A 57,671-nucleotide genomic window follows, 5' to 3' on the forward strand; every position below is an offset into this window, starting at 1 on the left:
GCCTTAATTCTACGTGATGTACGCCCCGGGGCCGGACCCACGATGACGGGTGATCTCCGCAACGGTTTTTTTCTTTCCCGTCACGATTCACATGGGTCCGGCACAGCATACGTGGGAGGCAATTGCCCGTGAATTGAGGAAGGAACGGGTCACCCATCACACCACGCTGATTTTCAACCCGTCTAAGGAAAAGATGTCCGAGCTGCCATCATTGCTGACCATCGTTCTTGAGGAACCCGGAACACTGGACCGGGAGTCTGCGATGTATCGAAGACTTGTGGCGGCACGTCTGCGTTTCGACGCGGAGTTCTCCATCCTGCAAGCCACCGAACCGTTGACCACGCGGTCCATCGGCCGGCTGTGCGCCGACATCACCAGCAAATACGTGGTGTTCATGCGGACATCGCACCAGGTGTCGGCAAACTATGCGGCCACCATCATCGGTTACCTGAGGACCCGTACGGTGTACTTGGCGGAACCTGTCATGTATACGGGCAGGATCGCCGGGAACATTGCGGGAACGGCGATCGACGACGCCTACCACTACGCGCGGGATACCGACATCTTTGGCTCGGTGTTCAACACCAGACGACTCGCAGACGCGCTGGAGGCGATCGGGGACGTGGACCGGGCAGGACTTTACACGAGCTACCGGCTGTATTGGTCGATCGAAAAGGTGAAACCGCTGCCCGCCGGCTATTCGGTGGCCACGGAAACCAAAGCCGCAATCGGACTTCAGTTGTCCACGGAAGCCAAACGCCTGGTGCCTGTTATTCCCACATCATCCAAACAGCTCCGGTTGTACCTCCTGCGCTTCATGGCGCTTTTCCTGCGTGGAATGCGGGCCCAAAAGGCCACCGCCGTGAGCCTCGAACACCTGCGGGAACTCGTGACGGCGCACAACATGACGGAGATGCTCGCCATGGTGGAACCTTTGCAGCCCTTCGAAGCTGCATGGATCCGCTGGCTGGCCGATCCCTGTGCCACCACGCACCTCTTCAAACAGCTCAGTGACAAGGACAGTTATCTCGTGTTCCTGCAGGACCAGCCCGTGGAGGATCCTGCCCGGCTCCTGTATGAGCTGCTGTTCGGCGACGACGTCCTGGCCATCGCCAAGACCTACCTGCCGCGTACCTTGCGGCCGGGTCACGCCCGTCCGGGCAGTTACAACTTCTACCAACGTCCCATCAGCCCCCATTCCAGCATTCTCTTCTTCGACAGGCCGTTACAGGCGGACGACAACGCTGAACATCTCTACGACTACTTCCGGATCAATCACCCCGAATTCACGGAGTCCTATTTCGCCATCAACCCAAAATCCCCCGATTGGGAGCGGCTTGAGAAGAAGGGCTTCAAGCTCATCCCCATTTTCAGCACGGAGTTCTATGAGAAGTTCCTGATCTCCGATCTTGTGGTGTCTTCCCAGATCTACAACATCCGGTACCGCGGAAAGTCGTTTGCCAACTCCCGGTTTGTGTACTTGCAACATGGCATCCAACTCAACGACATGTCCGATTGGGTGCTGTCCAAGTACTTTGACGTCTTCATTGCCACCGGACAGCTGGAGGCAGACTACATGGCTGGACTGGCGCCTGTTGAGACCCTCAATTCCGGCCTGCCCAGACTTGAGTCGCTGGCCCGTGAACCCCGGAATTCAGCTCACCTCCTGTTCATGCCTACGTGGCGGTTCAACCTGAACCAGGTGTCCACGGAGCAGTTCCTCCAATCACGCTACTTCCAGGCCATAGACCAAGTGCTGACCGATCCTGCGCTGCTGACCTTCCTCGATGCCACTGACCGCAGACTTGAAGTGAAGCTCCACCCGAATGTTGAGAAACGGACGGCACACTTCCGGTTCTCCGAGCGGGTGGTGTTGTCGGAACTCAGCTACCGGGAAGCCATCAGCTCCGCTGAGATGGTGTTCACGGACTACAGTTCGGCAGTCCTGGATGCTTCGTTCGTACATATCCCCATCGCGTACTACCACTGGGACCACGCCGAGTTCTTCCGCGAGCAGCCATACGAGGGGCGCCTGGACTATGAAGAAGAGGGCCTGGGGCCGGTCTTCCATCATCACGTGGATCTCATTGACTACCTCGTCAATGAACGGTTCGCCTCTGAGGACCCCTTGTACCGCGCGCGTCGTGAACGCTTCTTCAAGGGAGTTGACGCGGACCGGATCAACCGGAAGATCGTCGAAAGGATGCTGGCACTGTGACGTCGAAGTTCGGGGAGATAAAGCGCAAAGCTACGGATCTGGGAAGAGCCGTTGCCTATTCGTCGACAGGCCGGGAAGTGGCGAGGTCCCTGATGGAATCGGCACCAGAGTCGGCTGTCCGCAGACTCATCAAAGCGAGGGGACTGGAAGCCCGGGTTCGCAAAGTGGCGGCCGAGCACTTGCCGCAGGGCGTCTTTTTCGCCAAGCTCACCCTCCCGGACTGGGAGGATCGCCAGGGCGAACCGTTTCAGCTTCTGCAGGACGGTGAGGTGGTCTACGGCAACCTTATTGAGCCGCCGGCCCGCGGTTTCCCCCTTGAATACCGGAACATCATGGTCGGAACAGACGACCCCTCCCGGTTCAGGCTCGACTCGGGGGGTCCTTTCGAATTGGGAATCGGTAGGGGACCCTTCACTACGCCGCAGCAAATCAAATACGACGAGCAATACGGAGTAGAGCAGCACGGGGATGCTTACTATTCCGTCCGGGGAAACACCACTGATCCGAAGAGGATGCTCCTCACCTTCCCGGGCTTCGGCCCTTCCACGACGCGGGTCTCCTATGCGGTGAGCTACCTCAAGGGGATTACGGACGCTGACTTGGAAGACACAATGATGGTCTGCTTCCAGGACCGCTATTTGGCGGCCGGGTCCTACATGATGGTGGACAACGCTGGCCGGCCGCTTGATGGCCGGATCAACGCCGCCATAGAAAAACTGCGAGGCCAATTCAACATCGATCCCGCCCGCATGCTGTTCTTCGGCGCCTCAAAAGGCGCATCCATCGCAATCCGGTACGCCAGGAACTTTCCTGCCGCGCGGCTGGTGCTGGCCGTTCCACAGATGAACCTGCCGTATTACTTCAGCAAGCCGTTCTTCAAGGACAACCTGTACCGGAACCGGGCCTTCCGCGAGGCTGAGCAGCCGGAGGACCTCCTTCGCCAGTACTTTGCGGAGGGCCGGACCATTGACTACTTCTATACGAACTCGGACGAACTCAGCAACCATTCACTGATTGAGCTCGTTCAGGACGTCCCCAATCTCACGAAGTACCGGATCGACGGCAAACACTCCGCGGTGGCCGGCACAGCCTTGCCGGCCATGCTTGGCATCATCAGGGAATTCCTGGGGGCCCCCGCCCAGGAGACGTTCGTCTGCGAAGAGCTGCGGTGGTTCGACACGACCGAGACCAGGCAACTACAAGTACGCGTGGACGCCCGGGCTTCAGAGATATCACAGGCGAACTGGTTCGTGGGCGGGTGGGCCGGCAGGACGCGATTCTTGCAGTTGATGACCGACCATTCCTACAAGTTCGTCAAGTACACCTCCGGCGAGCAAGCGATGTTCCATCGTTACGATCCCGTGGAGCACATGGACTCGCTCCATGCGATTGCATCGAGCGGCGTGTCGTGGACGGCAAGCCTGCCGGAACAGTCCGGCGAACCGGAAAACACCACCCGGCGGTTCCGCTCCAGACGCCGGGGCGATGCGTTTCAGACGATCCCGCTTGATGTGGAGGCCCATGCACCGGCCGACTATGTGATTCTTGACGGGGACTGCCATGCACGGTTCCGGTACCGGTGCTCTCGCGCAAGCGCCGCTGGCCAGTCCATGGAGGTGCACTTCGTGCAGGACGCGGCTGCAGATGTCATGAACGAATTCCCTCGTGATCCAGCCCAGCGCCCCGCCTTCGTGGCAGTGGTCCAGCCGATGGATGGCTGGGAGTTGGCGCACCTCATGGCCCTGCGGTTGGTCGTGGCTGCCGACGTGCCCCGCCTGGTAGTGGTGGTGCACGGTACAGGGGCCGACGAGGGACTGTCCGCCCTGGGTGCCGTGGAATGGGACCAGGTAGAGGTGGAGGCGTGGTCCTCTGAGGAGGCTCCGGTACCGGTCCGTTGACGAGAAACAGCCTATACACGAAAAGCAGGCTGCACTGGCACTCAGTGGTGCCGGCCCAGCCTGCTTCGTAGCCTCAAGGAACAGCCCGTGGTCCTTAGCCGTGTGCGGCGAGGATGGTGGAGGCTTCCTGGCGGGTGGTGCCGGAGGATTCGATGTGGGCGAGGGCTTCGGGGATGTCCCAGCCTTTCTTGCGCATCGCGGTGGCCCAGAGCCGGCCGGCCCGGTAGGAGGAGCGGACCAGGGGCCCGGACATGACCCCGAGGAAGCCGATCTCTTCGGCCTCGTGCTGGAGGTCCACGAATTCCTGGGGCTTGACCCACCGGTCCACGGGAAGGTGCCGCTCGGACGGTCGCAGGTACTGGGTGATCGTGATCAGGTCACACCCGGCAGCGTGCAGGTCCCGGAGCGCTTCGGAGATCTCTTCCCGGGTCTCGCCCATGCCCAGGATCAGGTTGGACTTGGTCACCATGCCCAGGTCCCGGCCCTGGGTGATGACATCCAGGGACCGCTCGTACCGGAACGCGGGACGGATCCGCTTGAAGATGCGCGGCACGGTCTCGACGTTGTGCGCGAACACCTCGGGCTTGGAATCGCAGATCGCGGCGATGTGTTCGGGTTTGCCGGAGAAGTCCGGGATCAGCAACTCCACCCCGGTGCCGGGGTTCAGTTCATGGATCTTGCGGACCGTTTCGGCGTACAGCCACACGCCCTCGTCTTCGAGGTCGTCACGGGCCACCCCGGTCACGGTGGCGTACCGCAGCTGCATGGCCTGCACGGACCGGGCCACCTTGGTGGGTTCGAACCGGTCCAGCGGGGAGGGCTTGCCGGTATCGATCTGGCAGAAATCACAGCGCCGCGTGCACTCGGACCCGCCGATCAGGAACGTCGCTTCCTTGTCTTCCCAGCACTCGAAAATGTTCGGGCACCCGGCCTCCTCACACACCGTGTGCAGGCCTTCCTTCTTCACCAGGTTCTTCAACCCCACGAACTCCGGCCCCATCTGGACCTTCGCCTTGATCCACTCAGGCTTACGCTCAACAGGGACTGCAGAATTACGCTGCTCGATACGCAGCATCTTGCGGCCTTCAGGTGCCAGGGTCACTGGAGTGCTCCTTCTGGGGTGGAAACGAGTGCTTCTTCGTGCTTGCGGAACTCTTCCACAAAGCGGTCAACGATGTCTGCCGGGTTGATGGTCCGGCCAGTCTCCAGCGACATGGTGGTAACGCTGGCGTCGGTGATGCCGCAGGCGATGATCTGCGCGTAGGGCGCCAGGTCGTTGCTGCAGTTGATGGCCACACCGTGCATGGTGACGCCATCGAGGACGCGGATACCGATTGCGGCAATCTTGCGGTCCGGGCCCTTGTCATCTGCCAGCACCCAGACGCCGGCACGGCCTTTCACGGTGACGGCTTTGATGCCGTAGTCCAGCATCACGGAGATCATGGTGGCCTCGAGCCGCTCCACGTAATCCCGGATTCCCGAACGGTTCTTGAGCTTGAGGATTGGGTAGGCAATCAGTTGTCCGGGGCCGTGCCACGTCAGTTTGCCTCCGCGGTCAACGGGTACCACGGGGGTTCCGTCGAAGGGGCGTTCGTGGTCTTCCGTGAGCTTGCCTGCCGTATAGACGGCTGCATGCTCAAGAAGCAGGACGGTACTGTTCTTCTCGCCGGCAACAACCTTGTTGTGGATCTCGCGTTGAAGGTCCCAGCCCTGCATGTAATCAACGAAATCCGGGGCAAGACCCAGTTGTGAAAACTCAAGAGTCATGCGTTCAAGCTTAGACCCCGCAGGACGTTGCCCATGCTTTTGTGGTGAACCTCTCAGTCGCATCCGGGAGGCTGCTCCAATATCGCTGCAGAGGGCGGGCCTGTGGATAACTTCTGCAGCGAAAGCCGACTTCGGGTAGACCTTTGACATGGACACTCTGGACTCCGGCGCCCTATTGCCTCCCGTCATGTCAGGCTACACACCCGAACGGATCCTTGGGCAGGGCGGATCGGCGTCCGTCTGGCTGGCCACCAGGGATGCAGACGGCGCCCGGTTTGCCATCAAGATTGTCAAGAATTCAGAGGTTCCTGATGATTTGATGCATCCGCATGGCGCCGCCCACGCCATCCTTCGTGAGGCAAACATACTCACACTCGCCAGGCACGAGCACCTGCTTCCCTTTCACGACGTGGTGCCTGCCGAGATGGAGGGCCGGAACTGCTGGGGTCTGGTGATGGAATATGCCGCCGGGGGTTCACTCGCGAACCTTGTCCGGGGGCGTCGTTGTTTGACTGTTGGCGAAGCTGTCACTGTGCTGACACCCTTGGCCCAGGCGTTGGCGTTCCTGCATGGCCAGGGGATCGTGCACGGCGACATCTCCCCGGGAAATGTGCTGTTCACGGCCCATGGGAAGCCCTTGGTTGCCGACCTTGGGATGGCCGGGCTGCTGGGCGAGCTGCAGCAAGCCAAAGACGCGGGCACACCGGGTTTCATCGACGGCGATTCGGTGCCCTCCGCAAGCGGTGGCGGGCGGAATGCGGAAGAGGCTGCGGACCTTGACTTTGCTGGTGATGTCTTCGCGCTGGCGGCGTTGGGGTGGTATTGCCTCACGGGCGCTGCCCCGGAGCCCGCAAAGAGCCGTCCGCCGCTTTCCCTTCTGGTTCCCGACGTACCCAAAGGACTGGTGGGTGCCCTGGAAGCCGGCCTGGCCCCGGACCCACATACCCGGCCGAACGCAAAGGAGTTCGGTTCGGCCATTTACCGCAGTGCTGCGCCGGAACCCGTGGACCTGGTCGGTTCGGTGCACGAATCCGTCATACCGGAGCTCCTGACGAGGCGTCCAGACGATGCCCTCTCGACCAAACGACGCACCCTTCGGCGGTTCTTCAAGGCTCCGTGCACGTCGTGGGCTGAACGCACTCCCACAAGCAGCACCACCCGTCGCACGAAGGCCGGGTTGACGTTCAGCAGAATGATGCCGCTCCCGTCCGACCGTCCCGCAACGCCGTACCGGACGGCGAGGGGACCGGGCGCGAGCCGGGCCGACCGGTCGCCGTCGAACGCGGAATCGTCCCGACCCAACCACCGTCGGTCCGGAAAACGGCGCGGAACAAAGATCCCCGTCCGGGCCACCGCGCTGGTTTTGGGTGGTTGCCTGGTGGGCCTGCTGGCGTGGATCGCCTGGACCGGCACTGGATACCCGTCACAGCCGGGGGAGCCCTCCGGGTCCGCGGTGCCACAGCCGGATGATCGCCGCGGGAGCGGGACAGACATCCTCCCAGCCATGGCCCAGGCACTTGGCTCCAGCGATCCGGCAGTGGCCGTTCCAGCCCTTTCCGCGGTCCGTGACCAGGCCTTGGCTGAGGGGCGCCGGGAGTTGCTTGGGCTGGTGAATGCACCGGGGTCACCCGCCGAACAAGCTGATCTGGTCCTTGCACAGCAGTTGGAACCACAGGGGATCCGTTTCGTCGGCCTGAGGACAGTCCTGACCGGCGCGGCCGTGGATACTTTGCAGGCAGACCATGCCGTCGTCTCGTTGGCAGCGGTTTTGTCCGGTTACGAGGAACAGGATGCGCAGGGAAAAGTCATCCGCTGGCAGCCGCCAGGGCAGCCGCAGCAACTGCGCCTGGTCCTTTCCAAGGTGGACGGCCAATGGCGGATTTCGGAGATTTTGGCGCCGGAGCCGGGATGAGCCCCAGGAACCTGCACTCATCGTTTGGCTTCGGCCACCAGCCAGGGCATGGCCTCACTCAGGCTGGGATGCTTCCACTGAAATCCCGCTCCGGCCAGCCTGCCGGGATCCATGGCCTGATTTGCCAGGATCAGTTCATCAGCCAGGCCGCCCAGAACCAGTCGGAGTGCCGGTCCGGGCACCCGAAGAAGCGCCGGGCGGTGAAAAGCACCGGCGAGGCGGGAAACGATGGTGTTGACGTCCGCCAACCCCGGTGCGCACACATTGACCGGTCCCTCGAGTTCGGCAGTGATGAGGAAAGCAAGGGCAGCAGCTTCATCTGCCAGGGTGATCCAAGGCCAGTACTGGCGTCCGTTTCCGAAGGGCCCACCCAGTCCTGCCCTAAGCAGGGGCAGCAAAGGCCCCAAAGCTCCGCCGGAAGGACTGAGGATGACTCCCGTGCGGGGTGTGACCACCCTGACGGAATCGGGAGCCTTCCGGGCTTCTGCCTCCCATTGCACGCACAATGGTGCCAGGACGCCGGTGCCGGGAGCCGAGTCTTCCGTGAGTACTTGGTCCCTGGAAGCGCCGTAGTAGCCGGACGCCGATTGGCTGATGAAGGCCCGGGGAGGGCGGCCCACCCGACCCATGGCCGCTGCAAGGGTCCGTGTCGGCAGGATCCGGGAGTCATGGAGCGCCTTGATCCGGGCGCGGGTCCACGGCCGGTCCCCGATGCCTGCCCCCGAAAGGTTGACGACCGCATCCGCTCCGTCCAACACCGATTCATCGAGGATTCCAGCCGACGGATCCCACGAATGCTCCTCGGGGGCGCGCGGTGGACGGCGCACCAGCTTGACCACGTCGTGGCCGCTCGCCAGGAGCAGCGTAGTGAGGGCGGTTCCAATCATTCCGGAGGCTCCGGACATCACGATTCGCATGACCCATCTCACCATGCGGCGCCGCGGCCCGGAAACACCGTCCAAAGGGCAAAGGCCAGCTCAACCATCTGGCTATGATCGAACAATGACCTCCTCCAGCTACCTCCGTTTCCCGCATGTCCACGGTGACCTTGTTACTTTCGTGGCTGAAGACGATATCTGGATCGCCCCCGTGGCGGGCGGCCGCGCCTGGCGGGTTTCGTCCCAGCAGTTGCCAGCCAGGAATCCCCGCTTCACGCCGGACGGCAAGCGGCTCGTGTGGACTGCCGTCGTGGGTACCTCACCCGAAGTGGTGACAGCGGAGACCGACGGCGGTGGTTACAAGCAACTGAGCTACTTTGGCCACAGCACAACGAAGGTCCGGGGTTTCACCCCGGCAGGAAACATCGTGGTCACCAGCGCTTTCCAGCAGTCCGAAAGCCGGCACACGCATGCCTACAGCCTGCCGCTGGACGGTGGAGCCGCCGTCGCCTTGCCATTCGGGCCGGTGGAAGCAGTGGCGTTCGGCCCTGAAATCGGCGACGAGAAGCCGGTGGTGCTGGCCAGTGTGCTGTCCCGGGAACCGGCATGGTGGAAGAGGTACAGGGGCGGCACGGCCGGAAAGTTGTGGATCGACGCAGACGGCAACGGCGAGTATGAACGGCTGCTTCCGTCGGTTGAGGGCAACCTGACGGATCCGTTGTGGATCCAGGGACGCATTGCCTTCCTCTCGGACCACGAGGGTTACGGAAACCTCTATTCGGTCCTGCCGGATGGTTCGGGTCTTCGGAGGCATACTGACCACGAGGACTTCTATGTGCGGCACGCGAGCACGGATGGTGAGCGGGTCATCTTTGAGTCCGCCGGCGAACTGTGGCTCCTGCCGTCACTGGATCCGGACGCCGTTGCCCGCAAGCTCGACATCACCCTGGGTTCAGCCTCGCCCGCACGTCGTCCGGCACCTTTGAAGGTTGCCGCGCACCTCGGCGACGTCTTCCCGAACGAAGCGGGAACTGCCAGCGCCGTGGAGTCGCACGGTACTGTCCACTGGATCCGCCACAAGGATGGCCCGTCCCGCGTGGTGGAAGCTGCTCCAGGGGTACGGGCCCGGTTGCCGAGGCCGTTGACCGACGGGAGGATTGCCTACGTGGCTGACCACGGTGGCGTGGAGGCCGTGTACATCAAGCGAATTGCCGCCCGGATGGTGCCCGCCGTCCCGGCGCAAACTCCCCAGTCCACGGAAGCGCCTGCTGAGCCAACCGGAGAAGCGGATCCCCTGCCCAAACCGGTTTCCGCCTCGAACATCGTGGGCCACGGGCACCAGCCGCCAGCCGCCGTTGCGCAGGCTCCCGTTGAGGCCCATGCGGGCGAGCCTTCGCCTGACACGGCCGCCGGGGTTGAAGAGCCAGTGCCGGCACACAGGACTCCGGAGTCCGAAACCGTCCGCGTGGATTTCCCCGCGCCTACGCGTGCCAGTGCCCTGGAAGCCAGCCCCGATGGCCGCTGGCTGGCCATTGGAACCTCTTTTGGCGACGTCTTTGTGGCAGACACCGTTTCCGGCGCGCTGAAGTCCCTCGTGAGCCTTGGGGAAGGCAGCGTGGAGCAGTTCACCTGGTCCGTGGATTCGCAGTGGCTCGCCTGGTCCGAGCCCGTCACGTCCTTCGGTTCCCGGAGCAAGCTGCGGTTGGCCAGGCCCGCCAAAGATGAGGCCCACGTCATCGACGCCACCGACGGCCGTTTCTGCGACGAATCACCGCGGTTCACCCCGGACGGAAAATTCCTCGCGTTCCTCTCCAACAGAAGCTTCGACCCCGTCTACGACGGCCACTCCTTCGACCTGTCGTTCCCGAGCCCCATCAAGCCCTACCTGGTTGCCCTCGCTGCCGACACTCCATCGCCCTTCGGGCCCTCCGTTGACACCTTGGGTGAGGACACGGCTACTGCCGAGAAGTCCGACGACGGCGGCACTCCCGTCACGCGCGTGGATGCGGAGAACCTGGCCCAGCGCGTCATCGCGGTCCCCGTGCCGCAGGGAAACTACTCCGAGCTCACGGCGGCACACGGGGCGCTCCTCTGGCTCGATACTGAGCTGTCCGGTGTGACCGGCGAAGGCAAAGGAACGCTGCAGGACAAAAAGGTTGCTCCGTCCCTGGTCCGTTACGACTTGGCCAAGCGCTCGCAGAGCACCCTGGTCAAGGCCGTTGACCGCTACCGCTTGTCCGCGGACCTCAAACGCGTTGTGTACGTCTTGGAGCAGCAGGTCACCTCGGTACCTTCAGATGCCAAGGTCGATGAGGAATCCGGGGAACTGGTCAAGGTGGAACTGAACCGGATCAGGGTGGTCCTTGACCCCGTTGCGGCGTGGGGACAGGCCTTCGAGGAAGCGTGGCGGTTGCAGCGTGACTTCTTCTGGGCCTCCGATATGGCAGGGCAGGACTGGCAGTCGGTCTACAACCGTTACCGGCCCATCGTGGACCGCCTGGGATCACATGACGATCTGGTGGATCTGTTGTGGGAAATCCATGGCGAACTGGGTACGTCGCACGCCTACGTGCGGCCGGCTCCGGTCAACGAGCCCGGAAGGAACGGCCAAGGCCGCTTGGGAGCCGAGTTCCAGCTGGGCGACGAGGGCTGGGAAATCTCTGCCATCCTCGCCGGCGAATCTTCCGATCCGCTCGCCACATCCCCGTTGACGCGTCCCGGAGCGGACGCGAAGGTGGGCGACGTCCTGTTGGCGATTGACGGCGTCGAACTTTCCGCTGCGCTGACTCCAGCCATGCAGTTGGTGGGCGCGGCGGGCCGAACCGTGGAATTGACCCTGCTCAACGGCGACGGGCACGGAGAAGCCGCTGGAGTTCAGCGCAGGGTGGCCGTGGTGCCCATCCGTGACGAGGAACGGCTGCGCTACCAGGACTGGGTCCGCGGAAACCGCCGCACTGTCCGCGAAGCGTCCGGAGGGACGTTCGGATACCTCCATATTCCGGACATGATGGCCAACGGCTGGGCTCAACTCCACCGGGACCTGGACACGGAAACGGCCTTGGACGGGTTGATCGTGGATGTCCGGCGCAACCGCGGTGGCCACACGTCCCAACTGGTGGCGGAGCTCATTGGCAGAAAAGTCACCGGGTGGAGCATGCCCCGCGGCGAGAAGCCCAGGACGTACCCGCACCACGCCCCGCGTGGCCCCGTGGTGATCCTGGCCGATGAGTTCGCAGGATCGGATGGAGACATCATCACGCAGGTCTCCAAGCTCAGGGGAATCGGCCCGGTCATCGGGACCAGGACCTGGGGCGGCGTGGTGGGCATCGACAACCGCTTTGCCCTGGCAGACGGCACCGGGGTGACGCAACCCCGCTATGCCACGTGGTTCGGCGGCGGCATCGGTTGGGACGTCGAGAACCGTGGCGTGGATCCGGACATCGAAGTGCTGTTCCCGCCACACGCCTACGCCGCCGGCACGGATCCCCAGCTGGAGTACGGCATCGGGGCGCTCAAGGAAATGATCCAGGAGCTCCCAACGGACCGCCCCCCGCTCCGGGAAGGTTACCGCAGCGTCCGTCCTGGCCCCTTGCCTTCACGGCCGCAGGCTACCTGAAGGCCCGTCTGCAGGCAGTCGTCGCAGTGGCGGCGTAGAAAGGCCCCGCACCAGTAATGGAAACCAGTGGTGGTGCGGGGCCTTTCAGGTAATGCGCAGTGACTACGCCTGAAGCGTTGCATCCAGGGTGATGTCGATGCTGGCGAGGGCGCCCGACACAGGGCAACCGGTCTTGGCTTCTTCGGAGATCCGGCGGAAGTCCTCCTCCGAGATGCCCGGGATCTTTGCGGTGAGAGTCAGGTGGCTGCCCGTGATGCCGGTGCCGGGAACAAAGGTGACATCAGCCTTGGTGTTGACTTCCTCCGGGGTGAAGCCGGCCCCTGCCAGGGCGTGGCTGAAGGCCATGGAGAAGCATGCGGAGTGGGCGGCCGCGATCAGTTCCTCGGGGCTGGTCTTGCCGCCGGACTGCTCGGTACGGGCCTTCCACGTGACATCGAACGTGCCGAGGCCCGAGCTGTCCAGGGTCGTGTTGCCGGAACCCTCGATCAGGTTGCCGTTCCAAACCGTGTGTGCGGTGCGTACTGCTGCCATTTCCACTCCTTGGGGTAGTTGTGTATCGGCGGCCGGCGCCGGCCGGCTGCCACCGTGTCAATCCTAGGGACTCGCTGACGGCCACGCACGGCCATTCCGCTGTTAGTGGATTGTGACACCTAGACTGGGCGGCATGGACAACCAGGAACACCCCGCAGACGCTCGCCGGGGACCGCGAATTGCCTCGCTCACCATCAACAGCAATGACCCCGACGGCCTCGCCGGATTCTGGTCGGAACTGCTGGGCTTACCGGTTTCCGCCCAGCATGAGGGTTTCATCTGGTTGGAACCCGCCGGTCCCGGCGTGCCACAGTTGGCCTTCCAGCAGGTGGACCACCCCACGGAAGGGAGGCGGCGCCTTCACCTGGACCTGCATGACGACGACGCTGCGGCCTTGCGTGCGAAGGCGGAGAGGCTCGGGGCGGTCTTTGTCGAGGGGCATGACATCGGTGACTTCCATTGGGACGTCATGCTGGACCCCGAAGGCAACGAGTTCTGCATCGCACAGGACTGAACCTTCGCCCCACGAAAAACCGCCCTGCGTCAGACGCAGGGCGGTTTTCCCATGGAGTGCGGGAGTGGATTCAGTTCCAGAGCGTGGCGATGGCAATGTTGACCAACGCCAAACCGCCCACACCGTGTGCAAGGCCAGTGGAAACGGCTTCGCCCTTCTTGACTTTGCGGGATCCGATCACGGCAAGGACGGCCACGGCCACACCGATGGCGAACTTGATGCCGAGCTTGAAGTAGTTGGGGTCTGCGTCGGGCATCAGGGGAAGAACACCCATCATGGCGATGCCCGTGAGCAGCTGCAGGAAGGCGCCGTCACGCTGGCGCGGGTGCACCGTGGGTTCCTTGATGGTGGCGATCCAGTAGCCCACAATCATGGCTGCGCCGACGATGTGCAAGAACACCAGGATGCTGAAGAGAATACTCATGGACACAGCTTATCCAGTTGTTTCTACGTGTCGTAGCAAAGGCGCGCACACAAGACGAAAGGCGGGGAAGGATTCCGGCATTTTCCGGAATCCTTCCCCGCCTTTATCAGCAGAGGGTGCTTGAAGAACCTAGAGACCCAGGTCCGCTTCGAAGGCGCCCTCTTCAAGGCGGGCCTTGAGCGTCTGCAGGAAGCGTCCGGCGTCCGCGCCGTCCACCAAACGGTGGTCGTACGTCAGCGACAGGTACATCATGGAGCGGATCGCGATGGAATCGTCGCCGTTTTCGTCCGCAACAACCACGGCGCGCTTGACGATCGCGCCGGTGCCCAGGATGCCCACCTGCGGCTGGTTGATGATCGGGGTGTCGAACAGGGCGCCGACGGATCCAATGTTGGTGATGCTGAACGTACCGCCGGAGAGCTCGTCCGGGCCGATCTTGCCGTCGCGTGTGCGGCCAGCCACGTCGGCGATCTTGCCGGCAAGGCCGGCAAGGTTGAGGTTGCCGGCGTCGGAGATGACCGGAACCAACAGTCCCTTGTCGGTGTCCACGGCAATCGCCAGGTGTTCGGCGTTGTGGTAGGTGATTTCCTGCTTGGACTCGTCGTAGGCAGCGTTCAGCTTGGGGTGCTGCTTGAGTGCCTCGGCAACAGCCTTGGCGATGAACGGCAGGAAGGTCAGCTTGACGCCGTTCTGGGCCTGGAAATTGTTCTTGGCCTTGAGGCGGAGCTTGGCGATCTTGGTCATGTCCACTTCGTGCACCTGCGTGAGCTGCGTGGAGACCTCAAGGGATTCGCGCATGCGGCGGGCGATGACCTGACGGATACGGGGCGCCTTTTCCGTGGTTCCACGGAGCGAGGAAGCAACTACGGGTGCGGCTGCCTTGGCGGCAGGAGCAGCTGCCGGAGCCGGAGCTGCGGCAGCCTTCTTGGCCTCGGCCGCAGCAAGGACGTCCTGCTTGCGGATGCGGCCGCCAACACCGGTGCCCGATACAGCGGAGATGTCCACTCCGTGCTGGTTGGCGAGTTTGCGGACCAAGGGAGTGACGTAGCCGGACTCGGAGGAACCGGTGGTCTCCGCGGGAGCCGCCGCCGGGGCAGCGGCTGCCGGTGCTGCCGCAGGAGCGGGTGCTGCGGCGGGTGCGGGTGCTGCGGCGGGTGCGGGTGCTGCGGCGGGTGCGGGTGCTGCGGCGGGTGCGGGTGCTTCCGCTGCGGGTGCGGGTGCTGCGGCGGGTGCGGGTGCTTCCGCTGCGGGTGCGGCCGGTGCCGGAGCTGCAGCCGGAGCAGCTGCGCCGGATCCGATCACGGCGAGGACAGAGCCAACTTCGGCGGTCTCGTCTTCGCTGACCCGGATTTCCTGCAGGGTTCCGGCCACCGGAGAGGGGATCTCGGTGTCAACCTTGTCCGTGGAGACCTCGAGCAGCGGCTCATCTACCTCGACGGTGTCGCCGATCGCCTTGAGCCAACGCGTCACGGTACCCTCGGTAACGCTCTCGCCAAGCGCGGGCAGGGTTACTTCGTGGCCTTCGCCGCCCGAAGCGGCTGGAGCTTCGGTAGCGGGGGCTGCAGGAGCCTCAGCAGCGGGGGCTTCCTGTGCCGGTGCAGCCTGCTCAGCGGGAGCCTCGGCAGCCGGAGCAGGTGCTTCTTCGTCGGCCGGAGCGGCGGAGCCGGAACCATCGCCGATGCGAACCAGGGGAGCGCCAACTTCAGCGGTCTCGTCTTCGGCGACGAGGATTTCTTCGATGACGCCTGCGATCGGAGAAGGGATTTCGGTGTCTACTTTGTCGGTGGAAACCTCGAGCAACGGCTCGTCGATCTCTACCCGGTCACCAACCTGCTTGAGCCAGCGGGTGACGGTTCCTTCGGTGACACTCTCACCGAGGGCGGGCAAGTTAACGGATTCAGACATGTCGTCCCCGTTCTCCTTATTGATCTTTTGTGCGGATGAATGCTGCTGGTCCGGGCGGGTGCACGCTGCAGATTCTGCCGCGTGCACCCGGCCCGTTTGTCTTGGGTAAAGACTTAGCCGTGGAGCGGCTTGCCCGCGAGGGCGAGGTGGGCTTCGCCCAGGGCTTCGTTCTGCGTGGGGTGGGCGTGGACCAACTGGGCCACGTCTTCCGGGTAGGCTTCCCAGTTCACGATCAGCTGGGCTTCGCCGATCTGCTCACCAATGCGCGAGCCGATCATGTGGATGCCAACCACCGGGCCATCCTTCTGGCGGACGAGCTTGACGATGCCGCCCGTGCCCAGGATGGAGCTCTTGCCGTTGCCAGCCAGGTTGTACTCCTGGGTCTGCACCTGGTCGTCGCCGAACTTTTCCTTGGCGAGCTTCTCGGTGTAGCCCACGGTTGCGATTTCAGGCTCGCAGTAGGTGACCTTGGGGATGTTGATGTCCTCGACGATCGCGGGGTTCAGACCTGCGATTTCCTCGGCAACGAAGATGCCTTGCTGGTAGCCACGGTGGGCAAGCTGCACGCCGGGGACGATGTCGCCGACGGCGTAGATGTTGCCGACGCCGGTGTGGAGGCGCTCGTTGGTGATGACGAAGCCACGGTCGATGGTGATGCCTGCTTCTTCGTAGCCCAGGTTTGCGGTGACGGGGCCACGGCCAACGGCGACAAGAAGGAGGTCGGCTTCGAACGTCTGTCCGTCGACCAAGGTGACCTTGACGCCGTTCTCGTCCTGCTCAACGCCCTGGAAGAAGATGCCGGTGCTGAACTTGATGCCGCGCTTCTTGAAGGCACGCTCGAGGTTCTTGACGATCGAGGCGTCTTCGTTGGGAACCAAGGAAGGGAGGCCTTCGATGATGGTGACATCCACGCCGAAGGACTTCCACACGGAAGCGAATTCGACGCCGATCACGCCGCCGCCGAGCACGATCGCGCTCTTGGGGATGTAGTCCATGGTGAGGGCCTGGTCCGAGGTGATGACCTTGCCGCCGATTTCCAGTCCGGGAAGCGAGCGCGAGTAGGAGCCCGTGGCCAGGACGATGTTCTTGCCGGTGTAGGCCGTTCCGTTCACCACGACGGTGTTGTTGCCCTGGAGCTTGCCTTCACCTTCGATCACGGTGATGCCCTTGGACTTGATGAGTCCCTGGAGTCCCTTGAACTTACCGGCGATGATGCCGTCCTTGTAGGCGTTCACAGCGGACATGTCGATGCTGTCCAGGGTCACGTTCACGCCGTACTTGGCGGAATCGCGTGCATGGTCGGCCAGTTCGGCCGAGTGCAGGAGTGCCTTGGTGGGGATACAGCCGTTGTGGAGGCAGGTTCCGCCGAGCTTTGCCTTTTCCACAAGGCCAACGGTGAACCCCAGCTGTACGGCCCGCAAAGCCGTGGCGTAGCCGCCGCTGCCGCCACCGAGTACCAGGATGTCGAATTCTTGCGCAGTTGCCTGATCGGCCACTAAAACGCTCCCTCGCGTGAATGATGACACGGGACTGCGTGTCATCGGGTCTTTGGAACTTGTTCTGCCGTGATTATGCCAGCACCTAAGTTCTCTTGCATTTGTGACTATCGAGTTCACCTTAGCGAACCACCTACCCATGCTCCACCCTCTGCGGGCGTTTGTGGAGCGCTTGTGTCGAGACTCACGTTCACTTGTGACACAGCCCTACACGCCGCATAATTCCGGGGCGGGGCGGGCCTTCCGGACGTGGTCCGGGAAGGCCCGCCAGTGCCTCGGCGGAGTGGCAGGAACGCCTAGGCGGAAGCCGTCAGAAGGTCTTCCGCGTAGGCCACCAGGGTACGGACCGTGCAGCCGGTTCCCTGCTTGGGCGTGTAGCCGTAGGGGCTGCCGTTGTTGAAGGACGGTCCGGCGATGTCCACGTGGGCCCAGGGGATTTGTTCACCGTTGCCGTCCTTTCCGACGAACTCGCGGAGGAAGACAGCTGCGGTCATCATGCCGCCGTTGCGTTCGCCGATGTTCGCGATGTCCGCAACCTGCGAATCCAGGCTGGGACGCAGTTCCTCGGGAAGGGGCATGGGCCACACCAGTTCGCCGGCACGGTCTGCTGCGGACTTGAGGGCGGCGGTCACTGAGTCCGAGCCCATCACGCCTGCGGTCCGAAGGCCCAAGGCGATCAGTTGGGCGCCTGTCAACGTAGCGACGTCGATGATGGCGTCCGGGGCCTCCAGGCTGGCGGCGACGATGCCGTCTGCCATGACCAGGCGGCCCTCGGCGTCTGTGTTGAGGACCTCGACGGTCTTGCCACCGTAGACAGTGAGGACATCGGCGGGCCGCTGCGCTGCGCCGGAAGGCATGTTCTCCGCGATGCATAGCCAGGCGGTTGCCTTAATGGGAAGCCCAAGGGAGGCAATGGCCAGGACAGTGTTAAGGACGACGGCGGCACCGGCCATGTCGCTCTTCATGTCGCCCATGCCGAGGGCCGGCTTGATCGAGATGCCACCGGTGTCGAAGGTAATGCCCTTGCCCACCAGCGCGATCTTCTTGGTGGCCTTGGCCGGGGCGTACTCCACCTTGACCAGGCGGGGCTGGCGGGTAGAGCCCTTGCCGACGCCGAGGATACCGCCGAAGCCTTCCTTTTCGAGGCGCTTTTCATCCCACACGGTGACCTTGACAGGCAGCCCTTTGGCGAGGTCCTTGGCGGAGTCGGCGAACGATTCAGGGAAGAGGTGGCTCGGGGGTTGGTTGACGAGGGTGCGCGTAGCGTTGACGGCGCGGGCCAGGACAGTGGCACGGTCCAGGACGGGCTGTGCTTCCTTTGCGGCGACCTCTGTGTAGAGGAGGACTTTGCTGACGGGTGCCTTCAAGCCGTCCTGGCTTGAGCGGTGCTCGGTGTACGAGTACGAACCAAGGGCCGCACCTTCGGCCACGGCTGCGACTTCGGCCACCGTGGATGCCGGGAACGCAAGCGTTACCGTGGACAGTCCGGCGAGTTGGCGGACAGCCGAACCCGCCGCGCGGCGCAGCGCCTCTTCGGTGAGGCGGCCGCCGTCGGACGTCTTTCCTGTTCCGGCGAGGACGAGGATTTCCGAGCCGGTTTCCGGCAGGCCCGGCAGGCGGTGCACCTGGTCGGCGGCGCCCGTGATTCCCAGGACTTTCAGGGATCCGGTGATTGACTCGGCGGCTTTGGCGCTCAGGGGATTGGACAGCAGCACCGGGCCGTCAGCGCCTTGCGCCACGCCCACCACGAGGGCGTCGCTGGGGGACTTTTTCAGATCCTTGGCGATCACGCCGAGGAGGATGTCAGTAGTCTTGACCACGAGGATGTGTCCTCACTTCTCTCTGCATTGCATGGCAGGGCTGCATGTTTGGCGCCCTGCTCCGGTACGCGCCCGGCGTCTTGTTGCGACGGCGGCCTTGGTCTTCGGGACCAGCGTAGCGAAAGGGCGCCGGCCCATTTCGATCGTAGTCTCTCGCGGGCTGCGGAGAGCAATTAAATGAGATTTGCGGCACACCGGGCGGCAGGAATGCCCGCTCGACGTGCTGCGTTGTATCTACAACGGACCTTCAAGACCGGTCCTTGCCCTGCACGGATTCCACGCGAATCCATGCGTTGGCCGGGCCCCGAACTTTGCCACTGTGAAAGGAACACGCCGTGTTTGAACGGATATCCGGCTCCCTCCTGGACCCCGAGGCGCTCTACGCGAGCAACATCGAGATTTTCCACAGCCCCGAATTGCGCGGACTGAACATGGTGATGGGCTTTACCGGTTTCGCCGATGCCGGACATGTGGTCCGGCAGATCAATGCGGAATTGCTTGACCAGCTCGACGCCGAGGTGGTGGCGATGTTCGACGCCGACCAGCTGATCGACTACCGCTCCCGGCGGCCCCATATCACCTTCGTCGAGGACCACCTGCAGGATTACCAGCCGCCACGCCTGGGCCTCTACAAGCTGACCGACGGACTCGGACAGCCCTTCCTCCTGCTGGCAGGGTTCGAACCTGACCTGCAGTGGGAACGCTTCTCCAGGGCCGTTGTGGGCATTGTGGAAAAGCTCGACGTGAACCTCGTGACGTGGATCCACTCGATCCCCATGCCTGTTCCGCATACCCGGCCAGTGGGCGTTACAGTCCATGGCAACCGCCCCGAACTCATCGAGGGCATTTCCAGTTGGAAACCGACGGTGGAAGTACCCGCAGCGATTGGACACATCCTCGAACTGCGGCTCACCGAAGCCGAGCGCAACGTAGCAGGCTATGTCATCCATGTCCCGCACTACTTGTCCGAAGCGGAGTACCCGCAAGCGGCAGTGGCTGGCCTGGAGTACTTGGGAGCGGCAACGTCGCTGATGCTGCCCACCGACCGTCTGCGTGAATCAGGCCGGGAAGTGGGCCGGCAAATTGCCGAACAAATCGAATCGTCCGAGGAAGTGCAGGCTGTGGTTTCGAATCTGGAAGCCCGGTACGACGAGAAATCCGAGGGTATTGTGCGCCGTTCCCTGCTCGCGGACGAGAACGATGAACTTCCCAACGCGGAGGATCTCGGTGCCGCAGTGGAGGCTTACCTCGCCCGTAAGGACGCGCCTCAATAAATCAGCTTTGATCTCATGGCAGGCATAATTAAGGAGTGAATTCTCCCCGCGCCTGGCTCATCTGGACAATCGGCGTTTTCGCCTACCTCGTGGCTGTGGCGCAGCGGACATCGTTCGGCGTCGCCGGGCTGGAAGCCACGGAGCGGTTCCATGCCAGCGCCGCCGCGGTCTCCTTCTTCACGGTCCTGCAATTGTTGGTCTACGCCGGTTTGCAGATTCCGGTGGGCGTCCTGGTGGACCGGTTCGGCTCCCGGGTGATGGTCGCCGGTGGCGCGGTCCTGATGGGCTTGGGGCAACTGCAGTTGGCCTTCGCGGACAGCGTTCCCGGTGGAGTCCTGGGCAGGGTGCTGGTTGGCGCGGGAGACGCCATGACCTTCATTTCAGTGATCCGGCTGGTTCCCTTGTGGTTCGCTCCGGCACGCGTTCCGTTGGTAACGCAGTTGACCGGCATGTGCGGGCAATTGGGCCAGTTGTTCAGCGTGGTGCCGTTCGCGCTGTTATTGCATTCCGCGGGGTGGACCCCTGCGTTCCTCTCGCTGGCGGCATTGTCCGTGCTCGCCGTCGTCCTTGTCCTTGTCTTGTTGAGGGATGCTCCTCCGGGCCACCCGCCGAGGGACACCTCCCAAGGGCTCAGGGCCACGGGAGTTTCCTTGTCGCGGGCTTGGAAGCAGCCCGGTACGAGGCTTGGGCTGTGGAGCCACTTCACAGTGCAGTTCAGCGGAAACCTGTTTGCCATGACCTGGGGCTACCCCTTCCTCCTTTCGGCCCAGGGGCTGGACGCAACCACGGTTTCCGCGCTGATGGCGTTGTTTGTGGCCACGGCCATTGTTTCGGGACCCGGCGTGGGGCGGTTCGTCTCCAAGCACCCCATGAGGCGTTCGGCCATGGTCCTTCTGATAACCCTTGCCACTGCGCTCGTGTGGGCGGCGGTCCTCGTGCTGCCCGAGAGGGCGCCGCTCTGGCTGCTGGTAGTCCTCGTGGTGGTGTTGGCCGTCGGAGGTCCGGGCTCGATGATCGGCTTCGACTTTGCCAGGACCTTCAATCCCTCGCACAGAATCGGGACCGCAACGGGAATCGTCAACGTCGGAGGATTTATCGCGGCGCTTGTGGCGATCTACCTCATCGGCCTGGTGCTTGACGTCCTGAATGCCAGTGGCTTTTCCAACGGTGTCTTGTACGGACTGGCCCCGTTCCGGATCGCTCTGAGCATCCAGTTCGTGCTCCTCGCGCTGGGTACAGTGTTGATCCTTTTGACCAGGCGCAAGGTACGCCGCCAGATGGCGGCGCAGGGCATCCATGTGACCCCGCTGGTGGCAACGCTGGCCAAGCAGCGCCGTGAGCGGATTGAGCGGCGGCGTACAGCGCGCCAGGCTTCCCACCCTGGCGACGCGTAGCAACCAGCTTCACTGGTCTTCCCCAGGACCCCTTTTCCACATACGCGAAGAGGCGGCTGTCCGCTCCACTCCGCGCTGGCCAAGCTTGAGGCATGACCAGCAACGAGACCCTCAACATCTACCGGCCCGAAGACGTTCTGGGCTACATTCCGCATCTGCTTGGCTACTGGCCCCAGGACAGCCTGGTAGCCATCACCATGCAGGAGAAGACTTTCGGAGCTACCCTTCGAGTGGACCTTCCCACGTCCAACTCGCCGCGCGTCCGGGCTGCCTTTGCAGAGTACGTACGGAACCACCTCCTCGCCGACGAACAGGCAGATGGTGTGGTCCTTGCCCTGTATGACAGTGCCGGCTGGGACGACGGCTCGGTGGTGTGCCGTGCGATGCCAGTGTTGGTGGCCTTGCAGCAGGCTCTCGAGACTGTGGGGCTTTGCGTCCGGGAAGCGTGGCTGGTGGGAGACGATTATTGGCGCAGTGCTTTCTGTACAGACGCGGACTGCTGTCCAGTCCCGGGCTTGCCAGTGGAACAGATACGGAACGGCCGGATCAACGCCGAGATGGTTTACCGCGGAAGCAGCGTGGGATCGTCGCCGCAGAGCCGGGTGGACCCGCCCAGGCTGGCGCGGCCAGGGAAACCACATGGGGGCGTGCTTGAGGCGGAGTTGAAATTCGAGGGTCAGTTCACTGGTGCGTGGCGCAGCCGGCTGTGCCTGGACGCAGTCATGGATGCCTGGCTTCAGATTTTGGACAGGCCGTGGGCGCGTGGCGAATCTACCCCGGACGGTGCGGGGGAGGTGCAGGGGTTCGAGGGGCCGGCCGCGGACGAATTGGTGGGCTTCCTGCGGGCAAGCCTTGCCGTGCCACCATGGCGGGACGCCATCATGGTCATGGCGGCGGCCGGGGTGCGGTCTGCGAAGGCCGGGGCGGAGGCCTTCAATCTCTTCGACGAAAATGTCTCACCATCGCTGCCCTTTGATCCACTCGAACTTGGGTTGCGGGCCGGCCATGATCCGTCTGATTGGCCCGAAACAGCTTTCGGCACGGGCAGAGGAGGCGGGCTGGCCGGAGAGCCGGAAATGCCACAGCCGTCCCTGGATTCGGGCCATGGCGGGCTCTTCTCCTACGGGGAGGTGCTCCTGGGTGTGCAACCCGGTATTCCCGATTGGCAGCTCCTTGACGCCCTGCAGCGGGTGTTGTCCTTCCTGAGTTTCGACGAAGAAGAGAGCGAGGCCGCCGCGGCTGCACTGACCCTCCAAGGATGGATCGCCTGGTGCAAGGGGAGCGGTTCATTCGCCCATGCCTGCCTTGACCGCGCCCTGGCCGTCAACCCCGGATACAGGCTGGCGGAACTCCTCGACGAGATCCTGGGGCAGGGCACCGTCAGCGGATGGGCCCGGCGTCCTGACTCGGCGTGGGGCACCCATGTTGCCGGCAGGAAATAGGCCGGTGACTGCCCTGCTACGCGTGGGATTCGCAAAATCGTGAGACAATGGATGCCGAGACCCGGTTGGGTCCGCGTTTGAATGCCCGTTGGCCCCCGTATTTGGGGAACATTTCGGCGGCGTCGGCAGTTGTACCTAGAGACCCTGCGGACGGCGATTGCATTTGAAAATAATCGCGGATTTGACAGGGTCATAGTGGTGTTGCCCACATGGTGATTCCACAGACCGCCGCTAGAAAGGTTTTCTGTGACCCCGTCTTCCGTCGAGAAGGAACCCGCCGCCCAGGCCGAACTGTCCGCTGAGGAAAAGAAGGCGGCTTCGGCAAAGAGCGCGGCGACTCGTGCTGCCAGCAAGGCTTCAGAGGGAAACCCTGACAAGCCTGCACCCAAGAAGCGTGGACCCAAGCCCGGTGCCAAGGCCGCGGCTGAGGCTGCCAACAAGTCTTCAGATGCCGAAGACGACTCTGACGATGTGGAAGTCGAGGACGAAGAATTCGATCCCTCGGCAGCTGAGGAAGTGGAAGTCGGCGACGACGAGGCTGAAGAGGGGGGTGCTCCTGCCGGCAAGGACAAGCCTGCCCCCACTGGTTCCGGCTTTGTCTATTCCGACGCCGATGACGACGACGCCCCCGTCCAGCAGGTCATGTCCGCCGGTGCAACCGCAGACCCCGTCAAGGACTACCTGAAGCAGATCGGCAAGGTGGCACTGCTGAACGCCGAGCAGGAAGTCGACCTCGCACTCAGGATCGAAGCCGGCCTCTTTGCTGAAGAGAAGATTGCCGCCGATGACGGATCCATGGACCCCAAGCTCAAGCGCGAGCTGGAGTTTGTTATCCACGACGGCAAGCGCGCCAAGAACCACCTGCTTGAGGCGAACCTTCGTCTCGTCGTGTCCTTGGCCAAGCGGTACACCGGCCGCGGCATGCTCTTCCTGGACTTGATCCAGGAAGGAAACCTGGGCCTTATCCGCGCCGTGGAGAAGTTTGACTACACCAAGGGCTTCAAGTTCTCCACATACGCCACGTGGTGGATCCGACAGGCCATTACCCGTGCAATGGCCGACCAGGCGCGGACCATCCGTATCCCGGTCCACATGGTTGAGGTCATCAACAAGCTGGCCCGTGTGCAGCGCCAGATGCTGCAGGACCTCGGACGCGAACCCACGCCGGAAGAACTGGCCCTGGAACTGGACATGACCCCGGAGAAGGTCGTGGAAGTCCAGAAGTACGGTCGCGAGCCGATTTCCCTGCACACTCCGCTGGGTGAAGATGGCGACTCGGAGTTCGGCGACCTGATCGAGGACTCGGAGGCCGTTGTTCCGGCAGACGCCGTGAGCTTCACGCTTCTCCAGGAACAGCTCCACTCCGTGCTGGACACGCTCTCCGAGCGTGAAGCCGGTGTGGTGGCCATGCGTTTCGGCTTGACCGATGGCCAGCCGAAGACTTTAGACGAAATCGGCAAGGTCTACGGAGTGACGCGTGAACGTATCCGCCAGATCGAATCCAAGACCATGTCCAAGCTGCGGCACCCCTCCCGCTCGCAGGTCTTGCGGGACTACCTGGACTAAGAACCGCTGGAAGTGAACAGCAGCCCTGCCGGATATCCGGCAGGGCTGCTGTTTTAAGCCCAGGGGCGGCGAGGCGCACCCAACTGATCTGACTGGCACTTGTGGTTGTTCCCAGCGCTGGGAACAACCACAAATGCCAGTTACTTGCGTACATCCATGCCCGCCGGGACAAGCCAGTAAACAAAAGCAAGGCCCCTCCCTGGTGGGAGGGGCCCTGCTGCGGTGTGTTGTCCTGCCTAGTCGACCGGAACGGGTGCCTTCTCGTTGAGGCGTTCGGTCTCATCGTGCCAGTCGGAGGTCAGGGGCCGGAGCGTGGCCTCAACTGCGCGGGCGTGGTGGCCGCAGAAAAGCAGCTCACCGCCGGAGGACTCGAGTACAACGCGGACATATGCCTGAGCCCCGCAACGATCGCATCGGTCAGCTGCGTTTAGCGTGCGGTCTGCAACTGCTGTTGTCATGTCGGCCTCCTTAGTAGTTCTGTACATCCATATAACCAGTATTCGAAGCAGAACCATGGCAAGGATGGATCACTTTCGCTGTCCGCGTATCACATGTGCGTAACGTAACGGGACCGCCATGCCGCTTACGGGAGTGGCAAACCGTTCCCGGCGGCGCCGGCGGCTACCCTAGTATGGGCAGAGTTTGCCTTGATTTTGGCGGACACAAACGCTGCTGGAAACACCCTGAGATATACCCGAAGGAGCGCACCGCGAGTGGCACCGAGTTCTGAATACAACGCCCGGCATCTTTCTGTCCTTGAGGGCCTGGAAGCTGTCCGCAAGCGCCCGGGCATGTACATCGGTTCCACGGACTCCCGTGGCCTCATGCACTGCCTCTGGGAAATCATCGACAACGCGGTGGATGAGGCGCTTGCAGGATTCGGCCACGACATCAAGGTCATCCTGCACGCGGACAACTCGGTGGAAATCCACGACGACGGCCGAGGCATCCCGGTTGACGTTGAACCCAAGACGGGCCTGACAGGCGTCGAGGTGGTCTTCACCAAGCTGCACGCGGGCGGTAAGTTCGGCGGCGGCTCCTATACTGCATCGGGTGGCCTGCACGGTGTTGGCGCTTCTGTGGTCAACGCTTTGTCAAGCCGATTGGACGTCCAGGTGGACCGCGGCAGCAAGACGTACCAGATGTCCTTCCGCCGGGGCGAGCCGGGGCGTTTCCAGGATTCGGGCGCCAAGACCGGTCCCGAGTCGGCGTTTGAGCCGTTCGTGGAGGGCTCGGTTCTTGACGTCGTCGGCAAGGCCAAGCGGGGAGTCACCGGCACCCGCGTCCGCTACTGGGCGGACCGTCAGATCTTTACGCCTGATGCCCGGTTCTCCTACGAGGATCTGGTTGCCCGTGCCCGCCAAACCTCGTTCCTGGTGCCGGGACTGAAAATCACCGTCCGCGACGAACGCAAACTGCCAGGCACCCCCGGTGAGGCCGGCGTGCATGAGGAAGTCTTCCACCACGATGGCGGAATTTCCGAGTTCGTCGATTTCCTTGCTGCCGACTCCGGTGTGACCGATATCTGGCGCCTGCACGGATCCGGAAAATTCAAGGAGACCGTCCCCGTACTGGACGAGAACGGCCACAGCAAGATCGCCGAAGTCGAGCGCGATTGCGAAGTGGACATTGCCCTGCGCTGGGGCATCGGATACGACACCACCATGCGGAGTTTCGTCAACATCATCGCAACTCCCAAGGGCGGAACCCACCAGGCAGGCTTTGAGGCCGCACTGCTCAAGACGTTCCGCAAAGCGGTGGAGGCCAATGCACGCAAGCTCAAGGCCGGCAACGACAAAATCGAGAAGGACGATGTCCTGGCCGGTTTGACCGCAGTCCTGACAGTGCGCCTGGCCGAGCCGCAGTTTGAGGGGCAGACCAAGGAGATCCTGGGGACCTCGGCCGTGCGGGCCATCGTGGCCAGGGTAGTGGAGCAGGAAATCTCAGCGAAGCTGGCGTCGGCCAACCGCAATGACAAGGCGCAATCCTCGCTGCTCCTTGAGAAGATCGTCAGCGAAATGAAGTCGCGCATTTCGGCGCGCGTGCATAAGGAAACCCAACGCCGGAAGAATGCGCTGGAAACGTCCTCGATGCCTACCAAGCTTGCCGATTGCAGGACGGACGATGTTGCGCGTTCGGAGTTGTTCATTGTGGAAGGTGACTCCGCGCTGGGCACGGCAAAGCTGGCGCGTTCTTCCGATTTCCAAGCCTTGCTGCCCATCCGCGGCAAGATCCTTAATGTCCAGAAAGCCTCTGTGGGGGACATGCTCTCCAATGCCGAGTGTGCGGCCCTGATCCAGGTTGTGGGCGCAGGATCCGGGCGCAGCTTCGATATCGATGCTGCCCGCTACGGCAAGGTCATCCTCATGACCGACGCGGATGTTGATGGTGCGCACATCCGGACACTGCTGCTGACGCTCTTCTTCCGGTACATGCGCCCGATGGTCGAAGCCGGGAGGGTATTCGCCGCCGTGCCTCCGCTGCACCGGGTTGAAGTCATCAATCCGGGCCAGAAGGCGAACGAGATGATCTACACCTACTCGGAGGCCGAGCTCCACGTGCTCTTGTCCAACCTCGCCAAGGAAGGAAAGCGCTACAAGGAACCGATCCAGCGTTACAAGGGCCTTGGCGAGATGGATGCCCAGCAGTTGGCCGAGACCACCATGGACCCGAGGCACCGCACGCTGCGTAAGGTGGGCATCGACAGTGCCCAGCGTGCCGAGGAAGTCTTCGACCTGCTGATGGGCTCCGACGTAGCACCGCGCAAGGAGTTCATCATCGCCGGTGCCGCGACGCTGGACCGGGAACGCATCGACGCCTAGCGTTGCGGGGAACGAACGGCATCGTCGGCTGCTATTGCCGACGGCGCGGCCAGGGAGGCGGCCGCTGCGACGGCGGCAAGCGCGCCGAGCCCCCACGGCAGGCCGGCAACGACGGCGATGCCGCCCACCAGAAGGGGACCTCCGGCGTCGCCAAGTTCCCGCCCGAGTTCGGCCGAGCCCATGGTGCGGCCCAGCCGCTCGGCCGGTGTGGAGTCTGCAAGGTGCGCGAAGGCCAGCGGCGTCGCGACGCCGATGCCGGCACCGACCAACACAGCACTGAGGTAAATGGCGGCCGGGCCGGGAAGCAGCGCCGCTGCTAGCGTCCCGGCTGCGATTGCCAGGAGGCCGGATACCATGCCGGGCCGGTCGTGCAGGATTCCGCGGTCCCGGAGCTTTCCGATCCGCGGCTGGATGAGCGCGGATGCTACGGCCAGGACGGTGACGACGGCGACGCTCCCCGCCGTGCCGAGTCCTTCCCTGGCCGCCAACGCGGGAAGGAAGCCGACGGCCGCTCCCAATGCCCCTGTGCTGGCGGCCAGGACGATCGTTGGCCCAAGAAAAGACCGTTGCGTGCTTTGCCTCCAGACGTCCAGGATCGTGTATCGGGGCCGCGGGAGCGGCTGGAGGCGAGGTACGGCAACAGCAACCCAGATTGCGGCCACCAGGCCCACCATGGCCAAAATTCCGAACAGCAAACTGAAGCCACCCGTGATGATGGCGAGGGCGCCCAGCAGCGGGCCGATGGCGTACCCCAAGCCCTTCCAGGAGCCATAGCGGCCAAAGTAGTGTCCGGTCCTGCTGCCTGCCAGCCGCGCAACGCTGGCCGACGACGCAGGCGAGAATGCCGAGGCCGCCATTCCCTGCCCCAGCCTCGCAGCTGCGAGCATGAGCGGCTGTTCGGCCCACAGCCCGATGAGGGAGGCGCCGGCGAAGGCTACGAGACCCCCGACGATGACCGGCTTGGGTCCGATCCGGTCGCTGAGTGAGCCAAAGACCGGTTTGAGAAAGACTTCGGCGACGTCGTAGAGGGCGAGCAGGACGCCCAAACCCAGCAGGTTGAGGCCGATGTCGGCGCTTTCGGCACCCAATCCGGCCGCCACTGCGTGGGCGCCAAAGGCTGTGGTGAAACCGGCTGCGTAGAGCGGCCATCGATGGCTGTTGTGGAAAACGGGGGATTCAGCGTTCACATCAGTCAATGTAACAGGTGATACATTCGATGATGTGATTGAGAACGACATTGCATGGCTCCTGCTTTTAGTGCAGGTTCCGGCCCAGCCCTCGCGGCATCGGGTGGCCGTGTGGAGGGAGCTGCGGAAGACCGGGGCAGTGCCGCTGTCGCCAGGAACCTGGGTCCTACCCGCACATCCCGCGTTCGAGGAAGGACTCGGCCGGGTCCAGCTGCTCGTTGACAAGGGATCAGGTACCTGGACAGTTGTGGATGCCGTTCCGCGAGGAGACGGAGGTTCCGCCTTCCGCGACGCGTTCGTGGCGGCGCGGGCCGATGAATGGACTGAGTTTGCGGCTGACTGCGGCAAATTCGAGCAGGAGATCGCCAAGGAGATCTCACGCAAGAAGTTCACACTCGCAGAACTCGAGGAAGAAGAGCAGAGCCTGGAGCGCCTGCGTCGATGGTTCCGGGAGTTGAAGTCACGGGATGTCTTGCGTTTGCCGCAGGCCTCGGAGGCCGCCGATCGCTTGGCACGGTGCTCTGCAGACTTGGATGGCTTTGCCGAACTGGTCTACGAGGCCACCCTCACGTAGCCGGTCCCAAGCGGCAGGAAGCCCGGGGTCAGCCGAGCAATCCAGGAACAATCAGCAGCGCTGTGGGGACCGCGAGCAACAGCGCCGAGACCATCAAAACCAGCGTTCGCAATCCCTTGGCGAGTGGTGGCTGAGGCGAGAGCAGGCGGCTGACGCGTGACGCCGTCGTGCGTGGGGAGTCGGCCCCGCCGGTGGCGCTGACGGATCCGCCCTCAATGATTCCGCTGCCTCCCGCCAGTGAGCCGGCCGAAAGGGTGCCAGGCGACGGTGAGCCGCTGGAGACTATCGCGATGGCCTTGATGAGCGTGCCCTTGCTTTCGGTCCGCAGGGCGACGTCGTCGGCGAGCATTTCGATCAGCGAATTCACCGCAGTCTGCGCCAGCCTTGTGGTGGGAAACCACGGCAACGCCTGCCGCCAGGCTGCAAAGGCCCAGAGGAGGAGGTCGTGCCGTTGGGAGAGGTGGGCGTTTTCGTGGATGAGGACCGCCCGGAGTTCTGCCGGTTCCAGAGCCGCCATCAGGCCATCGGAGAGGACCGTCACCGAGCGGGCTCCGCCCGGGAGGCAATAAGCCACGGGGGAGTCGTGGTTGATGACTACAGTCCCGGGGCCATCGGCGGAGGGAGAAGCGAGCAGGGCGAGCAATTCACGGTGCCTGCGCCGCTGCCGTTCGATCTTGTAGTAGGTCAGCAACAGCGTGAAGACCAAGTGGGCCGTCAGCAGGGCGGCCGCCGAGAGCGCAAAGAGGTGCCAGAACCCCAACGCTGTGGTTGGTTCGTTGTTGAAGACCATCCCCGCCAGGCCCTTCAACCCGGCGATCAGGGTGTCGCCGATGGGCTCCAGTCCGTAGACCAGCATGGCGCCGATCATCGACAATCCACCGGCAAGGGCTATCGCCTGCCAGAGCACCATGGCGGTGAACGGGGAGCGCGCCGGCCACTGTGCCCGGGAGAGAAGGACAGGCACAGGCCATGCCAAAATCAATGCCAGGACCGCCAGGAGATATGAGGTCCAGAACATAGTGGCTAATTGTAGCCGAGCAATTTGCGCAGTGTCGCGGCTTCACTTTCTGAAACGGAGCCAATGAAGCGGGCCAGGACGGCTTCCCGGTCCGGTGCTGAGCCGAGGACCTCGTGCATGAGTTCGGCTGTGTGGTCCGCCCGGCTGGAAACAGCCTGGTAGCGGTGCGGACGCGTGCCGCGTTCGCGCTCCACGAGGCCCTTCTTTTCGAGGCGGGACAGCACGGTCAGGACCGTGGTCACGGCAAGGTCCTTGCCCTGGTGTCCGGCGGAGCCATCCCCCGCTTCGGAGTCCTGGGCCAGCAAGTCACGCAGTGTGTTGGCGGTTGCGGCTTCTTGTCCCGCCCAGAGCAGATCCATCACTGCCCGTTCCAGTTCCCCAAGACTCGCCATCTATACGTCCCTACCTTCCGCGTCCCGCCATCCTTCTGGCAAACCGCGACGATCCAACATTCCACGATAAATCTACCGCTTTTCAGGCCTCCATTCTACGCGAAGTAGAACTGTCGGCGCGCCGCACCTCCCGGCAGTCGCCGGATGCGGTGCCGGGCTGCCCCCTTGCGGGTGTGTAACGCCACTTGAAGAATTGGACTGAGCTTGCCGCATCTGTTCTACACTGTGTAGAAGATTAGTTTTCTACGCAACGTAGAACTAAGCACCCGCTATGGGCCGCCGGACAAAGGACAGCCATGGACGCCTTGGAAATTGCACGTTGGCAATTCGGTATCACCACCGTCTACCACTTCATGATGGTTCCCCTCACCATCGGACTTGGCCTGGTGGTGGCCATCATCCAGACCCTCTGGTACCGCACGGGAAAAGTGGAGTACCTGAGGATGACCAAGTTCTGGGGAAAGCTCTTCCTCATCAACTTCATCATGGGCGTGGCCACCGGTATTGTGCAGGAATTCCAGTTCGGCATGGCCTGGAGCGAGTACAGCCGTTTCGTCGGTGACGTCTTCGGCGCCCCCTTGGCCCTGGAAGCACTGCTGGCCTTCTTCGTGGAGTCCACGTTCCTGGGGCTGTGGATCTTCGGCTGGAAGCAGCTCAAGCGTGGCGTGCACCTGGCGTGCCTGTGGATCGCCGTGATCGGCTCCATCTTCTCTGCCTACTTCATCATTGTCGCCAACTCCTGGATGCAGCACCCCGTCGGAGTTGAAATGGTGGATGGCCGGCCCGTCATGACAGACGCTTGGGCGGTGTTCACCAATAACACGGCATTGGTAGCCGTTCCACACACGCTCTTCGGGGCGCTGGGCGTGGCGGGGGCCTTCCTGCTGGGCATCGCCTGGTACCACCTGTGGCGGAGGCGGCACGACGGCATTGACGTGGTGGGCAAGGACGGCAAGCTGGTACCGGGCGAGGCTGCCATCCCCGGCCGCGACAGGACCGACTACACCGTGTGGATGCGCTCCCTCCGGATCGGCGCAGTAGTGGCCATGATCTCCTTTGCCGGTACAGCAATCACCGGCGACCTGCAAGGGAAGCTCATGTTCGAGCAGCAGCCCATGAAGATGGCCGCGGCTGAAGCAGCGTGCCACGACGGGACCGGTTTCTCCGTCCTGAGTGTGGGCAACCTGGGGGCCAAGAACTGTGACGACATTGTGGCGGTGATCGAGGTTCCCGGAATCCTCTCCTTCCTCGCCAAGGGTGACTTCACCACCGAGGTAAAGGGCGTCAACAGCCTCCTGGGCGAATACAAGGAGAAGTACGGCACCCACCTGCCGGACAACCCGTTGTACGGTGACCGTGCAGGCCAGGAGATCCAGTATGTGCCTGTTATGGAGGTGACCTACTGGGGCTTCCGGATGATGATCGGATTCGGCGGCATCGCCGCGCTGGCAGCCCTTCTTGCCCTCTGGGTGACCCGCAAGGGAGTTGTTCCCGAATCCCGGTGGCTCATGCGCCTGGCAGTGTTTGGCATCCTTGCCCCGTTTGGTGCCAATGCGGCCGGGTGGATCTTCACCGAAATGGGCCGCCAACCCTTCGTGGTGGCACCGAACCCGGACATGAACGGCATCGACCAGGTGTTCATGTTCACGGCCGCCGCCGTCTCCCCGGGCGTGAGCGCCGGCGAAATCATGGGTTCGTTGGTGGTCCTGACTGCCATTTACGCTGTGCTCCTGGTGGTGGAGGTCAGGCTGCTGGTCAAGTACGTCCGCGGCGGCGTCGCTTCGGCCATGCCGGAACTGGCCCACAGCAAGGACGACGGCGACGACCATGACTCTTCCGCCCCGGACAAGGGCGACGACGTGCTGGCCTTCGCCTACTAGAGACAGAGGAAACCACCAATGGAACTGTTGCCAACTATCTGGTTCGTGGCCATCGCTGTGTTGTGGACCGGCTATCTCTTCCTCGAAGGGTTCGATCTGGGCGTCGGGATGCTCATGAAGCTCTTTGCCCGGAACAACACGGACCGGCGCGTGCTGTTGAACACCATCGGACCCGTATGGGACGGTAACGAGGTGTGGCTGCTCACAGCGGCCGGAGCGACCTTCGCGGCGTTCCCCCTCTGGTACGCGTCCCTGTTTTCCACGCTTTACCTGCCCCTGCTGCTGGTCCTGGTGGCCCTCATCTTCAGGGCGGTGGCTTTCGAATACCGCGGCAAGGTGGACACCGAACGCTGGCGCAACGGTTGGGACTGGGCCATCGCTTTGGGTTCCTTCGTGGCCGCCTTCGGGATCGGCGCCGCGCTGGCACTGACCACCACGGGCCTGCCCATCGACGCCAACGGCGACCGCACTGGAGGTCCGCTGGCCTGGTTCAGCGGGTACGCGCTGCTGGGCGGCCTCGCTGTGGTGGCGTTCGCCTTGGTCCATGCCTTGGCTTTCCTCGCCTTGAAGACCGACGGCGAAGTGCGGCACCGGGCGCGCCGCTGGTTCGTGCGTTTGGTCGCCGTGGCCGCATTGCCGCTGCTCGGGTGGATGGTTGCCGTGCAGTTCCTGAGCGGGAAGCCATGGACCTGGGTGCTGGTGGTCGCCGGAGTGGTGGCCGTGGTCCTGGCATGGTTGTGGGCCCGGAAGGGTGCCGAGGGACGGGCGTTTGGGGCCACCGGGGCGTTCGTTGTGTGCGCAACTGCCTCGATCTTTGGGGCAGCGTTCCCCGTGGTCATCCCATCCACCCTTGATCCCGCTTTCAACCTGACCATCTCCAACGCCTCATCCTCGGACTACACCTTGGGCCTGATGAGCGTCGTGGCTGCGGTGGGCCTCCCGCTGGTCATCGCTTACCAGGCTTGGACGTACTGGGTCTTCCGGCGGCGGGTCAGCTCGTCGCACATTCCCGAGGCCCACGGCTTCCTGCCTGCCATCGCCTCCAAGGTGCTGCTGAACGCGGCTCCCCAGCAGGATCGGCAGCAGCCCGGCAACGCCTCGAGCCCAGGAGCCTAGCCCTCCATGAAGCCCGTGTTCCCCTCCGGTCCTGCAACCCGCGCCGCGCTCTACGGAACAGGCGTCCTGTCTGCACTCAAGGCACTGGCCCTGGTCCTGATGGCCCAGACCGTGGCCGGGATGCTCGCGGGCCTTGCAGGAGGTGATTCGGACTGGCATGGCGGCCTGGTGTGGGGTGCCGTGGGTGCGGTGCTCAGGTCCTTCGCCGTATGGGGCCAGGGAATCGCGTCCCGGCGTGCCGCCCTGGGCGTCAAAGAGGAACTGCGCGCGCAACTCCTGCGCAAAGCATTGACCGACGGCGGAGCCTCTACCGGTGCCAGGGTCAACGATGGCGGACTGGCCATTCTTGCTACCCGGGGCCTGGACGCCCTGGACGACTACTACACGCAGTACCTCCCTGCCTTGGTCAACTGTGCGACCATACCCCTGCTGGTGGGTGCCAGGATTCTCTGGGCGGACTGGGTCAGCGCCGTGGTCATCGTCCTGACCGTGCCGTTGGTGCCGCTCTTCATGGTCCTCATTGGGCGGCACACCGAGGACAAGGTCCGCGAGGCCCAAACCACGCTGCGCACCCTGTCCGGCCACATCCTGGAATTGGCCAAGGGCCTGCCTGTCCTGGTGGGCCTGGGAAGGGCAGGCGACCAGCGCGCTGCCCTGGAGGATATCTCCGAGCAGTACCGGTCCCGGACCATGGCCACACTGCGTACCGCGTTCCTGTCGGCCCTGGCCCTTGAACTCATCGCCACGATCTCCGTGGCGGTGGTGGCAGTGTTCATCGGCGTGCGGCTGGTGGGTGGGGACATGGCCCTCGAAGCAGGACTCCTGGCACTGATCCTGGCACCCGACTGCTACCTGCCACTGCGCGAGCTCGGTACCGCCCACCACGCCAGCGACGACGGCCGGGAGGCCCTCGAAACCGCCAACGCCGTGCTGGCCGCACCCGCCAGCACCCCGGTCACGAGTGACGGTCCCGGTACGTCCGGGCCAGCCGACGTCGTGGTTACCGATCTGGTGGTGGGCTATGCGGGAAGGCCGGGACCCGCCGTCGGGCCTCTGACGTTCACCGCACCCGCCGGGCGGGTTACTGCCTTGGACGGTCCAAGCGGTGCCGGCAAGACGACTGTCCTGGCCGTCCTGGCCGGCCTGGTGGGCAACGGAGCCGAAGCATCTGTGGCCGGCACCGTTGCGGGCGCCGGGACGGTTGCCTGGGTTCCACAGCATCCGGTCATGGCGAGCGCAACCGTGCAGGACGAAATCCTGCTCTATCTCGGCGAAGCATCGCAGGATCCCGCGCTTGCAGCCCGGTTGCTGGAGAAGGCCGCGGCAGGACACTTGGCAGGGAAACATCCAGCGGAACTGAGCCCGGGGGAGCTGCGTCGGGTTGCCTTGGTCCGTGGGCTCGCACGCCTTGAGTCAGGGGCCACGTTGCTGCTCCTGGACGAACCAACGGCCCACCTGGACCAACAGTCAGCAGCCGTGGTGCGATCCGTCATCGGGTCCTTGCGCCGCCGTGCCACGGTGGTTTTGGTGGCCCATGACGCCGCCACGCGACGGCTCGCGGACCACACCGTCTTCCTGGGGCGGGCCGGCGAACCAGCGGCCCAGTTGCCGGAACCCCTCCTGACTGCCAGCGGTACAGGGGACCCGGGGGCGGACGCCACCGCTCAAGAGGGCAACGGTGTTCCCGTTATCGGTCGGAGGGCGCTTCCTGCATCCTTGGGCGCAGTCCTGAGGCCGGTCCGCTGGAAATTCGCCGGAGCCGCCGTGGTGGGCGTACTTGCGGCCCTCTTCGCGGTGGCGTTGTCCGGATTGTCCGGATGGCTCATCATCCGGGCGAGCGAACAACCTCCCATCCTCTACTTGCTGGGCGCGATCGTAGGGGTCCGTTTCTTCGGCATTGGCCGGGCCGTGCTCCGGTACACCGAACGGCTGCTGACCCACGACGCCGTGTTCGCGGCGATGAGCCGTTTGCGTGGCTCCTTGTGGGCGGCGTTGAGCCGCCGTGCGCTGGCCCTTCGCAGATTGCTGCAGGGCGGAAACGTCCTGGGCTCGGTGGTGGATGACATCGACACCCTCCGGGACCTCCTGCCCCGGGTGGTGCTTCCGCCCCTGGCAGCCGCGGGCGTAGCGGCAGGCTCCATCATTGCCACTGCGTTGGTGCTTCCCGCCGCGCTGCCGGCCACGCTCGTGGCGGCCGTACTCGGACTGGTGGCGGCTCCCTTGCTGGCACTGTTCGCTGACCGGAACGCCGCGACGGCCGAGCAGAAACTCCACGCGGGCGTCCTGCGCGGAACCGCGGCGGCTCTGGACGCGCGCGCCGAACTCTCAGCCAACGGTGTGGCCGAACCTGTCCTGGAGGCGCTCAAGGAGCAAGACCGCGAAGCCACCCTCGCAGCACAGCGATCCGCGTGGGCCGAAGGGCTGGGCCAGGCCGTCATCGTCCTGGCCTGCTCAGTGGCTGCCCTCTGGGCCGGACTCCTGGGCGCAGCGCCATCCATGGACGGTACTGTCAGCCCCGCCCTGGTGGCCGTGATCGTCCTCATGCAGCTCGCCTTGGTGGAACCATACGCCGGAGTGGTGCCTGCCGTCCGCCAAGCCCCTGCGCTCGCAGCCGTCCTGCGCCGTGTGGCCGACGCGGGAGCGCTGGACTCCACCGTTGAGGGACCGAACGACGACGGCGGCATCCACCCGCTGCTCGACCGGGACAGCGGCCCGGGACTCGAGCTGATGGACGTCTCCGCAGCGTGGCCGGGCGGCCCTGAGGTCTTCTCCGCGCTTTCCGCTGAGGCTGCGCCCGGACAGTGGCTTGCTGTCACCGGACCGTCAGGGTCGGGCAAGTCCACACTGTTGTCGGTTCTGCTTGGCTTCCTCCAACCGTCCTCGGGGGCTGTCCGGCTGACCGGGAGCGCCGCGTGGTGTCCCCAGGAAGCACACCTCTTCGACTCCACGATCCGCGGCAATCTCCTCCTGTCCAGGCCCTCGGGAGACAAACCGGGCGAAGCGGAGATGCACAAGGCCCTCGCGGACGTGGGGTTGGACTCGTTGGTTGGCGGCATGCCGGAAGGACTCGATACCAGGATCGGTCCCGGCGGGGCTTTCCTCAGCGGGGGTGAACGGCAGCGGCTTGCCATGGCCAGGACGCTCCTGACCGGGGCGCAGGTCCTGCTGCTCGATGAACCGACTGCCCACCTGGACGCCGCCTCCGCCCGCGACATGATGGCGACCGTTCGGCGCGGACTCCGGGATGTGACCGTAGTGCTGGTGACGCACAATCCAGCGGACATCGATGCCACGGACGCCCGGTTGGAGCTGCAGGGAAAGTCCCGGGTCGCAGCTGAACTGGTGAGTCGCCGCACTGCTCAGTAGCCTGTTGGCATGGCCGTAGAGCACCCTCATGACGTTCCGCCGCGCGACGATCTACCGACAGCCGAGGCTACGGGCCTGCGGTGGCAAGCCGCCACCGTGGACCAGCTCCACAACTGGGCCGCACTGATCGCCCGGACGGCCGCCGTCGAGCATCCTGCGTGGTTCGAGAAGTCCGGTGACCTGGTCCACATCCTGGAGTCAACCACCAACGACGCCCGGACCAACACTCTTCTGGGCCTCGATGGCGACGGAGTGGCCCGGGCCTACGGCCGCATCATCAAGAACCCGGACGGGGACAAGGCCACTGGCATGGGCTGCGTCGATCCTGGCTGGCAGCGCCGGGGGATCGGCTCGGCCGTCCTTGCCTGGCAGGAAGCACGGACCATCGAACGGTTCACCGCCGACGCCGGGTCAGGGCACCTGGCGTCACCACCCCGGCTCCGGGTGCGGACGGAGGAGCAGCACCGGCACCAGGCGGTGCTGCTGGAATCGCGCGGGTATGCGGCTGTGCGTTGGTTCAATGAGATGCACCGTCCACTGTCGGTTCCCGTGCCCCTGGCGCCGCTCCCTCCGGGACTTCAACTGCGGACCCTGGACTCCTCGCTGCACGAGCCGGTCCGTTTGGCACACAACGACGCTTTCAGGGACCACTGGGGCAGTGAACCGAGGGACCGGGAATCATGGCGATTCACCATGGAAGAGCCCACGGCCCGGCACGACTGGAGCACGGTGGCGATCGATACGGCCTCGGGGACGGTGGCGGGATACCAGCTGGCCAGCTTCGACCCAGACGCCGCCGCTGACCGCGGGTTCACGGAGGGCTACACGGAACTGCTCGGTGTACGGCGCGAATTCCGCGGCAGGGGGATCGCCCAGGCCCTGCTGGCCGATGCCATGCGCAGGTTCGCGGCGGCCGGCATGGACATGGCCTCGCTGGATGTGGACTCGGCGAATCCCACGGGAGCGCTCGGTTTGTACGTGGGCATGGGTTACACGCCGGTAAACCGGAGCATCACGTGGGAGAAGTTATTGTAGCGCTGTCGTTCAGCCGTCGACGTCGTGCAGATGATGGACGACGTCGTGCAGGAAGTACTGCGAAAACGTCAGGACCGTGAAGGCCGAGCCGTTGCTCCGCGTGCCGGTCCGTTCCCATTCATCCTGGACTACGCGCGCGAACGACTCAGCAACCTGTTCGCCTTCGGTGACCAGTTCGTCGGCGACCTGGCTGGGGTCGGAGGATCCGTAGTCGCCATCGATGGCTGCCTGGTCCTGGTCCCAGTTGTCGAAGGCTGCATTTTCCTGCGTGAGCATCAGGTTCAAGCGTTGGCCGAACAGCTCGAAGACATCCCTGACGTGGCACGCGTATTCCACGGGGGACCACGTGTGGTCATTGGGCCGGGTTGTTGCATCTTCGCGCTTGAGGACCGAACGCCACCGGGGAAGCATGCTCAGGACGCTTCCGGGTACGGTCGCCGGCGTGACCGTCGAAGCATCGAATCCACATTCGGGGCAGGGCTCGGCGAGCACCCACGTCCAGTCTTTGTCCTCAGGAATGATCGGCATACCGCCAGTCTATGCGGCTCCTTGCCCTGTACTGCGCAGGCGGTGAAACAGGTCCCGTTTGCCGATTGCTTCGCGACGGCGCAGGAGTAGAGTTCGTTCCGGGAGGAGAGCCGGAAAGAGAGAATCATGCTCAAAGATCAGCAAGTAGCTGCCGTTCTGCCGGCACAGGATCTGGCCAGGGCCCGTGGGTTCTACAGCGAGAAACTCGGTCTTGAACCCGACAATCCGGATGCTGCCGACAACCTGCAGTACAGCTGTGGCAGCGGAACGGCGTTCCTGCTCTACGAAACGCCGAACGCCGGAACAGCCAAGAACACCCAGATGGGCTGGAATGTGGATGATCTTGCCGCCACAGTAGCCGAACTCCGCGGAAAGGGCGTGGTTTTCGAAGACTACGACTTCCCCGGGCTGAAGACAGAGGATGGCATCGCCACCATGCCCGATGGCACCGCAGCGGCCTGGTTCCTCGATACCGAGGGAAACATCCTCAGCCTGAACCAGATGGGCCGTAACGGCTGACGCCCAACGGGACGGGCCGGCGGCTTCCTGAGGCCGCCGGCCTTTCCTTTGCCTCGCCTACGCGCCGTCCGGAGCGGCTTCGGGCCACGCCATGCTCGGACCGATCGCCTCCACCGGTTGGGATAACGGCACGCCGGACCCATCCCTTCGGCCGTGTTCATGCGGAAGGGCCCGGGCAACGCCTGCGCTGGTTGACGCCTTGGCCGGGCCATGCCCCGCCCACGCCAGCAGGAGCGTGTCTTCGCCCTTGAGGAAACGGTGGGCGCGGACACCGCCGGTGGCGCGGCCCTTGGCCGGGTACTCGTCGAAGGCCGTCACTTTCGCCGTGCCCGGCGCCGTTCCGGGCAAGGCGCCAACGGTTCCGGCGATGGTGACCACGACGGCGGCCGGATCGTTCGGGCGCACGGCACCGAAGTGGATCACTTCGTCTCCCGCTGCCAACTTGATGCCCGCCATGCCCCCTGCCGTGCGGCCCTGCGGCCGGACGTTGGACGAACTGAACCGCAGCAACTGGGCTTGCTTGGTCAGGAAGACGAGATCGACGTCGTCCTCCTGCGCCGGTTCCACGGCGAGGACGGTGTCCTTGTCCTTGAGCGAGATGATCTCCCAGTCCTCGCGGTTCAACGGATAGTCGGGCTGGACGCGCTTCACCACGCCCTGCACGGTGCCGATCGCCAGGATCTGATCCAGCGGGACGAAGGCCACCAGGGCCTCGCCCTTGAGCAGCGTGATGAATTCCCTGGCCGGCACACCGCCGGCCAGGTTGGGCAAACCGCTCACCGGCGGAAGCACAGGCATGTCCATCACTTGGAGCCGGAGCATCCGGCCGGTGGAGGTCACGGCGCCGATTTCGCCGCGGGCCGTGGTCTTGACCACCGAACGGAACACATCGTGTTTTGCGCGCGGACCCGATTCGGCGAGGGGTTCCTGGTTGGAGGTCCGGGCGATCTGGCCGGACATGCTGAGCAACGCCCAGCAGGGGTCGTCCGGAATTTCCAAGGGAAGCGCGGCGGCCTTGCCCTTGGGGCCCGGAGCGGCAGACGCCAGGGCGGCGGCGACCGTCGGAGACACAGCCTCGGATTCCAACAGGACTGTCCGGCGCGGAGTTCCGTACTTCTCCGCGATCTCGGCCAGCTCGCCGGAAACCAGCTCACGAAGCAACTGGTCGCTGCCCAGGATCGCCTCGAGGGCTTCGATTTCCCTGCGCAGTTCGTCCTGCTCTTTCTCCAGCTCGATGCGGGAGTACTTGGTGAGCTGGCGAAGGCGGAGCTCCAGGATGTAATTGGCCTGGATCTCGGTGAGGTCGTAGATGGACATCAGGCGTTCGCGGGCCGCGGAAGCTTCATCGGAAGACCGGATGATCTGGATGACTTCGTCAATGTCCACGATGGCGATCAAAAGGCCCTCCACCAAGTGGAGGCGGTCCTTCTTCTTGCCCAAGCGGAACGCCGTCCGCCGGCGGACCACGTCAAGGCGGTGGTCCACGTACACCTGCAGGAGCTGCAGGAGCCCAAGCGTCTGCGGCTGGCCGTCAACCAGGGTGACGTTGTTGATGCCGAAGGAATCTTCCATCGGCGAGAACCGGTAGAGCTGCTGGAGGACGGCGTTGGGATTGAAGCCGTTCTTCAGTTCGATCACCAGGCGCAGGCCGTGGTTGCGGTCCGTCAGGTCCACGACATCGCTGATGCCGGTCAGCTTCTTGGCGTTGACCGCATCCTTGATGCGCTCGATCACCTTTTCCGGGCCAACCATGTACGGAAGCTCCGTGACCACCAGGCCGGTGCGCCGGGCAGTGAGCTGCTCCACCTCCACCTTGGCCCGGGTCTTGAAGGAACCGCGCCCTCCGGCGTACGCGTCGCGGATGCCGTCCAAGCCGACGATCCGCCCACCCGTGGGCAGGTCCGGCCCCGGGATGAACCTCATGATGTCATCCAGCGTCGCCTCGGGGTTGGCGATCAGATGGCGTGCGGCCGCGATGACTTCCACCAGGTTGTGCGGAGCCATATTGGTGGCCATGCCGACGGCGATGCCCGTGGTTCCGTTCACCAGGAGGTTGGGGAACGCGGCCGGCAGGACTTCGGGTTGGGTCAGCTGGTTGTCGTAGTTCGGAACGAAGTCCACCACGTCTTCGTCGAGGTGGTCGGTCATGGTCAGGGCTGCGGCGGCCAGCCGGGCCTCCGTGTACCGGGGCGCGGCCGGACCATCGTCCAGCGAACCGAAGTTGCCGTGGCCGTCGATCAACGGCAGGCGAAGGGAGAAATCCTGCGCCATGCGCACCATGGCGTCGTAAATCGCGGCGTCACCATGCGGGTGGAGCTTGCCCATCACTTCGCCCACCACGCGGGCACTCTTGACGTGGCCTCGGTCGGGGCGGAGGCCCATATCGGCCATCATGTAGAGGATGCGGCGTTGGACAGGCTTGAGGCCATCACGTGCGTCGGGAAGGGCACGCGAATAGATCACCGAATAGGCGTACTCCAGGAAGGAGCCCTCCATCTCGGAAGTGACGTCAATGTCGACGATCGTCTCGGTGAAATCGCCGAGGGGCTCGCCTTTGCGTGCTGAAGTTTGGCTGCGGGCCATGGGTGTGGTGGATCCTTGAAAGTTGTACTGCGGATGTTTTAGCTAGGCTAAGCCTATGGTGGATCAGCCCGGGGTCGGCATTTATCCGGAATATTGGGAGGCCGATGTCGTCCTGCGCGACGGCGGGACCGCCCACCTTCGCCCCATCCGCCCGGAGGATGCGGACGCGCTGCAGGCCTTCCACGCAGGCCAGTCACAAGCCTCCATCTACATGCGGTTCTTCTCCTTCAAGGCCAAGCTCTCCGGCAAGGAAGTCCGTCGCTTTACCGAAGTGGACCACGTCAACCGGGTCGCGTTCGTCATCACCATCGGTGGCGAGATCGTGGGCGTCGGGCGCTACGACCGCCTGGACGACCCCGCCGAGGCGGAAGTCGCCTTCAACATCTCCGATGCCCATCAAGGCCGCGGCATTGGCTCCATCCTGCTGGAGCACCTGGCCGTTGCTGCCCGCGAAAACGGCATCCGGCGCTTCACCGCGGAAGTCCTGCCGGAGAACCGGAAAATGCTCATGGTCTTCGCGGACGCCGGTTACGACCTCACCCGCCAGTTCGACGACGGCGTCGTCAGCGTCGAATTCAACATCGACCCCACCGATAAGTCGCGGGCTGTCATGGAGGCGCGCGAGCACCGCGCAGAGGCGCGCAGCGTGCGCGACCTGCTGGCGCCGTCGTCCATTGCCGTCATCGGTGCCAGCCGCAAATGGGGAACCATCGGCTACCAACTCCTCGAACACGTGATCGAAGGTGGCTTCAAGGGCCCCGTCTACGCCGTCAACCCGGAGGCGTTCGAATTGGCGGGCATGATCTCCTTCGCCCGCCTCTCGGAGATACCAGGACCGGTGCAACTCGCCATCATCGCGGTTCCCTACGAGGAAGTCCCCGGAGTGGTGGACGAGTGCGCGGCCGCCGGCGTCAAGGGACTCGTGGTGGCCACGGCGGGCTTCGCGGACGACGGCGAGCGGGGCCTCGCCCGCCAGCACGAACTGGTCAGGCGTGCCCGCGCCAACGGCATGCGCGTGATCGGGCCTGAGTCGCTGGGCATCCTGAATACCCACCCGGACATTTCCCTCAATGCCTCCATGGCTCCCACCATGCCGCCCAGGGGAGGGCTTGGCCTCTTCAGCCAGTCCGCAGCAGTGGGTGTGGCAGTCTACGCGGCCTCAAGCCGGCGCCGCCTCGGGTTGTCATCGTTCCTTTCGGCGGGCAACCGGGCCGACGTCTCCGGCAACGATGTTATGCAGTTCTGGGAAGACGACGCGGACACTTCCGCCGTCGGGCTTTACCTTGAATCCATTGGCAACCCGCGCAAGTTCTCGCGTCTTGCCCGAAGGTTGTCCCGCAGCAAGCCCGTGATCGTCGCGAAGTCCGACGTCACCGGCCTCCGGCTTCCGCCCGGGCACGAAGTCCGGACCACCCAGGCGCCCGCGGCGGCCGTGGATGCCATGATGCGCCAAGCCGGCGTGATCCGCGTGGACACCATAGAGCAGCTCATGGACATCGCCCAGATCGTCTCCACACAGTCGCTCCCGGCCGGACCTGGAGTGGCGGTCTTCGCCAATTCGGTGGCTCTTGCCACGGTGGTGGCGGACGCCGCGGCCCCCGCCGGACTCGACGTCAGGCGAACCATCACTGACGTTGACCTCGACGCCGGGATGTCGCTTGCGCTGCCGGCTTTCCGGAGGAGCCTGCGGGACATCCTCGCCGACGAATCGGTACACGCGCTCATTGCCGCGCTCCTGCCGGCGCGGGGGGTGACGGTGGCGGCGCTCGCAGAAGTCCTTGCCGAGTGTGCTGCGGAGGCCGGCAAACCAGTGGTGGCTGCGTTTACGGGAATCTTGGATCCTTCCGTGCAGGTTGAGGGCATGGTGGGGCAGGACGGCACGGCGCAACTGCCGTGCTACTCCAATGCGGGGTCCGCTGTGGCCGCATTGTCCGCGATCGTCCGTTACGCGCAATGGCGCGACCGTGACCAGGGCCTGTTCGTCGAACCGGACGGATGCGACGTCGAGGGCACCAGGGCGGCGTTGGCGTCGATGCTGTCCGGGGTGACAGGGGAGAAACTGCGAAAGCTCGACGCCGGTGCTGCCGCGGCGTTGCTGGCCGGTTACGGAATCGGGGTGGTGCCGGCGATCGGCTTCGGCACGCCGGATGAGGCTGTCAAGGCAGCCGAATCGATTGGATGGCCGGTGGTGCTGAAGACCACGGACCCTGCGCTGAGGCACCGGCTGGACCTGGGCGGGGTGCGCCTGGACATCCAGGACGCTGCATCGCTTCGCCAGAACATCGGACAAATGCGCCGGGCGCTGGAACCGTATGGATCCTCGTCGCTGGAAGTACAGGCCATGGCTCCAGTAGGCCAGGCCTGCACCTTCAGGGCCATGGAGGACCCCCTGCTGGGGCCGGTAGTGTCCTTCGGCCTGGCAGGGGACGCCGTGAACCTCCTGGACGATTGGGCGCACCGGGTTCCGCCCCTGTCCGCAGCCGACGTGCACGACGTCATCCGGTCGCCCCGGGCATCCCGGAAGCTGTTCGGATACCAGGGCCTGCCGGCGGTGGACGTCCCGGCCTTGGAAGACGTTGCGGCCCGGTTGGCAAAACTCAAGGACGACCACCCGGGAATCGCCCTGATCGAGTTCAACCCCGTGCTGGCGGGCCCCAAGGGGGCAACCATCCTGGGGGCCGAAGTGTGGATCGGCAATGCGGCGCAACGGACGGACAGCGCGCGCCGGGCCATGCGGAACTAGCCCCTGACCACGCACGGCATGCGTTTGTGCCGTGCGATGCGGTTAGGAAGTCACCAAGCGATCTGTGAAAATGGGGGAATGAGCACCCAGTCTCCGACGCCTCAATCCCGCCCGTCAAACACCGGGCACCACACCGCGCGCAACCACAGCTCCCAAGCACAGAGCCTGGACCAGGCCCTGCAGCAGGCAGGTTTCTACCCGCGCCTGGTGGCCGACGTCGTCGATGATGCCTTGGACGGCCGTGATTGCCTGTCCCACCTGGTGCACCTGGAAACCCATTTCGACAGGGCTGAGGTCCGGCGTCACATCACCGTGCTGGTACTGACGGAGGACATGCTGGTCATCACCCACGTGGACGACCAGCAATTGGATGAGGCCGGCGAGCAGATTGTCGCGCAGATTTCCACGGAGTCGGTGCCTGTGGCCCAGATCCGTTCCGTCGTGCTGAGCTACATGTACTCCCAACCCCAGGACTACAAACCGTCCGATCCTGTCCGCGAGCTGACGCTCTCCATTGCCTGGTCCGGTGGACAGAGGCTGGACATGGGCCCGGCCAGTTGCGGCGATCCGCAGTGCGAGGCGGACCACGGCTACACGGGAACCATTGCCCAGGAGGACATTGTGCTGCGCATCAGTGCCGAGGCGGACGGGCTCCAGGCAGTCCAGGACGCCAAGGTCTTCGCCCGGGCTTTACGCGCCGTGAATACGGGTGTTCCCACACCCGTTCCGCATGCCGGCATACCTGCGCCACGGCCGCGCTCAGGTGTCTTCAGCAATCGCCTGGGTCGCGGACACCAGCGTTGAGGATAGCGGGGCCAAACAGCACCAACGCCGTGTCCGACGTACCCTCACCGCCGCTATTCGGCGACAAGTCGATCGCCGAGGTCCTGACCAGCGCAGCCGCCAGCCTGGGCGTCCAGGGGTTTGCCAACAAGCTCCAGCTTCCGGCCAGCAAGCGGGTTTGCGTCGTCCTGGCTGACGGCTTGGGCCGTGCGCTGCTGAAACAAAAGGCATCGCACACACCGTTCCTTCGCTCGGTCCTCGCAGCAGGCCAGGGCCGGGTCCCCACGTGGATCGACTCGGCTTTTCCGAGCACCACCGCGGCATCCCTCGCCAGCCTGGGGACGGGCTTGCCGGCCGGAAGCCACGGCATGGTGGGCTACGACGTCCTGGATCCCGCCCAGGACAAAGTGGTCAACCTGCTCGGCAACTGGGATGCCCACGTGGATCCCGCCGTGTGGCAGCCCCACCCCACAATCTTTGAGCGGGTGTCAGCCGAGGTGGACGCCGTGACGGTAAGCCTCCCGCAGTTCGGCAACTCGCCCATGACACAGGCCGCACTTCGGGGCAGCCGCTTTGTCGGTGGCACAACACTCCATGCACGGACGGCTGCTGCTGCCGAGGCGATGGCGTCCGGCGGCCCGTCGTTGATGTACTTCTACGTCAATGAGCTGGACAAGGCGGGCCACCGCCACGGCTGCCAGTCCGAGCGCTGGGAGCACCAACTCGAAGAGCTCGACGCCACAGTGAAGCGGTTGTCCACGTCCCTTCCCGCGGGCACCACCATCCTGGTCACGGGAGATCACGGAATGCTCGACGTTCCCGAGTCCCAGCGCATCGATTATGCGGCAGATGCGTCCTTGGTGGCCGGCGTCCGCCACACGGCCGGCGAGCCGCGCATGGTTCATCTGTACCTTGAACCTGACGCAGGCCCGACCACGCGGGAGTCACTCCTGGCAGCGTGGCGTAAACGGTTCGGGGAGCGGATCTGGTTGTTCACCCGCGAACAGGCCGTCTCGGCCGGTTTGTTCGGCGACGTCGAGGCGCAGGTGTCGCCCCGCATCGGCGACATCATGGTGGCGGCGCGGGACACGCTCGCGCTGTATGACACCAGGCGTGTCCGGCCGACATCCCTCGAAGTAGTGGGTCAGCACGGCTCCCTGACCAAGGCCGAACGCGAAGTACCGTTCCTCTGCTTTTCCGCCACCGGCAAGAAGGGTGCCCGTGGCTGAGCTGGTCTTCTTCTCCGGCACCATGGACTGCGGGAAATCGACGCTCGCGCTGCAGATGGACCACAACCACCGGGCACGGGGCCGGGGTGGCGTGCGTTTCAGCTGTAATGACCGGGCAGGGGAATCCATTATTTCCAGCAGGCTTGGGCTGCAGACCGACGCCGTGGAGGTGCACGGCTCCACCGATTTTTGGGATGAAGTGGTGGTCCGGCGGACCAGCGGACTCCGGGTGGACTACCTGATTTGCGACGAAGCCCAGTTCTATTCCGCGGCCCAAGTGGAGCAACTGGCCCGCCTGGTGGACGAGATGGATGTTGATGTCTTCGCCTTCGGAATTACCTCGGACTTCCGTACCAGGCTCTTTCCCGGTTCGCAGCGCTTGATTGAACTCGCGGACAAAGTCCAGGTCCTGCAGGTCGAGGCCCTGTGCTGGTGCGGCCGCCGCGCCACCCAAAATGCCCGGACCGTGGACGGCATCATGGTGGTGGAGGGCGAACAGGTCATGGTTGGCGACGTCGCGCCGGGGGATGACGCACTGATGGATGACGCCGCGCCGACAGCCGGAGTGGTGGAGTACGAGACGCTCTGCAGGAGGCACTACATGCGCCGCGTCACGGCCCATGGTGCCAACCTCATGGCAGGTTCCGACCAGACATTGCCGTTCGACATCGAGGCATGCCTGTGGCCGGGGGCAGGGGAACTGCGCCGGAGCTAGTCTCCCCGGGCCCCGAAGACGATCTCGTCCCAACTGGGGATGCTGGACCGCTTGGGCCGCGAAGGCTGGCGTTCGGCCGGTGCTTCGTCTGCCTTCGGCGCGGGGCGTTCCTTGGATCCGGCAGCGGAGCCGTCGGTCGGCGCGGGGTGGCGCCGGGATCCGGCCGTGGCTGGACCACCCAGCAACTCATCGAGGCCTGCCCTCTGGACGGGGCCCTGGCTTGGAATGTCGCCTGTGCCGTCTGTCTCGTCGTCCGCGACGGGTGTATCGGCCGCCGTCGGCAGTTCGTCAAGCGCCGGAACCGGCCGCAGCGGGCCGGCGACGACGGTTATCTCCCGCGTTTCGGTACTGACGCCGTCGTGCAGCCGAAGGGAATCGTCGGCGTCGTCGGATTCAACGTGCCGGGGTGCGAGGCTGAGCCGCGACAGGATGGACGGGCGGCCGTCCCGCGCCGCAGGTTCGGTTGCCGGCTGGGTATCCGGTGCGGTGTGATCTCCGTTGGGTTCGTCGCGCTGGTCCTGGCCTTCGTCGTCGGGGCGGGGGTGCGCGGCCGGGACGTTGCTCAACAGGACGGCCAAGGCGTCGTCTGCGTCTTCGTCCACTCCGAGGCGCTGTCCACGCCGCGAGCGAAGCATCTCCAGGAGGTTGTCCGAATCCTTCGCAGACGCCCGCACGGAAGCGCCGCCGTCTGCTTCGACGTCGAAAGGCCGGTCGGAGACGGCAGCCAGCCGGCGCGCCGGAACAGGGCCGTCCAGCGGCTCAAGTTCGCTTAACTGCTGGGCCCAGCGGTTGGCGTTGTGCAGGGACTTCCGTTGTGGACTGAAGGTCCACATGGCAGGCGGTTCTTCGCCGATGGTCCCGTCGGAGCCGGGTACGGTTTCAAAGCGCGCGACGACGGTCCAGGTGCCGTCGGTGCGGCGCCAGGAATCCCATTCGACAGTGGCAGGGTCAATGCCGTGGGCCGACAACCTGTGGGCGACCATCTCGCCGAGGGTGGCGGGGTTGTCCCCGAAGGCCGAACGGTGGACGTCATGGCCAGGGGAGGGAGCAGCCACTTCCACGTTTCGTGCCTGCTGTGCCACATACTCGCGTTCGGCGAGGACCGGTCCTTCGTAGCGCTGGACGTTCGCGAGGGGCAGTCCGGACAGTTCGGCCACTTCCGCGGCGGTTGAACCGCTGCGGATCCTTGCCTGGATATCCCTCGGCGACATGGCCACGGGAGTGATGGAGGCGCGTGCTGCGACCTGGGCAGGGGTCCGGCTCGCCGCGGCCCGCAAGGCCTCGTCGATCGGAAGCTGGAACATGGCACCGCCGGGACCGCTCAAGAGGAGATGCCCGCCGTCGTCGTGGACGCCTACCAGCCGTAGATCCTGCATAACACCCTCCACCACATGGCATAACTGACATTCGAAACTCTGCCACCCACGGTGCCCTTTTCCTACTAGGAGAAAGGGCGTGCCGTGATATTCCGGCGAAAACAGCCTTCTCAGTTCGTGGGAGGGGCCGCTGGCGGAGCTATGGACAATCGTGGGTCAGGGGAGGAAAATCTGGCCGATACCGGGCACAAATCCGGGGAGTCCGACGTTACATCCCTACAACCGCTGCGGGCCGCGAAACCCACCGCGGGATCCCAACCGCATCAAGCATCGAGGATAAGAAAGACCATGGCCACGGACTACGATGCCCCTCGGAAGACCGAGGAAGACGTCAGCGAGGACTCCATCGAGGAACTCAAGACGCGCCAGTCGGGAAAGCAATCCTCGGCTGTGGACGTGGATGAAACGGAACTGGCCGACGGCTTCGAACTGCCGGGAGCCGATCTTTCAGGCGAAGAGCTGCTCATCCAGGTCATGCCGGCCCAAGCCGACGAGTTCACCTGCTTCAACTGCTTCCTGGTGAAGCACCGTTCGCAGATCGCCGCGGAGCGGAACGGCCACCTGTACTGCACGGAGTGCGAAAGCTAGGAAACCTGCTGCCGGTCCAGCGCGGCAACCAGTTCCTGTGGCCTGCGGGACGAAGCAATCCAGTAAGGCGTGCGGTCGGCAGGATCGGTGATTTCGATCTTGACCACGGGATCGATCCAGCCCCGGAAGCACATGTAGGCCAGGCCATTGAGGCGCGGACCGCGTTCCGCGGTTGCTTCGGCCTTGGTAAACGCCTCAACGGATCCGACGAACTTCCGGTCAATGCTGGCCCGGCCCACCCGAAGGGTGTCCTTGGTGACGGAAATCGTGGGGGTGGAGAGCACCAGCAACGTGGTCATGATCGCCAGGAGCACCAGTGCGGCGATGACGCCTGCAGCAGGGCTGATGGGAGCGAACATCAGGATTCCTGCGCTTGAGAGGCCAACCACCACAATCCAGATCCAGATGGTGGGCCACAGCTTTTCCTTGAACAGGACCTCTCCTGGGGTGGAGGAGTTCCGGGCAGGCAAAGGGGCGGACTGGTCAGGCGTAGGCATGGGTCCAGCTTATCCGCCGTCGAGGGGAGGTCGCTCCACGTAGAATGGACCACTGTGAGCAACGAGACCGCAGTATTCAGTAATGACTCCCTTTCCCCGGAAACAGAAAGCGGTGACACCGCCTCCTACGGCGCGCCAACCCTCGAGGTACAGCTGAAAATGCTCGACGCGGGCTTGGAAGCGCCCTCATATGCCCACCCGGGTGATGCGGGTGCTGACTTGCGGGCCCGCGTAGACGTGTTCCTGGCTCCGGGGGAGCGGAAACTTGTTCCCACCGGTGTCTCGATCGCCCTCCCCAACGGCTTTGTTGCGCTGATCCACCCCCGTTCCGGCCTGGCAACCAAGCACGGACTGACGGTGGTGAATGCTCCGGGAACGGTCGACGCCGGGTACCGGGGCGAAATCGCCGTCACTTTGCTCAACACCGACCAGAGCCAGGCAATTGAGCTCAAGCGCGGGGATAGGATTGCCCAAATGGTGATCCAGCGCGTGGAATATGCCCGCTTCGTCGCCGTTGACGAGCTTTCCGATTCTGTCCGCGGGACCGGCGGCTTCGGTTCCACCGGAGGCTTCAACGCCCCGGTGGCCTGACCATCCACACCCAACCAGGCAGGTGCGCAGGCTGTTGCCCGCCGCATTGCCGTACTTCGGCATGGGTGCGGTTTACTTGGGGATAGACCACTACTAAGGAGAAAACCCAATGGTTTTTGGGCGCGGCAAGAAGTCCAAGACTGAGCGGCCGGAAGCGGCCGTCATCGACGAGGAGAACGCAGCCCCGGGGCAGGCAGGCGCCGAGCCCGCCAAGGGCGACCTTCGGCTGTCCAAGGGTCCCTGGGACATCGACGAGATCGAGGACCGGGACGGTTACGTCGATCTCGGAGCCTTGCTGATCGCCCCTGCCGAAGGTCTGCAGCTCCGGCTCGAAGTCGAGGAAGCCACCCAGCGCGTGGTGGCCGTGACCATGGACCTGGCAGGCTCCAGCCTTCAGTTGCAGGCCTTTGCGGCTCCCCGTTCGGAAGGTCTGTGGGAGGAGATCCGCGAGCAGATCAGCCAATCCGTGGCCAGCCAAGGCGGCGAGACAGAGGAAGTCTCCGGTACGTTCGGCACCGAGCTTGTCGCCAAGCTTCCGGCCGAAGCTGCCGATGGCAGCCGGGGCTTCCGGGCGGCCCGTTTCATGGGCGTGGACGGTCCGCGCTGGTTCCTTCGCGGTGTCCTTGGCGGCGCCGCCGCGCTGGAGAAGGAGGCCGCGGCCGGGCTGGAAGAATTGTTCCGCCAGGTTGTGGTGGTTCGCGGGGACAACCCCATGCCTCCGCGCGAACTCCTGCAGCTGCGGCTGCCGAAGGACGCCACTGCTTCGGGACAGCCGGCCGCCCCGCACGACGAACCCTCCGTACAACGGCCGGAGCGGGGTCCGGAGATCACCCAGATTGGCTGAAACCGCAGGACAGCCCGTTCAGGGCACCCAACGGCAGGGCACCCCGCCGGGCGTCAGGGACCTCCCCGTCCGTGGCAGGGCCGTGTGCACAGGCTTTATCGAATCGGTAACCCATCAGCCGCCCAGCGAACAGCCGTTCTTTTCGGCAATCGTCGTTGACGCCTTGGAACACAGCTCGCTGTCCACGCTCAGTGGGAGCGCCAGGAAGCCCTATGAGCGGCTTCGGGTCATCTGGCTCGGTAGGAACCGGGTTCCCGGCATCGAGGCCGGCGTCCAGTTGCGGCTGAACGGGATGGTCACCGAAGTCGACGGCTTGCCGGCCATGTTCAATCCACGCTACGAAATACTTTCCCGTCAGGAGCACCGATGACCTCCGTCAATGGACCGGACCCCAAGGACCCTGCCGGGGCAAACCCTGCCGCCGATCCCGCGCAGCCGCCGTCGCCGGAAGCGCAGACAATGGCCGGCCTTGCCGCGGGTTATGCGGAGAAAGCGGGACTGCACCGTAACAGCTCCGGACACGTGGACCTGCTCAAATCAGCCGGGGGTGTGCAGGGCATCGCGGAGAGCATCCTTCCTGGCCTGGTGTTCCTGGTGGCTTTCACCATCACGCGGGACCTGACAGTTTCCCTGGTTGCCGCCTTGGCGGTTGCCGCCGTTTTCACGGTGGCCAGGCTGATCCAGAAGCGGCCGTTGACCCAAGCGCTGGCCGGAGTGGTCGGCGTCGGAATTTCCGCCTGGCTCGCCAACACCACGGGTAAGGCTGAAGATTTCTATGTCCTGGGCTTCTTCACGAACATCGCCTACATCGCGGGCATGGTGCTTTCGATTGTCCTGAAGTGGCCCATCGCCGGACTCCTGTTCGGCTTTGTGCGCAACGAGGGCCTGGACTGGCGCAAGGACCCCGAGCGGCTGCGGGCCTACCGCCTGGGCACCTGGATTGTGGTGGCCGTGCTGGCTTTGCGGTTGGTTGTCCAGGTCCCGCTGTACTTCATGGGTGAGGCGGGACTGACGGCCCTCGCTACTACCCGCCTCATCATGGGAGCGCCGTTGTACATCCTGGGGCTGTGGGTGGCTTGGCTTGTGACCAAGCCCGCGCCTCAGCCGTCGAAGCCGTCGTCGTCCGCGGACTGATCCGAAACTTCCGCCGACCCGTCGCGTGGTCCCTGCCCGGCCATTGAATCCGGAGACAGGAGCGCCCGGAGGCCGTCCTCCGCGGCGATGGTGGTGACGAAGAACAACTCGTCGCCACCGTCCAGGACATCATCCCTGCTGGGCGTAATGGGTGCTTGGTCGCGCAGAATGGCAACAAGCGTTGAATCCTCGGGCCATTCGATGTCACCCACCGTGCTCCCGATGACGTGCGAGTCATGGGGAACGGTGAACTCGACGATGGACGCCACACCGGTTTGCAAGGTCAGCAAGCGGACGATGTCACCGATTTCCACCGCCTCCTCCACCAGGGCGGTCATGAGCTGGGGCGTGTTGACCGCGACGTCGACGCCCCAGGAGTCGTTGAACATCCAGTCGTTCTTGGGGTTGTTGACCCGGCCAACCGTTCGGCCCACGCCGAACTCGGTCTTGGCCAGGAGCGAGACCACCAGGTTGACCTTGTCGTCTCCCGTGGCTGAAACCACGACGTCGGCGTCCTCCAGCTTGGCGTCCTGCAGCGTGCTCAGTTCGCAGGCATCGCCCACCAACCAGCGTGCACCACGCAGCCCGCTGCGCCCGATGACTTCCGGTTTGAGGTCGATGAGGAGGATCTGGTGGTTGTGGGCCAGCAGTTCACGGGCGATCGACGAGCCGACGCTGCCTGCTCCAACGATGACGACTTTCACTAATTCTCCTTGGCGGGGGCTTTGGCGAGGATCCGGCTGATATCCGAGGACCGGTCCAGGCTCAGCATGGCGTGCACGGTATCGCCTTCCTGGTAGGCCGTACCGGCCTGGGGCAGCAGGCCTTCGCCGAAGCGGGTGAGGAAGGCAATGCGGATGCCGGCCGCGGCCTCGATGGAGTCCAGGCTGTGGCCGATCCACCCCTCGTGAAGGTCCACTTCGGCCAGCACCAGCCGGCCCGACGGCTCGCGGTAATCGCCTGAGAGGTGCTGTTCCGGAAGGATGCGCCGCAACACCTGGTCCGCGCTCCAACGCACGGCGGCAACGGTGGGGATGCCGAGACGTTGGTAGATTTCGGCCCGGCCGGGGTCGTAGATGCGCGCCACGACGTGGGCAACGTGGAAGGTTTCCCGGGCTACGCGCGTGGCCAGGATATTCGAATTGTCGCCGCTGGAGACTGCGGCGAAGGCGTAGGCCTCTTCGACGCCCGCCTGCTTCAGGGTGTCCCGGTCGAAGCCGACGCCAGTTACCTTGCGTCCCGTGAAGGTGTTGCGCAGCCGGCGGAACGCGCGCTCATCCTGGTCGATGATGGCTACGGAATGCCCTGAATCCTCCAAAGTGTGTGCCAGGGTTGCGCCAACGCGGCCACAACCCATGATCACGAAGTGAGCCACCGTGTCTCCTTTTGTCTTTGTCCGTGCCGCTGCGTATGACTTTACCGGTGCGACGGGCGTAAGCAGGCGACCGCCGTCATGACATCGCGGGGGATTCAGAGTAGCTTTGCGGAGTGCTGACAATACTGAATGCGGTGAAGCGGGTGTTGGTGGGCCGACCCTTCCGGAACGACCGCTTGTCCCACACCCTGTTGCCTAAACGCATCGCCTTGCCGATCTTCGCCTCGGATGCCCTGTCGTCCGTGGCCTACGCACCCGACGAAATCCTCCTGACACTGGCGTTGGCAGGCGTCAGCGCCGTGGCATTCTCCCCGTTGGTTGGCCTGGCCGTCATGGTGGTCTTGCTCACAGTGGTGGCCTCCTACCGGCAGAACGTGCACGCCTATCCCTCCGGTGGCGGCGACTATGAGATCGCCAACGTGAACCTCGGAAAATACGCCGGCCTGACGGTGGCGTCGGCCCTCCTGGTGGACTACGTCCTGACCGTGGCTGTGTCCATGTCCTCGGCTGCCGCCTACCTCACCACGGCCATTCCTGCACTGCACGGCGAACAGGCCCTCATCGCCACCATTGGCGTGGTGATCCTGGCCCTGGTCAACCTCCGCGGCATCAAGGAAGCGGGAACGGTGTTTGCTGTTCCGACGTACATCTTCATGGCCTCCATCCTGGGCATGACCGCGGTGGGCATCTTCCAGGCCCTCACCGGCCAACTCGGCGAAGCTCCTTCAGCGAACTTCACGATCGTTCCGGAAGCCGGTTTCGACCAAGGCCTCGTAGGCTTGGCCGGCGCCTTCCTCCTGCTCCGGGCATTCTCATCCGGCGCCGCGGCGCTGACCGGCGTCGAGGCCATCAGCAACGGTGTGCCGAACTTCCAGAAGCCCAAGAGCAAGAACGCCGCCACCACTTTGCTGCTCCTCGGCGCGATTGCAGCGGCCATGCTTGCCGGCATCCTGTACCTGGCCAACGCCACGAAGGTCCACATCGTCCTGGACCCGGCCACCGAGTTCCTGGTGGACGGCAAGCCGCTGCCGGAGGGGTACATCCAGAACCCTGCCATCAGCCAGATCGCCGACACCATCTTTGGTGCGGGCTCGATTCCGTTCTACGTCGTGGTGGCGGCAACGGGCATCATCCTGGTGTTCGCTTCCAACACGGCATTCAACGGCTTTCCGGTGCTGGGCTCCATCCTGGCCCAGGACGGCTACCTCCCTCGCCAGTTGAGGACCCGTGGCGACAGGTTGGCTTACAGCAACGGTGTCCTGGCCCTCGCCGCAGGCGCGTTGGTGCTCATCCTGTCCTTCAACGCCGACGTCACCAAGCTGATCCAGCTGTACATCGTGGGTGTCTTCATTTCCTTCACCGCCAGCCAGCTCGGCATGGTCCGGCACTGGGGCCGCGAACTCAAGCTGGCCCGGGACAAGGCCATCCGACGCAGGATCATCAAGTCCCGCACCATCAACATGGTGGGCTTCGGCATGACCGCGCTGGTGCTGGTGATCGTCCTGATCACCAAGTTCGAGCAGGGCGCCTGGATCGCCCTGCTGGCCATGTTCGTGTTGTTCCTCATTATGTGGAGCATCCGGGCCCACTACGACAACGTGGCCAAGGAACTGGCCGTGGACGAGGACTCCTCGCCGCGGGCCCTGCCCACGCGCGTCCACGCTGTGCTCCTGGTCTCCCATGTGCGCAAGCCTGTCCTCCGGGCACTGGCTTACGCCCGTGCATCCAGGCCGTCCCGCCTGGATGCCATCACGGTGGACATCAACGCAGAAGAGACCGAACACACCGTCCGTGACTGGGAGAAGCTGGAAATTCCCGTACCCTTGACTGTTCTGGCCAGTCCCTACCGTGAGACGGTCACGCCCATCATGGAGTACGTCAAGAACATGCGGCGCGACTCGCCCCGCGACCTGATCGTTGTTTACATCCCCGAATATGTCGTGGGCAAATGGTGGGAACAACTGGTCCACAACCAAACCGCACTCAGAATCAAGACGCGGCTCCACTTCGAACCCGGCGTCATGGTCGCCAGCGTTCCGTGGCAGCTGAAGTCCTCCGAAGAAGCAAAGGCATTGCAGGATACCCAATGAGTTCCAACAGCGTTTCCCCCCACTCCGCAGCCACGGGCAAGCACGAGGGGCCCGGCACTGAGTTGGTGGTGGACGTTGGTCCGATCGCCCACGGCGGCCACTTCGTCGCCCGCCACGAGGGACGGGTTATTTTCGTCCGCCACGGCATTCCCGGCGAGAAAGTGCGGATCCGGCTCACCGACTCCGGCGACTCGTCGCGCTTCTGGCGGGCCGACGTCGTCGACGTCCTGGAAGCTTCCCCTGACCGGGTGCAGCACTTCTGGAAGCCAGCCGACTCGCCAGGATCCTGGCGCCGTGGCGGTCCGCCGGTGGGTGGCGCCGAACTCGGCCACGTGACGCTTGGTCGGCAACGCGCACTGAAGGCCGAAGTGCTGGCCGAGCAACTCAAGCGGCTTGCCGACCTCGACCTCGCCACCGAGGTGGAACCGGTTGGCGATGCGGACGACGCCGGACTCGGCTGGCGTACGCGCGCCAGTTTCGCCGTCACGTCCAAGGGACGCCTGGGTATGCATGCCCACCGGTCCGACGCCGTGATCCCGGTCCACGAAATGCCGTTGGCCCATCCCGGAATCAATGATCTCCGGCTGTGGGACCTGGACCTGACGGGAATTGCCCGGGTGGAAGTCGCTGTTCCTGCAAACGGCTCCCGGCCCCTGGTTCTCCTTGCTCCGGAGGAAGGAACCAGCCCCAAGCGCCTGCACGGCATCCTGACGCGGCTGCCGCAGGACATTTCTGTGGCGAGCTTCGACGCCGCCAAGGGCCACGTGTTGCAACTTCGCGGACGCACCTGGGTGCAGGAGTCGGCAGCGGGGCACGAATACCGTGTGACGGGGGAGGGTTTCTGGCAGATCCACAAGGATGCTCCGGAAACCCTGGTGAACGCAGTAACCGGCTACCTCAGCGGTGGCGGGTACCTGCAGCCGGGTGCCGCGGTGGCGGACCTGTATGCCGGGGCAGGCCTCTTTACGGCACCACTGGCGGACGCCGTCGGCGTGACCGGATCCGTTCTTTCGGTGGAAGGCGCCCCGGGGACCAGCCGCGATGCCCGCAAGAACCTGCACGGTGAACCGCAGGTGGAGATTGTCCAGGGCAGGGTTGAGCGCGTCCTCCACCAGAGGGCCAGGAGCTTCGATTCGCTGGTGCTTGATCCGCCGAGGGCCGGTGCCGGCAAGGCCGTTGTGCGGCAGTTGATGGAAACCGGACCCCGCGCGATCGCTTATGTGTCATGCGATCCGGCATCGTTCGCCCGTGATTTGGGTTACTTCCACCAGGGGGGCTGGCGGTTGGAAAGCCTGCGGGCCTTCGACCTCTACCCGCACACGCACCACCTTGAGACGGTGGGGCTCCTGGTTCCGGCCAGCTAGGCAGGGAACAGTGCGGCAAACGGGATGCATGCCACTACGATGGGCGTAGTAGCCCCGGTCCACTGCCGCACTGCGCCTCCGGACCGGGGTGACCAAGAGAAAGTGCCGCCGGGCTAAGTAAGGTGCGCCTAACTGGCTAGCGGCCAACCACGCGACAAAGATAAAACCTGTTGCGAGAGGAGTCCTGCCATGAGCACTGTGGACAGCTTCGGTTCCAAAGGCGTACTGAATGTAGCCGGCACCGATTATGAAATTTTCCGGTTGAACTCCGTAGAGGGCGCAGACAGCCTTCCGTTCAGCCTCAAGGTATTGCTTGAAAACCTCCTGCGGACTGAGGATGGCGCCAATATTACGGCTGACCACGTCCGCGCCCTGGCCGGTTGGGACCCCAATGCGGAGCCCGATACCGAAATCCAGTTCACCCCGGCCCGAGTCATCATGCAGGACTTCACCGGTGTTCCCTGCGTGGTTGACCTCGCCACCATGCGTGAAGCAGTCAAGGAACTCGGCGGCGACCCCAAGCGCGTCAACCCGCTGGCACCTGCAGAAATGGTCATCGACCACTCCGTCCAGATCGACGCCTTCGGCAACGCCGGCGCACTGGAGCGCAACATGGAGATCGAGTACCAGCGCAATGGCGAGCGTTACCAGTTCCTGCGCTGGGGAC

At 64.3% G+C, this 57,671-nt stretch carries 46 protein-coding genes (1 of these 46 cut by a window edge); 28 read left to right on the forward strand and 18 right to left on the reverse strand.

The window, feature by feature from the left end:
* The first annotated feature begins 193 nt into the window (after positions 1 to 193).
* Together ACIQT2_RS09480 and ACIQT2_RS09485 are read left to right on the forward strand one after the other, a co-directional pair.
* Entirely contained in the window at positions 194 to 2,218 is a 2,025-nt protein-coding gene (locus ACIQT2_RS09480) for a CDP-glycerol glycerophosphotransferase family protein (protein WP_402945815.1), read from the forward strand.
* Positions 2,219 to 2,310: 92 nt separating this feature from the next.
* Positions 2,311 to 4,116, forward strand: coding sequence for a hypothetical protein (locus ACIQT2_RS09485; protein ID WP_402945817.1), 1,806 nt, complete (start codon positions 2,311 to 2,313; stop codon positions 4,114 to 4,116).
* A gap of 94 nt (positions 4,117 to 4,210) precedes the next feature.
* Here the strand turns inward: ACIQT2_RS09485 and lipA are convergent, their stop codons facing one another.
* Together lipA and lipB are read right to left on the reverse strand one after the other, a co-directional pair.
* Positions 4,211 to 5,218, reverse strand: a complete 1,008-nt coding sequence (lipA, locus tag ACIQT2_RS09490) for a lipoyl synthase (protein WP_387438522.1) — start codon at positions 5,216 to 5,218, stop codon at positions 4,211 to 4,213.
* Complete coding sequence (gene lipB, locus ACIQT2_RS09495) at positions 5,215 to 5,883, reverse strand: lipoyl(octanoyl) transferase LipB (protein ID WP_402945819.1); 669 nt, start codon at positions 5,881 to 5,883, stop codon at positions 5,215 to 5,217. Before lipB ends, lipA begins: the two co-directional genes overlap by 4 nt.
* A gap of 148 nt (positions 5,884 to 6,031) precedes the next feature.
* On the opposite strand from lipB, the gene ACIQT2_RS09500 reads away from it, so the two are divergent.
* Positions 6,032 to 7,795, forward strand: coding sequence for a serine/threonine-protein kinase (locus ACIQT2_RS09500; protein WP_402945821.1), 1,764 nt, complete (start codon positions 6,032 to 6,034; stop codon positions 7,793 to 7,795).
* 17 nt (positions 7,796 to 7,812) lie between these two features.
* Here ACIQT2_RS09500 and ACIQT2_RS09505 read toward each other — a convergent pair whose 3' ends face one another.
* Positions 7,813 to 8,712 carry a TIGR01777 family oxidoreductase gene (locus tag ACIQT2_RS09505; protein WP_402945823.1) on the reverse strand — a complete coding sequence of 300 codons (900 nt, stop codon included), beginning with the start codon at positions 8,710 to 8,712 and terminating at the stop codon, positions 7,813 to 7,815.
* Between the two features lie 85 nt (positions 8,713 to 8,797).
* Between ACIQT2_RS09505 and ACIQT2_RS09510 the strand changes: the two genes are divergently transcribed.
* Complete coding sequence (locus ACIQT2_RS09510) at positions 8,798 to 12,289, forward strand: S41 family peptidase (RefSeq protein WP_402945825.1); 3,492 nt, start codon at positions 8,798 to 8,800, stop codon at positions 12,287 to 12,289.
* A 102-nt stretch (positions 12,290 to 12,391) separates the two neighbouring features.
* Here ACIQT2_RS09510 and ACIQT2_RS09515 read toward each other — a convergent pair whose 3' ends face one another.
* Positions 12,392 to 12,820 (reverse strand): OsmC family protein, encoded by a 429-nt coding sequence (locus ACIQT2_RS09515; RefSeq protein ID WP_402945827.1) that lies wholly within the window; start codon positions 12,818 to 12,820, stop codon positions 12,392 to 12,394.
* A gap of 133 nt (positions 12,821 to 12,953) precedes the next feature.
* Here ACIQT2_RS09515 and ACIQT2_RS09520 point away from each other — a divergent pair, with 133 nt between their 5' ends.
* Entirely contained in the window at positions 12,954 to 13,334 is a 381-nt protein-coding gene (locus tag ACIQT2_RS09520) for a VOC family protein (RefSeq protein WP_402945829.1), read from the forward strand.
* A gap of 70 nt (positions 13,335 to 13,404) precedes the next feature.
* Here the strand turns inward: ACIQT2_RS09520 and ACIQT2_RS09525 are convergent, their stop codons facing one another.
* The 4 genes from ACIQT2_RS09525 to ACIQT2_RS09540 form a co-directional block, all read right to left on the reverse strand.
* Positions 13,405 to 13,758, reverse strand: a complete 354-nt coding sequence (locus tag ACIQT2_RS09525) for a hypothetical protein (RefSeq protein ID WP_397322838.1) — start codon at positions 13,756 to 13,758, stop codon at positions 13,405 to 13,407.
* 129 nt (positions 13,759 to 13,887) lie between these two features.
* Complete coding sequence (sucB, locus tag ACIQT2_RS09530) at positions 13,888 to 15,663, reverse strand: 2-oxoglutarate dehydrogenase, E2 component, dihydrolipoamide succinyltransferase (RefSeq protein ID WP_402945831.1); 1,776 nt, start codon at positions 15,661 to 15,663, stop codon at positions 13,888 to 13,890.
* A 113-nt stretch (positions 15,664 to 15,776) separates the two neighbouring features.
* Positions 15,777 to 17,159 (reverse strand): dihydrolipoyl dehydrogenase, encoded by a 1,383-nt coding sequence (lpdA, locus tag ACIQT2_RS09535; RefSeq protein ID WP_400334589.1) that lies wholly within the window; start codon positions 17,157 to 17,159, stop codon positions 15,777 to 15,779.
* 296 nt (positions 17,160 to 17,455) lie between these two features.
* A complete protein-coding gene (locus ACIQT2_RS09540; RefSeq protein ID WP_402945833.1) occupies positions 17,456 to 18,979 on the reverse strand; it encodes a leucyl aminopeptidase in 1,524 nt (507 codons plus the stop codon).
* A gap of 335 nt (positions 18,980 to 19,314) precedes the next feature.
* Between ACIQT2_RS09540 and ACIQT2_RS09545 the strand changes: the two genes are divergently transcribed.
* The 4 genes from ACIQT2_RS09545 to ACIQT2_RS09560 all read left to right on the forward strand — a co-directional run bounded on the left by ACIQT2_RS09545 (position 19,315) and on the right by ACIQT2_RS09560 (position 24,655).
* A complete protein-coding gene (locus ACIQT2_RS09545; RefSeq protein WP_397322834.1) occupies positions 19,315 to 20,253 on the forward strand; it encodes a proteasome assembly chaperone family protein in 939 nt (312 codons plus the stop codon).
* Between the two features lie 35 nt (positions 20,254 to 20,288).
* Positions 20,289 to 21,647: a nitrate/nitrite transporter gene (locus tag ACIQT2_RS09550; RefSeq protein ID WP_402945835.1), complete on the forward strand. Its 1,359-nt coding sequence runs from the start codon at positions 20,289 to 20,291 to the stop codon at positions 21,645 to 21,647.
* 92 nt (positions 21,648 to 21,739) lie between these two features.
* On the forward strand, positions 21,740 to 23,089 hold the full coding sequence (locus tag ACIQT2_RS09555; protein WP_402945837.1) for a DUF4192 domain-containing protein: 1,350 nt from the start codon (positions 21,740 to 21,742) through the stop codon (positions 23,087 to 23,089).
* 246 nt (positions 23,090 to 23,335) lie between these two features.
* On the forward strand, positions 23,336 to 24,655 hold the full coding sequence (locus tag ACIQT2_RS09560) for an RNA polymerase sigma factor (RefSeq protein ID WP_400334582.1): 1,320 nt from the start codon (positions 23,336 to 23,338) through the stop codon (positions 24,653 to 24,655).
* A 236-nt stretch (positions 24,656 to 24,891) separates the two neighbouring features.
* Here ACIQT2_RS09560 and ACIQT2_RS09565 read toward each other — a convergent pair whose 3' ends face one another.
* On the reverse strand, positions 24,892 to 25,113 hold the full coding sequence (locus tag ACIQT2_RS09565; RefSeq protein ID WP_021473125.1) for a hypothetical protein: 222 nt from the start codon (positions 25,111 to 25,113) through the stop codon (positions 24,892 to 24,894).
* A gap of 255 nt (positions 25,114 to 25,368) precedes the next feature.
* Here ACIQT2_RS09565 and ACIQT2_RS09570 point away from each other — a divergent pair, with 255 nt between their 5' ends.
* A complete protein-coding gene (locus tag ACIQT2_RS09570) occupies positions 25,369 to 27,477 on the forward strand; it encodes a type IIA DNA topoisomerase subunit B (protein WP_402945840.1) in 2,109 nt (702 codons plus the stop codon).
* Here ACIQT2_RS09570 and ACIQT2_RS09575 read toward each other — a convergent pair.
* Complete coding sequence (locus tag ACIQT2_RS09575; protein ID WP_402945842.1) at positions 27,474 to 28,664, reverse strand: MFS transporter; 1,191 nt, start codon at positions 28,662 to 28,664, stop codon at positions 27,474 to 27,476. The two genes, ACIQT2_RS09570 and ACIQT2_RS09575, sit on opposite strands and share 4 nt — an antisense overlap.
* 34 nt (positions 28,665 to 28,698) lie before the next feature.
* On the opposite strand from ACIQT2_RS09575, the gene ACIQT2_RS09580 reads away from it, so the two are divergent.
* Positions 28,699 to 29,238, forward strand: a complete 540-nt coding sequence (locus tag ACIQT2_RS09580; RefSeq protein WP_402945844.1) for a Chromate resistance protein ChrB — start codon at positions 28,699 to 28,701, stop codon at positions 29,236 to 29,238.
* A gap of 28 nt (positions 29,239 to 29,266) precedes the next feature.
* Here the strand turns inward: ACIQT2_RS09580 and ACIQT2_RS09585 are convergent, their stop codons facing one another.
* Both ACIQT2_RS09585 and ACIQT2_RS09590 read right to left on the reverse strand, forming a co-directional pair.
* A complete protein-coding gene (locus tag ACIQT2_RS09585) occupies positions 29,267 to 30,256 on the reverse strand; it encodes a M56 family metallopeptidase (RefSeq protein WP_402945846.1) in 990 nt (329 codons plus the stop codon).
* 5 nt (positions 30,257 to 30,261) lie between these two features.
* Entirely contained in the window at positions 30,262 to 30,648 is a 387-nt protein-coding gene (locus ACIQT2_RS09590) for a BlaI/MecI/CopY family transcriptional regulator (RefSeq protein WP_397322825.1), read from the reverse strand.
* A gap of 296 nt (positions 30,649 to 30,944) precedes the next feature.
* On the opposite strand from ACIQT2_RS09590, the gene ACIQT2_RS09595 reads away from it, so the two are divergent.
* From ACIQT2_RS09595 to ACIQT2_RS09610, 4 genes are read left to right on the forward strand one after another with little or no spacing between them, the layout of a single operon-like run.
* Positions 30,945 to 32,528, forward strand: coding sequence for a cytochrome ubiquinol oxidase subunit I (locus ACIQT2_RS09595; protein ID WP_402945848.1), 1,584 nt, complete (start codon positions 30,945 to 30,947; stop codon positions 32,526 to 32,528).
* An 18-nt stretch (positions 32,529 to 32,546) separates the two neighbouring features.
* Complete coding sequence (gene cydB / locus ACIQT2_RS09600) at positions 32,547 to 33,644, forward strand: cytochrome d ubiquinol oxidase subunit II (RefSeq protein WP_400334568.1); 1,098 nt, start codon at positions 32,547 to 32,549, stop codon at positions 33,642 to 33,644.
* Positions 33,645 to 33,650: 6 nt separating this feature from the next.
* Positions 33,651 to 37,010, forward strand: coding sequence for a thiol reductant ABC exporter subunit CydD (gene cydD / locus ACIQT2_RS09605; RefSeq protein WP_402945851.1), 3,360 nt, complete (start codon positions 33,651 to 33,653; stop codon positions 37,008 to 37,010).
* A 9-nt stretch (positions 37,011 to 37,019) separates the two neighbouring features.
* The gene (locus ACIQT2_RS09610) at positions 37,020 to 38,045 is read left to right on the forward strand and encodes a GNAT family N-acetyltransferase (RefSeq protein ID WP_402945853.1); all 1,026 of its coding nucleotides are present in this window, start codon (positions 37,020 to 37,022) and stop codon (positions 38,043 to 38,045) included.
* A 9-nt stretch (positions 38,046 to 38,054) separates the two neighbouring features.
* Here the strand turns inward: ACIQT2_RS09610 and ACIQT2_RS09615 are convergent, their stop codons facing one another.
* On the reverse strand, positions 38,055 to 38,573 hold the full coding sequence (locus ACIQT2_RS09615; RefSeq protein ID WP_400334562.1) for a DinB family protein: 519 nt from the start codon (positions 38,571 to 38,573) through the stop codon (positions 38,055 to 38,057).
* Between the two features lie 126 nt (positions 38,574 to 38,699).
* Here ACIQT2_RS09615 and ACIQT2_RS09620 point away from each other — a divergent pair, with 126 nt between their 5' ends.
* Positions 38,700 to 39,092, forward strand: coding sequence for a VOC family protein (locus ACIQT2_RS09620; RefSeq protein WP_400334560.1), 393 nt, complete (start codon positions 38,700 to 38,702; stop codon positions 39,090 to 39,092).
* A 57-nt stretch (positions 39,093 to 39,149) separates the two neighbouring features.
* Here ACIQT2_RS09620 and ACIQT2_RS09625 read toward each other — a convergent pair whose 3' ends face one another.
* The gene (locus tag ACIQT2_RS09625; RefSeq protein WP_400334558.1) at positions 39,150 to 41,675 is read right to left on the reverse strand and encodes a DNA topoisomerase (ATP-hydrolyzing) subunit A; all 2,526 of its coding nucleotides are present in this window, start codon (positions 41,673 to 41,675) and stop codon (positions 39,150 to 39,152) included.
* A gap of 55 nt (positions 41,676 to 41,730) precedes the next feature.
* Here ACIQT2_RS09625 and ACIQT2_RS09630 point away from each other — a divergent pair, with 55 nt between their 5' ends.
* The 4 genes from ACIQT2_RS09630 (at position 41,731) to ACIQT2_RS09645 (ending at position 47,145) form a co-directional block, all read left to right on the forward strand.
* On the forward strand, positions 41,731 to 44,418 hold the full coding sequence (locus ACIQT2_RS09630) for a GNAT family N-acetyltransferase (protein ID WP_402945856.1): 2,688 nt from the start codon (positions 41,731 to 41,733) through the stop codon (positions 44,416 to 44,418).
* Between the two features lie 78 nt (positions 44,419 to 44,496).
* The gene (locus ACIQT2_RS09635) at positions 44,497 to 45,222 is read left to right on the forward strand and encodes a DUF5998 family protein (protein ID WP_400334554.1); all 726 of its coding nucleotides are present in this window, start codon (positions 44,497 to 44,499) and stop codon (positions 45,220 to 45,222) included.
* 29 nt (positions 45,223 to 45,251) lie between these two features.
* Positions 45,252 to 46,430: an alkaline phosphatase family protein gene (locus ACIQT2_RS09640; protein ID WP_402945858.1), complete on the forward strand. Its 1,179-nt coding sequence runs from the start codon at positions 45,252 to 45,254 to the stop codon at positions 46,428 to 46,430.
* Positions 46,423 to 47,145, forward strand: coding sequence for a thymidine kinase (locus tag ACIQT2_RS09645; protein WP_402945859.1), 723 nt, complete (start codon positions 46,423 to 46,425; stop codon positions 47,143 to 47,145). The genes ACIQT2_RS09640 and ACIQT2_RS09645 overlap by 8 nt, the downstream gene beginning before the upstream one ends.
* Here the strand turns inward: ACIQT2_RS09645 and sepH are convergent.
* Positions 47,142 to 48,521, reverse strand: a complete 1,380-nt coding sequence (gene sepH, locus ACIQT2_RS09650; protein WP_402945861.1) for a septation protein SepH — start codon at positions 48,519 to 48,521, stop codon at positions 47,142 to 47,144. The two genes, ACIQT2_RS09645 and sepH, sit on opposite strands and share 4 nt — an antisense overlap.
* A gap of 288 nt (positions 48,522 to 48,809) precedes the next feature.
* Between sepH and ACIQT2_RS09655 the strand changes: the two genes are divergently transcribed.
* Positions 48,810 to 49,109, forward strand: coding sequence for a DUF4193 domain-containing protein (locus tag ACIQT2_RS09655; RefSeq protein ID WP_397322811.1), 300 nt, complete (start codon positions 48,810 to 48,812; stop codon positions 49,107 to 49,109).
* Here ACIQT2_RS09655 and ACIQT2_RS09660 read toward each other — a convergent pair.
* Complete coding sequence (locus tag ACIQT2_RS09660) at positions 49,106 to 49,606, reverse strand: DUF3093 domain-containing protein (RefSeq protein WP_400334547.1); 501 nt, start codon at positions 49,604 to 49,606, stop codon at positions 49,106 to 49,108. The genes ACIQT2_RS09655 and ACIQT2_RS09660 overlap by 4 nt on opposite strands.
* A 54-nt stretch (positions 49,607 to 49,660) precedes the next feature.
* Here ACIQT2_RS09660 and dut point away from each other — a divergent pair, with 54 nt between their 5' ends.
* The 4 genes from dut to ACIQT2_RS09680 all read left to right on the forward strand — a co-directional run bounded on the left by dut (position 49,661) and on the right by ACIQT2_RS09680 (position 52,175).
* Entirely contained in the window at positions 49,661 to 50,197 is a 537-nt protein-coding gene (dut, locus tag ACIQT2_RS09665; RefSeq protein WP_402945863.1) for a dUTP diphosphatase, read from the forward strand.
* Between the two features lie 109 nt (positions 50,198 to 50,306).
* Positions 50,307 to 51,041, forward strand: a complete 735-nt coding sequence (locus tag ACIQT2_RS09670) for a DUF3710 domain-containing protein (RefSeq protein ID WP_402945865.1) — start codon at positions 50,307 to 50,309, stop codon at positions 51,039 to 51,041.
* Positions 51,034 to 51,411, forward strand: a complete 378-nt coding sequence (locus tag ACIQT2_RS09675) for a hypothetical protein (protein ID WP_400334543.1) — start codon at positions 51,034 to 51,036, stop codon at positions 51,409 to 51,411. Before ACIQT2_RS09670 ends, ACIQT2_RS09675 begins: the two co-directional genes overlap by 8 nt.
* On the forward strand, positions 51,408 to 52,175 hold the full coding sequence (locus tag ACIQT2_RS09680; protein WP_400334541.1) for a DUF3159 domain-containing protein: 768 nt from the start codon (positions 51,408 to 51,410) through the stop codon (positions 52,173 to 52,175). The genes ACIQT2_RS09675 and ACIQT2_RS09680 overlap by 4 nt, the downstream gene beginning before the upstream one ends.
* Here ACIQT2_RS09680 and ACIQT2_RS09685 read toward each other — a convergent pair.
* Together ACIQT2_RS09685 and ACIQT2_RS09690 are read right to left on the reverse strand one after the other, a co-directional pair.
* Positions 52,142 to 52,879 carry a potassium channel family protein gene (locus tag ACIQT2_RS09685; protein ID WP_397322803.1) on the reverse strand — a complete coding sequence of 246 codons (738 nt, stop codon included), beginning with the start codon at positions 52,877 to 52,879 and terminating at the stop codon, positions 52,142 to 52,144. The two genes, ACIQT2_RS09680 and ACIQT2_RS09685, sit on opposite strands and share 34 nt — an antisense overlap.
* Complete coding sequence (locus ACIQT2_RS09690; RefSeq protein ID WP_400334539.1) at positions 52,879 to 53,550, reverse strand: potassium channel family protein; 672 nt, start codon at positions 53,548 to 53,550, stop codon at positions 52,879 to 52,881. The genes ACIQT2_RS09685 and ACIQT2_RS09690 overlap by 1 nt, the downstream gene beginning before the upstream one ends.
* Before the next feature lie 113 nt (positions 53,551 to 53,663).
* Here ACIQT2_RS09690 and ACIQT2_RS09695 point away from each other — a divergent pair, with 113 nt between their 5' ends.
* From ACIQT2_RS09695 to acnA, 3 genes are all read left to right on the forward strand, one after another.
* On the forward strand, positions 53,664 to 55,640 hold the full coding sequence (locus tag ACIQT2_RS09695) for an APC family permease (protein WP_402945868.1): 1,977 nt from the start codon (positions 53,664 to 53,666) through the stop codon (positions 55,638 to 55,640).
* Entirely contained in the window at positions 55,637 to 57,004 is a 1,368-nt protein-coding gene (locus ACIQT2_RS09700) for a class I SAM-dependent RNA methyltransferase (RefSeq protein WP_402945870.1), read from the forward strand. The genes ACIQT2_RS09695 and ACIQT2_RS09700 overlap by 4 nt, the downstream gene beginning before the upstream one ends.
* 189 nt (positions 57,005 to 57,193) lie before the next feature.
* A protein-coding gene (gene acnA, locus ACIQT2_RS09705; protein ID WP_402945872.1) for an aconitate hydratase AcnA crosses the window boundary here: on the forward strand, positions 57,194 to 57,671 show its 5' portion. It continues 2,330 nt past the right edge of the window; the window shows 478 of its 2,808 coding nt (coding positions 1-478); it begins with the start codon at positions 57,194 to 57,196; its stop codon lies off the right edge, out of view.

The organism is Paenarthrobacter sp. NPDC090522 (assembly GCF_044769225.1).
GTDB lineage: Bacteria > Actinomycetota > Actinomycetes > Actinomycetales > Micrococcaceae > Arthrobacter.

Bases quoted from the DNA above. Each gene is read 5' to 3' on its own strand.
- ACIQT2_RS09480 (WP_402945815.1), top strand. From the start codon at position 194: ATGTCCGAGCTGCCATCATTGCTGACCATCGTTCTTGAGGAACCCGGA.
- ACIQT2_RS09485 (WP_402945817.1), top strand. From the start codon at position 2,311: ATGGAATCGGCACCAGAGTCGGCTGTCCGCAGACTCATCAAAGCGAGG.
- lipB (WP_402945819.1), bottom strand. From the start codon at position 5,883: ATGACTCTTGAGTTTTCACAACTGGGTCTTGCCCCGGATTTCGTTGAT.
- ACIQT2_RS09500 (WP_402945821.1), top strand. From the start codon at position 6,032: ATGGACACTCTGGACTCCGGCGCCCTATTGCCTCCCGTCATGTCAGGC.
- ACIQT2_RS09505 (WP_402945823.1), bottom strand. From the start codon at position 8,712: ATGCGAATCGTGATGTCCGGAGCCTCCGGAATGATTGGAACCGCCCTC.
- ACIQT2_RS09510 (WP_402945825.1), top strand. From the start codon at position 8,798: ATGACCTCCTCCAGCTACCTCCGTTTCCCGCATGTCCACGGTGACCTT.
- ACIQT2_RS09515 (WP_402945827.1), bottom strand. From the start codon at position 12,820: ATGGCAGCAGTACGCACCGCACACACGGTTTGGAACGGCAACCTGATC.
- ACIQT2_RS09520 (WP_402945829.1), top strand. From the start codon at position 12,954: ATGGACAACCAGGAACACCCCGCAGACGCTCGCCGGGGACCGCGAATT.
- ACIQT2_RS09525 (WP_397322838.1), bottom strand. From the start codon at position 13,758: ATGAGTATTCTCTTCAGCATCCTGGTGTTCTTGCACATCGTCGGCGCA.
- sucB (WP_402945831.1), bottom strand. From the start codon at position 15,663: ATGTCTGAATCCGTTAACTTGCCCGCCCTCGGTGAGAGTGTCACCGAA.
- ACIQT2_RS09555 (WP_402945837.1), top strand. From the start codon at position 21,740: ATGACCAGCAACGAGACCCTCAACATCTACCGGCCCGAAGACGTTCTG.
- ACIQT2_RS09565 (WP_021473125.1), bottom strand. From the start codon at position 25,113: ATGACAACAGCAGTTGCAGACCGCACGCTAAACGCAGCTGACCGATGC.
- ACIQT2_RS09585 (WP_402945846.1), bottom strand. From the start codon at position 30,256: ATGTTCTGGACCTCATATCTCCTGGCGGTCCTGGCATTGATTTTGGCA.
- ACIQT2_RS09590 (WP_397322825.1), bottom strand. From the start codon at position 30,648: ATGGCGAGTCTTGGGGAACTGGAACGGGCAGTGATGGATCTGCTCTGG.
- ACIQT2_RS09595 (WP_402945848.1), top strand. From the start codon at position 30,945: ATGGACGCCTTGGAAATTGCACGTTGGCAATTCGGTATCACCACCGTC.
- cydB (WP_400334568.1), top strand. From the start codon at position 32,547: ATGGAACTGTTGCCAACTATCTGGTTCGTGGCCATCGCTGTGTTGTGG.
- cydD (WP_402945851.1), top strand. From the start codon at position 33,651: ATGAAGCCCGTGTTCCCCTCCGGTCCTGCAACCCGCGCCGCGCTCTAC.
- ACIQT2_RS09610 (WP_402945853.1), top strand. From the start codon at position 37,020: ATGGCCGTAGAGCACCCTCATGACGTTCCGCCGCGCGACGATCTACCG.
- ACIQT2_RS09615 (WP_400334562.1), bottom strand. From the start codon at position 38,573: ATGCCGATCATTCCTGAGGACAAAGACTGGACGTGGGTGCTCGCCGAG.
- ACIQT2_RS09620 (WP_400334560.1), top strand. From the start codon at position 38,700: ATGCTCAAAGATCAGCAAGTAGCTGCCGTTCTGCCGGCACAGGATCTG.
- ACIQT2_RS09625 (WP_400334558.1), bottom strand. From the start codon at position 41,675: ATGGCCCGCAGCCAAACTTCAGCACGCAAAGGCGAGCCCCTCGGCGAT.
- ACIQT2_RS09630 (WP_402945856.1), top strand. From the start codon at position 41,731: ATGGTGGATCAGCCCGGGGTCGGCATTTATCCGGAATATTGGGAGGCC.
- ACIQT2_RS09635 (WP_400334554.1), top strand. From the start codon at position 44,497: ATGAGCACCCAGTCTCCGACGCCTCAATCCCGCCCGTCAAACACCGGG.
- sepH (WP_402945861.1), bottom strand. From the start codon at position 48,521: ATGCAGGATCTACGGCTGGTAGGCGTCCACGACGACGGCGGGCATCTC.
- ACIQT2_RS09655 (WP_397322811.1), top strand. From the start codon at position 48,810: ATGGCCACGGACTACGATGCCCCTCGGAAGACCGAGGAAGACGTCAGC.
- ACIQT2_RS09660 (WP_400334547.1), bottom strand. From the start codon at position 49,606: ATGCCTACGCCTGACCAGTCCGCCCCTTTGCCTGCCCGGAACTCCTCC.
- ACIQT2_RS09670 (WP_402945865.1), top strand. From the start codon at position 50,307: ATGGTTTTTGGGCGCGGCAAGAAGTCCAAGACTGAGCGGCCGGAAGCG.
- ACIQT2_RS09680 (WP_400334541.1), top strand. From the start codon at position 51,408: ATGACCTCCGTCAATGGACCGGACCCCAAGGACCCTGCCGGGGCAAAC.
- ACIQT2_RS09700 (WP_402945870.1), top strand. From the start codon at position 55,637: ATGAGTTCCAACAGCGTTTCCCCCCACTCCGCAGCCACGGGCAAGCAC.